General features: G+C 67.7%; 47 protein-coding genes (1 of these 47 only partly in view). 18 read left to right on the top strand and 29 right to left on the bottom strand.

The genetic code is table 11. The features are described 5' to 3' along the window. From IU514_RS07290 to IU514_RS07305, 4 genes are all read right to left on the bottom strand, one after another. Positions 1–17 carry the start of a response regulator transcription factor gene (locus IU514_RS07290; protein ID WP_228760538.1) on the bottom strand. The gene continues 376 nt to the left of window position 1, outside the view, so the window shows 17 of its 393 coding nt (coding positions 1–17); it begins with the start codon at positions 15–17; its stop codon lies beyond the left edge, outside the window. Positions 18–82: 65 nt separating this feature from the next. Further along, the gene (locus IU514_RS07295; protein WP_194930414.1) at positions 83–706 is read right to left on the bottom strand and encodes a response regulator transcription factor; all 624 of its coding nucleotides are present in this window, start codon (positions 704–706) and stop codon (positions 83–85) included. Then, positions 703–2907 (bottom strand): PAS domain-containing sensor histidine kinase, encoded by a 2205-nt coding sequence (locus tag IU514_RS07300; RefSeq protein WP_194930415.1) that lies wholly within the window; start codon positions 2905–2907, stop codon positions 703–705. The genes IU514_RS07295 and IU514_RS07300 overlap by 4 nt, the downstream gene beginning before the upstream one ends. A 241-nt stretch (positions 2908–3148) precedes the next feature. After that, positions 3149–4162: a COG3904 family protein gene (locus IU514_RS07305; RefSeq protein ID WP_194930416.1), complete on the bottom strand. Its 1014-nt coding sequence runs from the start codon at positions 4160–4162 to the stop codon at positions 3149–3151. Between the two features lie 391 nt (positions 4163–4553). Here IU514_RS07305 and IU514_RS07310 point away from each other — a divergent pair, with 391 nt between their 5' ends. Continuing rightward, a complete protein-coding gene (locus tag IU514_RS07310) occupies positions 4554–4913 on the top strand; it encodes a DUF1428 domain-containing protein (protein ID WP_194930417.1) in 360 nt (119 codons plus the stop codon). 40 nt (positions 4914–4953) lie between these two features. On the opposite strand, the gene IU514_RS07315 is transcribed toward IU514_RS07310, so the two are convergent. The 3 genes from IU514_RS07315 to IU514_RS07325 all read right to left on the bottom strand — a co-directional run bounded on the left by IU514_RS07315 (position 4954) and on the right by IU514_RS07325 (position 7634). Next, positions 4954–5340 (bottom strand): nuclear transport factor 2 family protein, encoded by a 387-nt coding sequence (locus IU514_RS07315; protein ID WP_194930418.1) that lies wholly within the window; start codon positions 5338–5340, stop codon positions 4954–4956. A gap of 158 nt (positions 5341–5498) precedes the next feature. Further along, positions 5499–5801, bottom strand: coding sequence for a hypothetical protein (locus IU514_RS07320; protein WP_194930419.1), 303 nt, complete (start codon positions 5799–5801; stop codon positions 5499–5501). A gap of 162 nt (positions 5802–5963) precedes the next feature. Next, positions 5964–7634 (bottom strand): PQQ-dependent sugar dehydrogenase, encoded by a 1671-nt coding sequence (locus tag IU514_RS07325; RefSeq protein ID WP_194930420.1) that lies wholly within the window; start codon positions 7632–7634, stop codon positions 5964–5966. A gap of 336 nt (positions 7635–7970) precedes the next feature. Here IU514_RS07325 and IU514_RS07330 point away from each other — a divergent pair, with 336 nt between their 5' ends. After that, positions 7971–8561 (top strand): hypothetical protein, encoded by a 591-nt coding sequence (locus tag IU514_RS07330; protein WP_194930421.1) that lies wholly within the window; start codon positions 7971–7973, stop codon positions 8559–8561. A gap of 76 nt (positions 8562–8637) precedes the next feature. Here the strand turns inward: IU514_RS07330 and IU514_RS07335 are convergent, their stop codons facing one another. The 6 genes from IU514_RS07335 to hutU form a co-directional block, all read right to left on the bottom strand. Beyond that, positions 8638–9624: a zinc-dependent alcohol dehydrogenase family protein gene (locus IU514_RS07335; protein ID WP_194930422.1), complete on the bottom strand. Its 987-nt coding sequence runs from the start codon at positions 9622–9624 to the stop codon at positions 8638–8640. Between the two features lie 114 nt (positions 9625–9738). After that, on the bottom strand, positions 9739–10206 hold the full coding sequence (locus IU514_RS07340) for a hypothetical protein (protein WP_194930423.1): 468 nt from the start codon (positions 10204–10206) through the stop codon (positions 9739–9741). 95 nt (positions 10207–10301) lie between these two features. After that, a complete protein-coding gene (locus IU514_RS07345) occupies positions 10302–10697 on the bottom strand; it encodes an MAPEG family protein (protein ID WP_194930494.1) in 396 nt (131 codons plus the stop codon). Between the two features lie 102 nt (positions 10698–10799). After that, positions 10800–11504 (bottom strand): energy transducer TonB, encoded by a 705-nt coding sequence (locus IU514_RS07350; protein ID WP_194930424.1) that lies wholly within the window; start codon positions 11502–11504, stop codon positions 10800–10802. Positions 11505–11568: 64 nt separating this feature from the next. After that, positions 11569–12993 carry a tetratricopeptide repeat protein gene (locus IU514_RS07355; RefSeq protein WP_194930425.1) on the bottom strand — a complete coding sequence of 475 codons (1425 nt, stop codon included), beginning with the start codon at positions 12991–12993 and terminating at the stop codon, positions 11569–11571. A gap of 66 nt (positions 12994–13059) precedes the next feature. Next, a complete protein-coding gene (gene hutU / locus IU514_RS07360; RefSeq protein WP_194930426.1) occupies positions 13060–14724 on the bottom strand; it encodes a urocanate hydratase in 1665 nt (554 codons plus the stop codon). 165 nt (positions 14725–14889) lie between these two features. Between hutU and IU514_RS07365 the strand changes: the two genes are divergently transcribed. Further along, the gene (locus IU514_RS07365; RefSeq protein ID WP_194930427.1) at positions 14890–15480 is read left to right on the top strand and encodes a TetR/AcrR family transcriptional regulator; all 591 of its coding nucleotides are present in this window, start codon (positions 14890–14892) and stop codon (positions 15478–15480) included. Positions 15481–15486: 6 nt separating this feature from the next. On the opposite strand, the gene IU514_RS07370 is transcribed toward IU514_RS07365, so the two are convergent. The 3 genes from IU514_RS07370 to IU514_RS07380 all read right to left on the bottom strand — a co-directional run bounded on the left by IU514_RS07370 (position 15487) and on the right by IU514_RS07380 (position 17099). Beyond that, a complete protein-coding gene (locus tag IU514_RS07370; protein ID WP_194930428.1) occupies positions 15487–15978 on the bottom strand; it encodes a hypothetical protein in 492 nt (163 codons plus the stop codon). Between the two features lie 32 nt (positions 15979–16010). Continuing rightward, on the bottom strand, positions 16011–16436 hold the full coding sequence (locus tag IU514_RS07375) for a hypothetical protein (RefSeq protein ID WP_194930429.1): 426 nt from the start codon (positions 16434–16436) through the stop codon (positions 16011–16013). A 99-nt stretch (positions 16437–16535) separates the two neighbouring features. Beyond that, positions 16536–17099 carry a YybH family protein gene (locus IU514_RS07380; RefSeq protein WP_228760539.1) on the bottom strand — a complete coding sequence of 188 codons (564 nt, stop codon included), beginning with the start codon at positions 17097–17099 and terminating at the stop codon, positions 16536–16538. Positions 17100–17210: 111 nt separating this feature from the next. Between IU514_RS07380 and IU514_RS07385 the strand changes: the two genes are divergently transcribed. The 3 genes from IU514_RS07385 (at position 17211) to IU514_RS07395 (ending at position 20700) form a co-directional block, all read left to right on the top strand. Continuing rightward, on the top strand, positions 17211–18503 hold the full coding sequence (locus IU514_RS07385) for an alkaline phosphatase family protein (protein WP_194930430.1): 1293 nt from the start codon (positions 17211–17213) through the stop codon (positions 18501–18503). Positions 18504–18604: 101 nt separating this feature from the next. Beyond that, a complete protein-coding gene (locus tag IU514_RS07390) occupies positions 18605–20194 on the top strand; it encodes an AlkA N-terminal domain-containing protein (protein WP_194930431.1) in 1590 nt (529 codons plus the stop codon). Further along, positions 20191–20700, top strand: a complete 510-nt coding sequence (locus tag IU514_RS07395; protein WP_194930432.1) for a methylated-DNA--[protein]-cysteine S-methyltransferase — start codon at positions 20191–20193, stop codon at positions 20698–20700. The genes IU514_RS07390 and IU514_RS07395 overlap by 4 nt, the downstream gene beginning before the upstream one ends. A gap of 9 nt (positions 20701–20709) precedes the next feature. Here the strand turns inward: IU514_RS07395 and IU514_RS07400 are convergent, their stop codons facing one another. Next, a complete protein-coding gene (locus tag IU514_RS07400; RefSeq protein ID WP_386760822.1) occupies positions 20710–22062 on the bottom strand; it encodes a formimidoylglutamate deiminase in 1353 nt (450 codons plus the stop codon). Positions 22063–22121: 59 nt separating this feature from the next. On the opposite strand from IU514_RS07400, the gene hutI reads away from it, so the two are divergent. Continuing rightward, positions 22122–23342, top strand: coding sequence for an imidazolonepropionase (gene hutI / locus IU514_RS07405; protein WP_194930496.1), 1221 nt, complete (start codon positions 22122–22124; stop codon positions 23340–23342). Between the two features lie 40 nt (positions 23343–23382). After that, a complete protein-coding gene (locus tag IU514_RS07410; RefSeq protein ID WP_194930434.1) occupies positions 23383–24594 on the top strand; it encodes a dipeptidase in 1212 nt (403 codons plus the stop codon). A gap of 155 nt (positions 24595–24749) precedes the next feature. Here IU514_RS07410 and IU514_RS07415 read toward each other — a convergent pair whose 3' ends face one another. Together IU514_RS07415 and IU514_RS07420 are read right to left on the bottom strand one after the other, a co-directional pair. Then, a complete protein-coding gene (locus IU514_RS07415; protein ID WP_194930435.1) occupies positions 24750–24938 on the bottom strand; it encodes a 30S ribosomal protein THX in 189 nt (62 codons plus the stop codon). Positions 24939–25197: 259 nt separating this feature from the next. Continuing rightward, complete coding sequence (locus IU514_RS07420) at positions 25198–25614, bottom strand: MerC domain-containing protein (RefSeq protein ID WP_194930436.1); 417 nt, start codon at positions 25612–25614, stop codon at positions 25198–25200. 73 nt (positions 25615–25687) lie between these two features. Here IU514_RS07420 and IU514_RS07425 point away from each other — a divergent pair, with 73 nt between their 5' ends. The 3 genes from IU514_RS07425 to IU514_RS07435 all read left to right on the top strand — a co-directional run bounded on the left by IU514_RS07425 (position 25688) and on the right by IU514_RS07435 (position 29598). Beyond that, positions 25688–27832 carry a TonB-dependent receptor domain-containing protein gene (locus IU514_RS07425; protein ID WP_194930437.1) on the top strand — a complete coding sequence of 715 codons (2145 nt, stop codon included), beginning with the start codon at positions 25688–25690 and terminating at the stop codon, positions 27830–27832. An 87-nt stretch (positions 27833–27919) separates the two neighbouring features. Beyond that, positions 27920–28363 carry a MarR family winged helix-turn-helix transcriptional regulator gene (locus tag IU514_RS07430; protein WP_194930438.1) on the top strand — a complete coding sequence of 148 codons (444 nt, stop codon included), beginning with the start codon at positions 27920–27922 and terminating at the stop codon, positions 28361–28363. Beyond that, entirely contained in the window at positions 28360–29598 is a 1239-nt protein-coding gene (locus IU514_RS07435; RefSeq protein WP_194930439.1) for an MFS transporter, read from the top strand. The genes IU514_RS07430 and IU514_RS07435 overlap by 4 nt, the downstream gene beginning before the upstream one ends. Positions 29599–29672: 74 nt before the next feature. Here the strand turns inward: IU514_RS07435 and IU514_RS07440 are convergent, their stop codons facing one another. Both IU514_RS07440 and gltX read right to left on the bottom strand, forming a co-directional pair. Next, a complete protein-coding gene (locus IU514_RS07440; RefSeq protein WP_194930440.1) occupies positions 29673–30164 on the bottom strand; it encodes a transcriptional repressor in 492 nt (163 codons plus the stop codon). A gap of 26 nt (positions 30165–30190) precedes the next feature. Next, positions 30191–31597 (bottom strand): glutamate--tRNA ligase, encoded by a 1407-nt coding sequence (gene gltX / locus IU514_RS07445; RefSeq protein ID WP_194930441.1) that lies wholly within the window; start codon positions 31595–31597, stop codon positions 30191–30193. Between the two features lie 209 nt (positions 31598–31806). Here gltX and lpxH point away from each other — a divergent pair, with 209 nt between their 5' ends. Continuing rightward, complete coding sequence (gene lpxH, locus IU514_RS07450) at positions 31807–32544, top strand: UDP-2,3-diacylglucosamine diphosphatase (protein ID WP_194930442.1); 738 nt, start codon at positions 31807–31809, stop codon at positions 32542–32544. 75 nt (positions 32545–32619) lie between these two features. Here lpxH and IU514_RS07455 read toward each other — a convergent pair whose 3' ends face one another. From IU514_RS07455 to serA, 8 genes are all read right to left on the bottom strand, one after another. Beyond that, entirely contained in the window at positions 32620–33426 is an 807-nt protein-coding gene (locus IU514_RS07455; RefSeq protein WP_194930443.1) for a ferritin-like domain-containing protein, read from the bottom strand. A 4-nt stretch (positions 33427–33430) separates the two neighbouring features. Then, the gene (locus IU514_RS07460) at positions 33431–33814 is read right to left on the bottom strand and encodes a ribonuclease E inhibitor RraB (protein ID WP_194930444.1); all 384 of its coding nucleotides are present in this window, start codon (positions 33812–33814) and stop codon (positions 33431–33433) included. Between the two features lie 2 nt (positions 33815–33816). Continuing rightward, entirely contained in the window at positions 33817–35283 is a 1467-nt protein-coding gene (purF, locus tag IU514_RS07465) for an amidophosphoribosyltransferase (RefSeq protein WP_194930445.1), read from the bottom strand. 49 nt (positions 35284–35332) lie between these two features. Next, positions 35333–35896: a CvpA family protein gene (locus IU514_RS07470; RefSeq protein WP_194930446.1), complete on the bottom strand. Its 564-nt coding sequence runs from the start codon at positions 35894–35896 to the stop codon at positions 35333–35335. 12 nt (positions 35897–35908) lie between these two features. Beyond that, positions 35909–36946, bottom strand: a complete 1038-nt coding sequence (locus IU514_RS07475; protein WP_194930447.1) for an SPOR domain-containing protein — start codon at positions 36944–36946, stop codon at positions 35909–35911. 82 nt (positions 36947–37028) lie between these two features. Then, positions 37029–38336: a bifunctional tetrahydrofolate synthase/dihydrofolate synthase gene (folC, locus tag IU514_RS07480; RefSeq protein ID WP_386760815.1), complete on the bottom strand. Its 1308-nt coding sequence runs from the start codon at positions 38334–38336 to the stop codon at positions 37029–37031. Positions 38337–38664: 328 nt separating this feature from the next. Then, positions 38665–39306 (bottom strand): histidine phosphatase family protein, encoded by a 642-nt coding sequence (locus IU514_RS07485; RefSeq protein ID WP_194930449.1) that lies wholly within the window; start codon positions 39304–39306, stop codon positions 38665–38667. 16 nt (positions 39307–39322) lie between these two features. Beyond that, on the bottom strand, positions 39323–40888 hold the full coding sequence (serA, locus tag IU514_RS07490; RefSeq protein WP_194930450.1) for a phosphoglycerate dehydrogenase: 1566 nt from the start codon (positions 40886–40888) through the stop codon (positions 39323–39325). 236 nt (positions 40889–41124) lie between these two features. On the opposite strand from serA, the gene IU514_RS07495 reads away from it, so the two are divergent. The 6 genes from IU514_RS07495 to nirK all read left to right on the top strand — a co-directional run bounded on the left by IU514_RS07495 (position 41125) and on the right by nirK (position 48244). Beyond that, positions 41125–41526: a DUF3224 domain-containing protein gene (locus IU514_RS07495; protein ID WP_194930451.1), complete on the top strand. Its 402-nt coding sequence runs from the start codon at positions 41125–41127 to the stop codon at positions 41524–41526. 118 nt (positions 41527–41644) lie between these two features. Further along, positions 41645–42397: a helix-turn-helix domain-containing protein gene (locus IU514_RS07500; RefSeq protein WP_194930452.1), complete on the top strand. Its 753-nt coding sequence runs from the start codon at positions 41645–41647 to the stop codon at positions 42395–42397. Between the two features lie 106 nt (positions 42398–42503). Further along, entirely contained in the window at positions 42504–44801 is a 2298-nt protein-coding gene (locus IU514_RS07505) for a nitric-oxide reductase large subunit (RefSeq protein ID WP_194930453.1), read from the top strand. A gap of 124 nt (positions 44802–44925) precedes the next feature. Next, positions 44926–46143, top strand: coding sequence for an NnrS family protein (locus IU514_RS07510; protein WP_324187793.1), 1218 nt, complete (start codon positions 44926–44928; stop codon positions 46141–46143). 4 nt (positions 46144–46147) lie between these two features. After that, positions 46148–46555, top strand: coding sequence for a SirB2 family protein (locus tag IU514_RS07515; RefSeq protein ID WP_194930455.1), 408 nt, complete (start codon positions 46148–46150; stop codon positions 46553–46555). Between the two features lie 153 nt (positions 46556–46708). Next, complete coding sequence (gene nirK, locus IU514_RS07520) at positions 46709–48244, top strand: copper-containing nitrite reductase (protein ID WP_194930456.1); 1536 nt, start codon at positions 46709–46711, stop codon at positions 48242–48244. Positions 48245–48380: the final 136 nt, after the last annotated feature.

The following is a 48380-nucleotide window of genomic DNA, read 5'->3' on the forward strand; positions in this document are numbered from 1 at the left end:
GGCGGCTGTTGTGGCATCGCAGCACGCTAGGTCCGGGGGCAGTGCGCCACAATTGGCCCTAGGGCCTATGCAGGCGCTGTCCTCAGCGGGTGTCGTGCAAAAGGCCGGCTCGCTCCGCCAGACGAACCAGCTCGGCCACCGAGCGCACGTGCAACTTGTGCATGACCCGTGAGCGATGGACCTTGACCGTCTTCTCGGCCACGCCGAGATCGCCGGCGATCTGCTTGTTCATGCGGCCTGCCAGCAGATGCGTCATCACTTCCTTCTCACGCGCGGTCAACTGGGCCACGAGGTTGTCGAGACCTTCACGTTCACCGGCCCGTTCGCGATGAACCCGGTCCAGATCCAGCCCCTTCTCCACCGCTGCCATCAATGCGGCGGCGTCCACGGGCTTGGTCAGGAAGTCCACCGCACCATCCTTCATTGCCCTGACGCTGCTGGGGATGTCGCCGCTTCCGGTCAGGAACACCACCGGAATGGGCGCACCTTTTTCGGCGAGGCAACGTTGAAACTCCAGCCCGTTCATGTCCGGCATGGCGATGTCGAGCACGAGACATCCCGGCGCTTCGGCGTCGTAGGCACGCAGGAAGTCCTCAGGCGACAGGCTGGTCCTGGCCTGGATGCCGCACGACGCGAACAGCCGCCCGAGCGCCTTCAGGACCTCGGGGTCGTCATCGACGATATAGACGACGGGCTCTTCGTTCATGCCCGTCCTCCAAGCGGAATGTCGAAGCCCACCGTGGCGCCGCGTTCGTCATTGGCGGCCCAGATGCGGCCGCCGTGCGCCTCGACGATGGTCTTGCAGACGGCCAGGCCGAGACCCATGCCCTCTTTCTTGGTAGTGACAAAGGGATCGAACATCCTGCCGATCAACTCGTCCGGAATCCCGGGACCGCGGTCCCGGACGCTGGTGCGCACACAGCCTTCGTGCACTCCGGTGCGGAATGACAGCTCGCGTTCGCCGTTGGAGCCCGCCATCGCATCGCAGGCATTCATGATCAGGTTGAGGATCACCTGCTGCAGCTGGATGCGGTCACCCACCACCTTCGGCAGGTCCTGCGTCAGCGACAACCTGACGTCGACGCCCCGGTTCAGCAGGTCGCTGCGCATCAGCCGCAACACGTCGCTGACGGCCTCGTTGATATCCGTTTCCTTGAACTCGGCCTCTTCCTTGCGCAACAGGGAGCGCAGCCGCCGGATGACCTCGCCGGCACGGCGGTCGTTGTCGATGATGTCGGCCAGGATCTCGCGGATCTCCGCCAGATCAACGGGATCGCGCTGGAGGAAGCGTTGCGCCGCCTGCGCGTTGCTGATGATCGCGGCCAGCGGCTGGTTCAGCTCGTGCGCCAGCGAGCCGGACAACTCGCCCAGCATGGTCACCCTGGACAGGTGCGCCAGTTCGTCGCGCTGCTGCGCGGCCTCGCGCTCCATGCGCTTGCGCTCGCTGAGGTCGGTGATGGTGGCCAGTACGAACAGGCCGGCACGGGTGCGGATCGGGCTGAGGCCCACCTCGATCGGAAAGGAGCTGCCATCGGATCGCAGCCCCCGCAGGTCGCGCCCGGAGCCCATCGAGCGCGCTTCCGGATGCGAGTGGAAGGCGCGGCGATGGTCGGGATGCTGTGCGCGGTGCTCGTGCGGCATCAGCTCCTCCACGCTGCGGCCGACCAGTTCGCCGCGCACGTAGCCGAACATGGATTCGGCGCGGGCATTCACCAGCGCGATCGCCCCTGACTCCTCCGCCAGCACGATCGCGTTGGGAGACGCCTCCACCAGCAGTGCGAAACGCTCTTCGGCGCTGTGCCGTTCGGTGATGTCCTGGGCGACGCCGCGCATGCGCACGGGTTGATCCTCCGGGTCGAACTCGACCTTTCCGCGCAACTGCATCCAGCGCATGGAGTTTCCGGACACGTCCACACGACACTCACGTTCGCCATAACCGGTTTCAAGCGCATGGCCCAGCATGCCGGCCACCGCGTCCCGATCCAGCGGGTCAACGCGCTCCAGCAGGTCCTGACGACGCAGAACCGGCTGGTCGCCGAGTCCCAGCAGGCGACGAGCCTGTCGCGAAGCCAGGAGCCGGTCACCAATGACATCCCACTCCCACAGCCCGAAACCCGCGGCACCGGCCGCCAGGTCCAGGTTCCTCTGGCTCTCCGCGACACGCGTCTCGGCCGTCGACAGGCGCTGTGCCAGCTGGTTCGACCGGATCAGATTGGTGCCGAGCTCATAGCTCATCGCCGCGATCACGAAGACGAAACTCGGACTGCCGAGGAGGGGAAGCCGGGCAGCGTTCATCGTCATCAGAAACGCCGAGGCCACCATGATCGCGATGAAGAGCAGCCAGCCGCCGCAGACGAGGTAAGCGCTCCTGCGCAGGTGGCCGTCGTACAGTCGCCGCGCCTGTAGCAGGGCATCGACCAGGAAGACCACCAGCAACACGTTGCTCAACTGCGCCAGGATCACCCAGGGATTCGAAGTGCCGATGGGGTACGTGATCGTTTCACCGCCCCACCACACGACGTGGCCGACGGCCTGCACGTCGTCGAAGTTGAGGTTTTCGCCGGTGGTGAAGTTCAGCAGCAGGGCCAGCATGCGCAGGCTGATGGCGCAGATCGCCAGCTTCACGTTGCCCAGGTGCAGGTAGCGGCGGACGAACCAGATCAGCGAGACGACCAGGCCGGCGATCGGTACATGCATCCAGCGGATCAGCCTGGCGAGCTCGTCCGGCGACCTGGCGTGCAGGGCCTGCATCTCCACGATGGTCAGTAGCGCGACGGAGATCGCCGCGAGCGCGAACGCCAGGTGCTCCCAGCCCCTGCTCTGGCGCAGCCAGAACAGCATGTGGATCAGCCCCAGCGTCAGGCTGGCCGACGCCAGCATGGGCCACGCGATGCTCACCCAGCTCATCGAACCCGTCCGCTCCCGTTCCCGGGGCACATCGGCTCGTGGAACGCATGGCGCAGCGATCCAACGGCCCGGTGTCCGCCGCACGTTTATCGAAACGTTCTTGCCCCGCCGCGCAGGCCAAGCCCTGGCAAATGGCATGCCAGAAGGGCGTCCCGCCAGGCACGGAACGGCACTATCGGTCGCCTCCGTGCCTGCTGGCCCGCCGCACCGACAACGGCGGTCGCCTGTCTACACTGCCTGGCTACTGATAGTCAGCCATTGGCCCTTCGGCGACGCACTTGGCGTCCGGGAAGCCGAATCGCGTCTGCAGGGACAGGCCGCACTCCTTGACCTCCTCCAGCGCGCGGTCCTCGACCTTGCACTCGCTGTCGAATGCGGAGGCGAAGGCGTCCATGCGGGCCGGGAAGTCTTCGCCGCACTTGCGGGCGAGGCGGATGCGCTCGAGGTCGTCCTGCGCGGCGTTGGGACCGTCCAGGCCGAACTCGTGCAATTCGTCGACGGTGAGGATGCGCAGCTGGCGGTTCGGCACGATCATCATCAGATCGGCGACGGCCACCGAAGCGCCGTTGCGCTCCAGGTAATCCTTCATCGAATCATGCACGTCGCGCAGCTCGCTGCTCAGTTCGGCGCGGGTGCTGGCCTTGGAGCCGATCCGCACCATGCGATGGATGCCGACCTTGCCGGAGATCAGCCGGTCGTCGCCGGATGCCAGGATCAGCACGCATGCGCTGTGGCACACCGCATCCTCGCGCACCCAGATCGTCCAGCCTGAATTGGCGATGGCGTCGCCGGCACGGATCGCGTCTTCGACACGGCCGCCGGAGGAATCGATGTCGAGAATGCGGCGCTTGATCTCCATCCGGTCGGCCATCGCGGAGACGCGCTCGACCAGCGAGGTGAAGTCGGACGCGACCTTGCCGCGGTAGCGCAGGCGGATCGTGCCCTGTTCACGGCACGGCGTCAGCGCATCGACGACGTTGAAGAACTCCAGCGAGCGCAGCGGCGTGCCATCGCCCTTCTCGATGTCGTGCTCGCAGCTGATCCAGGCATCACCGGAGGTGACATCCGCCACCGGCCAGTTGGTGCCATCCAGCACGTCCGCGGGCGTGGGCTTTACTTCCTCCACTGGCCGCGCGCTGACCGCGCCGCTGGGCTCCATGGTCGTGGTGGTGACGCTGTTCGCGGTCTGCGTTTCCACTTTCCTGCCGCAGGCCGAAAGGCCCGCGATGCACACCGCCACGAGGATCCAACGCATCACCATGTTCAGCACCACACAGACGGGAGTTCGGGGCCATGCGCCCGACAGCCAGTGTAGGCGGCCTCGCGCCGCGCGAGGCCAACATCGCATGAACATGACGTTCCGCATCTGGAACCTGACCACGCCTGCCCACTGGCTGGCCCGTAATCCCGGCGTCGGTCATCGCCATGCGCGAAGCCGCCCTGTTGCTGTCAACGGCAGCGCGGCCCTAACTCGGACGCAACCGGAATGATGTCGATCGGAGGCACCCCCGATCGTCGCAGTCATGCAGCCGGATGCTTCAAGCACCGTGCCTTCACTCCGGTTGCGTTGCGATTCGCACATCGCCCGGTGGCATCAACGCCCTGCTCCGCCTGAAACGTCAGGCCCAACCGTCACGGAGAGTCACATGAGTTATGTCGATGGATATGTTCTGCCGGTTCCGAAGAAGAACCTGGCCGCTTACCGCCGGATGGCCCGCAAGGCTGGCCAGGTCTGGCGCGAGCACGGTGCGCTGGAATACCGCGAATGCGTCGCCGACGATGTCCAGCCGGGCAAGTCGACGTCCTTTCCGCAGGCGGTGAAGCTGAAGCCGGACGAGACGGTGATCTTCGCCTGGATCGTCTACAAGTCGCGCGCGCAGCGCGACAGGGTCAACAAGAAGGCGATGGCCGATCCGCGCCTGGCATCGATGGCCGATCCGAAGTCGCTGCCGTTCGACGGCAAGCGCATGTTCTGGGGCGGATTCAAGTTGATGGTCGACCTCTGATCGACCATAGGCCGGTGGCCGTTCGCAGGCCCCTGCCGGATCATTCAGGGATGCGCGAGGAGTGCGACGCCACCATGACCCAGTGGCCGTCGCGCTGGACCCACACGCGCGTGAACCGGAACCGCCCCTGCCACGGCTGGCCGTTGCTGACGGCCGATTGCACGCTGGTGCCGGTGACCACCGCCGTGTCGCCGTAGCGGCGCAGGCGCACGTCCTCGTTGCCGATGGCCTGGTTGCGGCGGCTGCGCGTGGACAGCTCTTCCAGGTACTCGGCCCTGGCCTGCACCTTGCCGTCGGAATGCGTCAGCAGCCAGTCGTCGGCCAGCAGGCGATCAAGCCCTGCGACGTCCGCGCTCAGCCTCAACGTGTTCCAGCTGGCATCGGTGGCCAGCAGTTCGTCCTCCGCGGCCCAGGATGAGCGAGGCATGGCGAGGACAAGACAGACGAGCAGGACGGACAGGAGTCGCACACGGCCTCCGGGCCAATGGGAGTTGTCGGAATGGCCGTGACGGCGCGCGGCCACGCGGTAGCGGCGGCGTATCGTGAGTAGGCGCCGCGGCGCCCGGCAGTGCCGAAGGTCCTTCCCTACCCGGCCAGGCGCATCGCCCAGCGCCGCACCAGCCTGCCCAGCGTGTCCTGCGCGCGCGCCATCGCCTGCAGGTCGTGGAAGGGTTCGGTGGCGTTCAATGCGCTTCTGGCCGCCGCGATCGCGTCCATGACCACGGGCGTGCCGTCGGGGCCGAGCATGTCGCTCAGCGTGCGCCGGTGCGCCTCGAGCCGGCGCTCGAAGTCGTAGTCCAGGCCGCGTCCGGCCCGGCGCGACACCTGGCGAAGGGAAGCATTGAAGCGGGCGAGTTCGGTGTGCAGCTGGTCGGGGGTGTAATGCATGGCTTCAGTTTTCGGCGCGGCGGTCGCATGGGTTGAGACGCAGCGAGCGGCGCGACTCGGCCGCCTCCGGGGGCCGGGCGGCATCTCCTGCCTGTCCAACGGTGGCCGGGTGCTTACCCGGCCGCGGCTTCGATGTGCGGACGTCGTCCGCGCGTCACCTGATTAGCGGCGCCAATCCTCGCGGCGGCCGCCGCGCTGGGTGCGGCCGGCGCGCGGCGTTGCGGCGCTTTGCACCCGCGTCGCTGCGGAGGCGGCTGCCGTGGCAGTCCCGACCGGTGTCGGTTCGATGACGAAGATCTCTCCGTCCAGGTCGACGATGTAGAGGTTCAGCGACTGGTCCTGGCCGAAGGACACGATGTTGTTGTACGCCCCCGCGCCCGGTGCGAAGTCCGCGTTGCGCTGAATGAAATCGGTGGCTTCGAGCGTGGTTCCGAGCGAGACACGCGTGATCGGGAACGACCAGATGTTGGGCGTCACGAAGTCGGCGAAGATGTAGTGCCCGCGCAGCGCCTCCACCGGCCCGCGATAGACATAGCCGCCGATCACCGTGTTGCCTTGCGTCGGGCCAGACCCGTGCCGGTACTGCGCCACCGGCGGTTCCAGGCCGGCGGTCGACCCGCCGCGGAACGGAACCGTGCCCTCCAGGATCGGCCAGCCGAAATTGAGCCCGGCGAACTCGGAGGGAATGACGTCGATCTCCTCGACCGCGTTCTGGCCGACATCGCCGATCCACAATGCGGAGGTCTGGGCATCGAAGCCGGCTCGGAACGGATTGCGCAGGCCGTACGCCCAGACTTCGGGCGCTCCGCCTCCTCCGGCGAAGGGGTTGGTCACGGGAATGCGGTAATCGCGATCGGGGTCGGCGGGAAATGCATCGGCTGAAGGATCGATCCGCAGGATCTTGCCCAGCAAGGTGTTGCGGTTCTGGCCGTTGTTGTCCGGATCGCCTGCGCCGCCGCCGTCGCCCACTCCGATGTACAGCATGCCGTCGCCGAAATTGAAGGCGATCCAGCCGCCGTTGTGGTTGCTGCGAGGATGCGGGATGCGCAGGATCGCATCCGCTGTCGCGGGATCGGCGCGATCGCGGCTGCCGGCGAGGGTCTGGTAGCGGCGCAGCTCGATCGTTCCATCGGGCACGGTCAGGTACACGTAGAACCGTCCGCTGCTGGTGAAGTCCGGTGCCGGCGCGAAACCAAGCAGTCCACGCTCGCCATCGGTGGATATCTGTCCGGTGACGTCGAGGAACGGTGTCGGCGCGACCGCTCCGGTCGCGGGGTTCATGATCAGGATGCGGCCTGTCAGTTCGACCACGAACACCCGGCCCGTGTTGTCTGGCACTGCCGTCAGGAACACCGGCTGGTTGAGGCCGGCGGCGACGCGCCTTACGCGGAAAGCGGCATTCGGGCGGTCGGTCACGGTGACCGAAAGGTTCTGCGTCGCGGTGGCACGGCCGTCACTGACTGTCACCGGCACGATGTAGACGTTGTCGCGGTTGGAATCGATCGGCACCTCGAAATCCGGCGGACTGGCGAACGACAGCGCGCCGGCGGAGGTCAGCCGGAACACCGTCCCGTCCGAACCCTGGCCTATCGAGAAGGTCAGCATGTCGCCATCCGGATCGCTACCGGTGACGGTATGGAACACGCCCGCGGTTTCTTCCGGGACCGACACGTTCGCCGTGGAGGTGAAGGTCGGTGGACGGTTCGCCGGTGTCGGCGTCGGCATCCCGTTGCCGCCATTGCCTCCGCCGCCCCCGCATGCGGTCAGGACCAGCAACGCCGCCAGGTTCAAGGCAGCCCACGAACACCGTGCGATCTGCGCCCTCGTCGCCATGGGACGACTCCTTCCGGACCTGGCTTCCGCCCCGCGCTCCGGGGCTCGCGCAGGCTGGCAGCGCGGGTGCGGTGGCCGCGTGAAGGCTGTGCCGCAGGCGGCAGCGCTGGCTGACGTGCTGCGTCCACATCGCCAGCCCAAGAACGGAGTGTTAAGCCTGGCGGGGTTCGCATTCCGCCCACCGTTCTCTTTGATGCCGCGCTACTTCAACCGATCGCGATTGGCATCGGCGTGCATGTCGTTGTGGCATGCGCCGCGTTTACTCGCAGTGAGTTCCGTTGCTATGTTCACCGGCGCCCGCATCGGGACGCGGGTTCAATCAACCAGGGGGAGTTCATGTCGATCCGTTCCATGCTGGCCACGGCCGGCCTGTTGTTGCTGCTGGCTTCACCCATTGCGATGGCGAAGGATGAGATCCGCGCCTCGAGCGAAACCAACCAGGCACCGAGTGAGACGTTCAACGCTTTCGACCGGTTCGAACTGGCACCGCTGGAAGTGTCGCCCGAATACGCGAGCCACGAAGCCAACCAGCGTGCCAAGGGCATCCTGCAGGGGCATCTCCTGAGCGGCTTGGGCGTATGGGCGAACGACCGCAACTTGCAGACGGCGAAGCATGATCCGGTGCGGACGCTGCGCATCGAACCGAAGATCGAGAAGATCCGCTTCGTCACCGGCGCGGGCCGCATCTGGGGCGGCGCGTTCGCTGGCAGCTCGCAGGTACTGCTGACGCTGCGCATCGTCGACAAGGCCAGTGGCCAGGTACTGGCGCAGCCCGAGTTCTACCAGCATGCCCGTGGCATGGCGGCAGCCTGGACCGGAGGCGGCGCCGATTACGCGATGCTCGAGCGCGTGGCCAACCTGGCCAACCAGTACATCGGCGGCAATTACGAAACCGCCACCGGCGGCAAGACCGGCTGGGCTCCCTGACGTAATCCTCGCCAACGATGTCGCACGCGGGGCGGGTCACTCCGCCCCGTCGTTCTTTGCAGGTGGCGAAGCGACGTCATGCGTTTGGCGTAATTACGATCTTGCCCGATCGCTTGCCGGACGCCGCTTCCGCAACGGCCTCCCGGATGGCGTCGATTCCATAGGTGGCCTGGATCTGCGCACGAAGCCGGCCGGAAGCGATCATGCCGGACAGCTCACGGAACAAGTCGGCGCGCATCTTCGGGTCGGCACTCTTGTACCAGCGCGACAGCCAGAAACCGCGTAGACGGATGTCGCGGAAGATCAGCGAGGCCGGGGAAACCAGACAGGCTTCGCCGCCCATCGCGCCGTAATTGACCACGGTGCCGCCGGGCGCCAGCGACTGCGCCAGGCGTTCGGTGGCCATCCCTCCCACGGCGTCGATGGCCAGCGCGATGGTGGCGCCGCCGGTGGCTTCGCGCACGCGTGCCACCAGGTCGTCGCCATCGACCAGCACCACATCGCCGCCCGCCTCCGCCACGGCCGCTCGCGCATCGTCGCGGCGCACGACATTGACGGTGCGCAGTCCGCGCGCTTTCGCCAGCTGCACGACGTAGCCGCCGACGGCGGAGTTGGCAGCGTTCTGCACGACCCAGTCGCCCGGCTGCAGGTCCGCGAAGTCGCTCAACAGCAATCGCGCCGTCGGCGGATTGACCGTCAGCATGCTCAGTTGCAAGTGGTCGGCGCCGTCGGGCAACGGCACCAGCGCTTTTGCATCGGCCAGCATGTGCGTCGTCCAAGTGCCGCTGCCCACCGGCAACAGCACGCATTGGCCGGGCTTCAGGCCGGCGACGCCAGGCCCCAGTTCGGCGACGCGTCCGACGCCTTCGTTGCCACCGACCGCGGGCAGCGGTGGCAGTGAACCGTACTGACCGGTCAGCGTGAGGACGTCGGAAGGATTGATCGGTGCGGCCGTCACCTCGACCAGCACCTGCCCTTCCGCGGGCGGCGGCAGGGTGAACTCGACGGCTTCGATGACGTCCTGCGGGACCGGGCCGCGATGCGTGTAACGGGCGTGTTTCATGGGAAGACCCCGGTCAATGGCGAAAGCAGCACCTTATGGCCGATCACGTCGGGATCGCATGACGGCATGCATTGCCCCTGCGGTCGCGGCGCGGCGCGTCGCGCTGTCGGGAACTCAATCGATGCGGTAGACGCGCGCCTTCGGCATGTCTTCGTCCACCTGCAGGAACCAGCGGCCCGCGACGCCCGGTACGACCACGACCTCGGGCGACTCCAGTGGCTGGCGCAGCTGCATGTTGCCCTTGAGCACCTTCCATTGCTGGCCGTTCTCCAGCTCGAACACGGTCCCGGGCTCCCATCCGCTTACCGGGCCCTTCAGCCGGCTGCGGATGGGCGCGGAACTCAAGCCTCCGGACGATGCGGCGACGGTTTCGTTCTCATCGCGAGCAGGCTCGACCTTGCCGCGCGCTCCCTCGGCCTCGCGCAGCATACGGTTGAGGCGTTGCAGCTGATCGGGCGTGAGGCCGACTTCGCGCAGTTGCTCGGCCGTCAGGCGCTGCTCGATGTCGACATAAGGCTCCTGCGCGAGCGCGGCCATCGACAGCAGCGCCAAGGCGAGGCCAGCGGCCGCTTTTCCGATCATGCCTGCTCCCTGTTTCGGCTGCCCGTTCGGGCACGTATGACGATGGTGCGCCCGATCCATTTCGGATTCACGACAGCGCCTGCCGGACGTGTACGTCAGAACAGCGCGAGCAGCACCATCAGCAGGCCGATCAGCGACACCGTCCAGACCGCGGTGCGCAGGTACGGAATGCCGAACGCGTACAGCGGCACGTAGATCAGTCGTCCCCAGAAGAACAACTGTGCTCCCAGCGCGCTGGTGCCGTCGTTGCGGCCGGTCAGCACCACCGCGAGCACCGCCGCGGCGAAGAACGGGAACGTCTCCATCAGATTGCCGAAGGCGCGGTCCATGCGCGCGGCAACGCCGGTGAGTGGTGTCGGCACTCTGTCGCGCGCACTCACATTCCACGTCAGGCCGCGCTGCTGCGTCGACAGCGTCGCCGCCAGCAGAAGTTGCACGATGCCCAGGGCGATCACCCAGGCCAGCATCCGGATCTCGGTGGTCATGACCATACCGCCCATGGTGGTGCTCCCGGCTTGGAAGATGGGCCAAGCCTAGCAGCCGCCCTGAACGGGCGGCTACACGCTCCGATCATCCCCCGGTCGGACTACGGCTCAGTTTTTCGCCTTGGCGAACGGCAGCCCTTTGAGCAACTCGGGCTGCAGTTGTGAGCAGATATTAGGAGCCGCGCATACCACCATGACCTTGACCACCGGCTCGCCATTCTCCATGACAGGCCGGTAACGTGCCGCCAGGCCGCCGCTCTGGTACCAGAACTCCGGTTCGGCGGCGCTCCCCGTCGCGACGAACACACCCTCCTTGTACACCGGTGCGCCGATGCGCCCCGCCAGGAACCCCTTGGATATCAGCGACTGGGACTCGGCGAACGACTGCTCGGACGGCTCCAACCGGTAGCGCGGTCGACGGTGCGAGTCGGGCCAGCCCAGCTGTTTCGGCGTATGCATCTTGACCTCCGTCGGCGGCAGGAAGTCGACCGGCGCCTCGAAGCGCCCTTCGACCAGCTTCCAGTCCGGCTCCGGCTTCCCGAGCGTCCACGTCTTGGCCGCGGCGAGCGATGCCTCGTCCAGTGCAGACCGACCGGTGGTCTTTGCCATCCTGGCGTCCACGACACGCCCACAGGCATCGAACGCAACGCTGACGACCCCGTGTCCGCCTTTGCCCGCCTTTGCCATTGCCATGGGGTACTTAGGCGGCTGAAGCCATCGCGCAGGGCATTCCTGGGCCGCATCGGCGCTTGCTTGCTGCGCATTCGATGGCATCGACATCTGCGCGGCCGTCAGGCAGGCGACGCCCGCCACGATCAGGAATTCCTTTCTTATTCGCTCCCCCCAAGGAAGTGGATTGCCATCGTGACGCCGATGATCAGCCGCCGACTGCGGCAGGCATCACGGACTCCCGATACGCCATCGATTCCGCGGCCTCCTGCACCAAGTAGATCTGCTTCGGGTCGGTGACTTCAAGATGCGTCTGGTAGTAGTACTTGCCGGTCGGCTTGCCGCCGACGGTGAAATCGATGCGTTGCTGTCGCGCGTATCCGGCAACGGCGATGCGCTTGCCCTTCAGGGCGACGTCCGGAGCCTGGCCGAACTGTTTCGTGAACGCCTTGGTCGCGGCAGGTCCGAAGCGGACGGTGAGATTGCGCGGATCGCGGTAGTCGGCTTCGGAGTTCAGGTAGATGTTCGTGGCATCGCGGCCCGACGCCACCACTTGGATCTCGAACATGCCGATCGCGCCGTTGGGTGCCTTCTCGGCAGCGCGGCGGATGGCGTCAGCCGGCGTCTGCGTGGGCATCCTTCCGGTCTCGTACGACGCACGCATCACCGCCAGCACGCTGGGCCCGCCCTTGCAGGCCGTGGACATGACGGCCACCGGATGCGTCTGCGAAATCGACCACGCTTCGTCGAAGGCCTGCTTCGCCTCGTCCATTGCCTTGCGGTCCAGGCTGGCGGCCCATTTCCGATAGAGCGCACCAGTGAGGATCGTGCGTGCCGCGCCGTATTCCATCAGCGCCAGCGCTTCGCGGCTTCGCGCCTCCGCTGCCATGAAGTCGTCCTTGGTGCATAGCAGGTGCGCTGCGTAGTTGCCATGCACCCAGGCGTACTTCGGCGCATAGGAAAGCTCGCGCTGGTACACGGGCTCGATGAGCTCGCTATGACCCGTAGCGCGGTGGTAGTCGATCATGCAATCGTCGGCCGCCAGCCGCGCCTTGAGCCTGGCGGGCGGTTGCGCAACGACCTTGCTGCAGTACGCGCGCGCTTCCTCGTAACGCCCCTGTTCCATGCGCAGGTCGCCCCAGTTGAGCGGCAGCCACGGATCGGCCGTGCCCAGCGCATCGGCCTTGGACAACGCCGCTTCGGCATCTGACAGCCGGCCCATCAGCGTGTAGAGGTGGCCGCGAAGCACATAAGCCTCGGCGAAATCCGGCGACAGCTGGATGGCCTGGTCGATGGATTTCTCCGCCAGTTGCATCGGACCGAGCCCGTTTGCACTGTCGCCACTCAGGATGAAGTAGCGCGCGTACTCGCGGTACGCCTTCGCCGAATCCGGATTGGCCTTGAGCACCGCGTCGAGCTCGCGCTTCGCCTGTTCCAGCATGGCGCTTTCGCCGGCATAGCCGTCGAGCAGTTCGATCGCACGATCCAGGCTCGCCGGTTCCGGCGATGGCACCGATGACGCGGTCAACGGCGCCAGCGCCAGCCCGAGCGCCGCGCACAGCCACCACCTTGTCACTACCCGCTGCCGGGCCTGCGTTCCATCCGGCTGCCGCACGCTGCTGTCCTTCGCCATCTCCCCTGGTCGCTTGCCGCTGCGCGAACGCAGCGGCGTGTCCTTCCCCAAGGACGCAATGTGCCGTCAGAGCATGGGCAGCTTCAAGCCCTGTTCTTTCGCGCACTGCTTGGCGATGTCGTAACCTGCGTCGGCATGGCGCATGACGCCGGTGCCCGGGTCGTTCCACAGCACGCGGGCGATGCGCTTGTCGGCTTCCTCGCTGCCGTCGCAGACGATGACGACGCCGGAGTGCTGCGAGTAGCCCATGCCAACGCCACCGCCGTGGTGCAGCGAGACCCAGGTCGCGCCACCGGCAACGTTGAGCATGGCGTTGAGCAGCGGCCAGTCGGACACGGCGTCCGAACCGTCCTTCATCGCCTCGGTCTCGCGGTTGGGCGAGGCCACCGAGCCGCTGTCGAGGTGGTCGCGGCCAATCACCACAGGCGCCTTCAGTTCGCCGTTGCGCACCATCTCGTTGAACGCCAGGCCGAGCTTATGGCGCAGGCCCAGGCCAACCCAGCAGATGCGCGCCGGCAGGCCCTGGAAGCTGATGCGCTCCTTGGCCATGTCGAGCCAGCGGTGCAGGTGCTCGTCATCGGGGATGAGCTCCTTCACCTTGGCGTCGGTCTTGTAGATGTCCTCCGGATCGCCGCTGAGCGCGACCCAGCGGAACGGGCCGACGCCGCGGCAGAACAGCGGGCGCACGTAGGCCGGCACGAAGCCCGGGAAGTCGAACGCGTTGACGCAGCCTTCGTCCTTGGCCATCTGGCGGATGTTGTTGCCGTAGTCGAACACCGGAATGCCCATGTCCTCGAACGCGAGCATCGCCTCGACATGCACGCGCATCGACTTCTTGGCGGCATCGCGCACGCGGCCGGGATCCTCGCTCTGCATGCGCTGCCACTGCTCGACCGTCCAGCCGATCGGCAGGTAGCCGTGCACCGGATCGTGTGCGCTGGTCTGGTCGGTCACCGCATCCGGACGCACGCCGCGGCGAACCAGCTCGGGCAGGATCTCTGCGGCATTGCCGAGCAGCGCGATCGACTTGGCTTCGCCGGCTTCGGTGTATTTCTCGATGCGGGCCAGCGCGTCGTCGAGATCCCTGGCCTGTTCGTCGACGTAGCGGGTGCGCAGGCGCATGTCGATGCGCGACTGCTGGCATTCGATGTTGAGGCTGCACGCGCCGGCCAGCGACGCCGCCAGCGGCTGCGCGCCGCCCATGCCACCGAGGCCCGCGGTGAGGATCCACTTGCCCTTCAGGTCGCCGCCGTAGTGCTGGCGGCCCATTTCGACGAAGGTCTCGTAGGTGCCCTGCACGATGCCCTGGCTGCCGATGTAGATCCAGCTGCCCGCGGTCATCTGGCCGTACATCATCAGGCCCTTGCGATCGAGCTCGTTGAAGTGCTCCCACGTCGCCCAGTGCGGCACCAGGTTGGAGTTGGCCAGCAGCACGCGCGGCGCGTCCGGGTGCGTCGGGAAGACGCCGACCGGCTTGCCCGACTGCACCAGCAGCGTCTCATTGTCCTCCAGTTCGCGCAGCGACTTGAGGATCGCGTCATAGCTTTCCCAGTCGCGCGCGGCGCGGCCGATGCCGCCGTAGACCACGAGGTCGGTCGGGCTCTCGGCGACTTCGGCGTCCAGGTTGTTCTGGATCATCCGGTACGCGGCTTCGCTGAGCCACGACTTGCAGGACTTCTCGGGACCGCGCGGGGCGCGGATGACGCGGGACGGATCTTTGCGGGTGGACATCGGGAGAGCTCCGGCAGGGCGCGACGCGCGGGCGCATCGGCATGGGGACACATGGCCCGGGAATTATCGCGCCGCGCCGTCCCCGCGGAATCCGCTTCCGGGGTGGCACGGGCCTTCGGTTGCGGATTTTCTTGCGTGAATGCCGTCTTTGTTTACGCTGTACACATGCCACGCGCCGCCACCACCGCCGACCGCATCCTGCGTGCCGCCCGCACGCTGTTCGAACGCGAGGGCGCCACCGGCGTCAGCATGCGCCGCGTCGCCGCGGCCGTCGGACTCAGCCCGATGGCGATCTACCGCCACTTCCCCAATCGCGATGCGCTGCTCAAGCGCATCGGCGACGACAGCTTCGATGCGATCGTCCGGCACTGGGACGCGAGGGGCCGTGGCGGCGACGTGCTCGAGAGGCTGGTCGCCGTACAACGCATCTACCTCGACTATGCCCTCGCCCATCCCCATTTGTTCGACCAGGCCTTTTCGATGGCGCGTGAAGATGCGCGGCGCTTCCCCGAGGACTTCCGCGCGCGTCGATCACCCACGCTCAACGTCGTGGCGGACGCGGTGGACGACGCGATGCGTGCCGGCGTGCTGCGCCAGGACGATGTGTGGGACGTGACCATGACGCTGTGGGCGCACACGCACGGACTGATCGTGCTGTTCCGCGCGGGACGCTTCAACTTCGACGAGACCGAATTCCGCGCCTATTACGAAGCATCTCTACAGCGCCTGCTGCGTGGGCTGTTGTCGCAGGAATGAACTGCATCAGGGGACCGGCGTGTAAGTGTCCTTTTCTTCCTTGACGTCTTTCGCTTCCTTCGGACCCATCGACTCCAGGTCCTGGCGCTGGCGCTCCTTGTCGGTGCGCCAACGCTCGTGTTCGGCGAGACGCTGGTCGTATTCCCGGCGCAGCCGCGCGGATTCCTGCGGATCGGCACTGGCTGCACGCTGCCGGTCGGTGCTTACGCGGTCGCGCTCCATCGCATCGTCTCCGCGCCTGATCTCGTTGCGCAGGTTGTCCGACTGCACACGCCGGCTGGCCGCATCGAGATCGCGCCCGACCTCGGCCGCGTCGGACCGCTTCTTCGCCGAACCTTGGCTACGCACCGGCGAACCCGGCGGCGGCAACGGCTCGATGATCACCGGTTGCGCGTTGACGTCGATCTGCGGCTGCTGCGCGAAGGCCGGCAGCAATGCCAGCCCCGCCGCACACGCACCCATCAAGGTGCGCCATGCCACCGTGCCGATCGCGCTCATGCTTTGCCCTGCGCCACTACGCTGTGGTGCGGTCAGTTGCTCTTGATCGCAGGATCGATCTGCTTCAGCGCGCGACCCAGGTCGACCTGGCCAGTGCTGTCGATGTCGTCCTTGCTGTAGGAACTGCCCGGACCCGCGATGCACGGGCGCTTGCCCGTCGTCGAGTCGTAGGCCTTGATGCGCGAGCCGGTGTACTGCAGGCAGCGACGATGGAACGGCTCCTTCTTGGCCCCGTCGGTCTGCGCGACGCCGGCCTGCCCGGTGGCCTGCCCCTGGGCGGCCGTCTGATCGGCGGCATTCGCCGGCGCCTGTGCCGCTTCGACCTGTGCCGCATCGGCGGGAGGGGCATCGGTCTGCGCAACGGGGGGCGCTGTTTGCGCCATTGCAACGCCGGCGGTCAGCATGCCTGCGACGCAGAAAGCGGTCAGGGCCCGGCGGCGGAACTTCATGGACGTCATGGCATCGACTCCCGGACACGCGGCGGGCATGCCGCATTGCCACCATACGCCGATACAGTCGGGCCGGCATCTGCCATCCCGCCACGGTTTAGAACGTTGTCAGCCTCGCGGGCAACGGGTCTTGCGGCCGGCATGGAACGCGGCAACCTGCTCCTCGGTGGCCGGCCTGGGTTCCACGCCGTCGTCGAACATCACGCGCCAGACGCCATCGTCGCCACGACGCCAGACCGAATGGAACGCACCCAGACGGTAACGCTGGGACGCCTGCGGATCGGGGTTTTCGAACAACGCCGGGCCACTCGACCAGGCGACATCGGAGTCGCCGGCAATCGTGGTTCGGGTCGGATACCACACCAGCTTCACGCGCTTGCCTTCCACGAGCGGCGCCCAGCTCCTGGCGATCTCGTCGCGGCCTCGCAGCGGCTCGGCCAGGCTGGCGCCGAACGCCGCTTCCGGGGCGATGTGCGAAGCGAATGCAACGGCGTCGTGGTCGGCTACCGACTGAGCGAAGCTCAACTCGCGAGCCCATACCTCGCACTCGGCCGCCGTCAGCGAAGCCACCTGTGCAGGCGCGCGAACGGGTGGCTGCGCGAAGGCGGCCGACGCCGCGGCGAACAGCAGGCCCGCCTGCAACCCCTTCCCGACAACGGCGCGACGCGACATGGCACGACTCCCACAATGATGGGCGCCACTATCGGCAAGGCGACGCACCGGCACCACCCACTAAAGTCATCGTGTCTTATTCCCTACGCCGACAGGCACTAAGATCGCCCGATGCCATCGACCTCCTTGAAGGCAGCGGCCGCTGCCGTCTGCCTGGGCCTGCTCGCCGCGTGCTCCCTTTCCGGCGCGCGTTCCGCCACACGTCCCGCGTCTGGCGTATCAGCACCTGCGCATCCCGCGCAGGCGGACACCGTGCTGCTGATCTCGATCGACGCCTTCCGCGCCGATTACCTGGACCTGGGCATCACACCGAACCTGAGCCGCCTTGCCGACGAAGGCGTACGCGCGCAATGGATGACACCTTCGTATCCGGCGCTCACCTTCCCCAATCACTACACGCTGGTGACCGGGCTGCGTCCGGACCATCACGGCATCGTCCACAACACGATGGCGGATCCCGCGCTCGGCGGGTTTCGCGCAGCCGACCGCAATGCCGTTGCCGACGGCCGCTGGTGGGGCGGCGAACCGATCTGGGTGACGGCCGAGAAACAGGGCGTGCGCAGCGCAAGCTGGGCCTGGCCAGGCAGTGCCGCGGCGATCGGCGGCATCCGCCCGACGCGCTGGAAGGGCTACGACGAATCGGTATCCGCGATGCAGCGCATCGACGAGGTGCTTGGATGGCTCGACGCTCCGCCCGAAGCGCGGCCGCGCCTGGTGACCGTCTATTTCGAGCAGCTCGACAAGGCCGGGCACGACCACGGCCCGGATTCGCCGCAGGTGCGCAGGACGCTGGCCGAGATCGACTCGGTGATCGGCCACCTGCGCGACCGGCTCGCGGAACGCGGCACGCTCGATCGCACCGACCTGTTGATCGTTTCCGACCATGGCATGGCCGCGGTCGGTCCGGGCCGCGCGATCGCGGTGGAGGACATGGTGCCGGTCGAGGATGCGACCGTGGTGTCGATCGGCCAATCCATCGGCGTCGCGCCGAAACCCGGCCGCGAAGCCGTCGCGGCCCGACGCCTGCTCGGCCGGCACGCGCAGTACGACTGCTGGCGCAAGGAAGCGCTGCCGGCGCGCTGGAAGTACGGAACGAATCCGCGCATCCCGCCGATCGTCTGCCAGATGCATGAAGGCTGGGACGCCCTGCCCCGCGCCGACGTCGAGCGCCGCTCGCCACGCGCGACGCGCGGATCGCACGGGTTCGATCCTTCGCTGCCATCGATGCGGGCGCTGTTCATCGCGCGAGGACCGTCGTTCCGTCCCGGCGTGCAGTTGCCTGCGTTCGACAACGTCGATGTCTATCCGCTGCTGGCGCAACTGCTGGGCGTGGTCCCGGCGGCGAACGATGGCGAACTCGCGCCGCTGCTGCCGGCGCTGCGTGAGGCGGCTCCGGCCCGATAACAGGCCCATTCAGCGCCTCGTCGGGCTCGCCACATCGATGTCCGAATCCGGCGAGTCCGTGCGAATGGCCGGTGCTAGCCTGCGTGCATATGCCTACTTCGATGACGCAACCGCCCCCGCCGCAGGCCGCGAACCTCCCCGACTGGCAGGTGTGCGAGCAGGCGCGCAAGAGCCGCGACCCGCGCTTCGACGGCCTGTTCTTCACGGCCGTGCTGAGCACCCGCATCTATTGCCGACCGGTGTGTCCCGCGCCGTCGGCCAAACGCGTCGAATATTTCCGCCATGCTGCCGCGGCCGAGGCCGCCGGTTATCGCCCCTGCCTGCGCTGCCGCCCCGAGCTGGCCCCCGACGACGGCAGCTGGCGGCGCGGCGACGCCACCGTTGCGCGCGCACTCAAGCTGATCGACGAAGGCGCGTTGGCGGAACAACCGCTGGCGGCACTGGCCGAACGCGTCGGCGTCGGTGAAAGGCAACTGCGGCGCCTGTTCGTCGAACGCATCGGCGTTGCCCCGATCGGCGTGCACGGCACACGGCGGTTGCTGTTCGCCAAGCAACTGCTGACCGAGACGCCGCTGCCGATCACCGAGGTGGCGCTCGCCGCCGGATTCGGCAGCCTGCGCCGATTCAATGCCGCGTTCCGCGATGCCTATCGCATGGCGCCTCGCGACCTGCGCCGCCAGCCGTCGGCCGCGAAGCTGGCCGGCAGCGAGAACACGCTGGTGCTGCGCCTCGGCTACCGGCCTCCCTACGACTTAGCGGCGATGCTGGACTTCCTGCGCGGCCGTGCGTTGCCCGGCGTCGAGCACGTCGATGCCGACAGCTACACGCGCGTGATCGGACCGGCCTCGCAACCCGGCTGGCTGCGAGTCAGCGCCTGGCCGCAGGGCGAGCATGCGTTGAAACTGGAACTGCATGGGCCTGCACCCACGCGGCTGCTGGAGGTCGTCCAGCGCCTGCGCCGGATGTTCGACCTCGATGCAGACCCAGACGCCATCGCCGATGCGCTATCCGTGGATGCGCGACTGCAACCGCTGCTGGCCAAACGTCCTGGTCTGCGGCTTCCCAGCGGCTGGGACGGTTTCGAGATCGCCGTTCGCGCCATCCTCGGCCAGCAGGTCAGCGTGGCGGCGGCGCGCACGCTCGCCGCCCGCCTCGCGCAGCGCTTCGGTGCGCCGTTGCCGCCGCAGTTGCTGTCCGAACTGCCCGCGCCCGGACTCGAACATCTGTTCCCGACGCCTGAAGCACTGGCCGACGCCGACCTCGCCACGATCGGCCTGACCCGTGCTCGCGCCGACACGGTGCGCGCGGTGGCGCGCGCCATGCTGGAAGGTCGCGTGGATTTCCGCACCGAGCGCACGCTGGAGGATTTCGTCGAGCGCTGGGTCGCGTTGCCCGGCATCGGGCCGTGGACGGCGCATTACATCGCGTTGCGCGCGCTCGGCCATCCCGACGCGTTCCCGGCCGAGGACCTCGTGCTGCAGCGCGCGGTCCCGAACGACGGGTCGCGCCTGACCGCGAAGGCGCTGCTGGCCCGCGCCGACGCGTGGCGGCCGTGGCGCGGCTACGCGGTGATCCAGTTGTGGCGCGATTCGATGACTGCACCTTCACCGACCGACGCGGCATTGCCGCGCGCGACGCCAGCGACACGCAAGGCACGCGTTTCACCGCGGGTGGAACGTCCGCAACCATGACCGTCTACACCCGCATCGACAGTCCGGTCGGGCCGCTTCTGCTCGCGGCGGCCGACGACGGCCTGCGTTTGATCGAGTTCCACGAGCCGCGCCATCCGATTCCACCGGGCAAGGATTGGCGCGAAGGCGACCACGACCTGTTGCGCGCGGTGCAGGCGCAACTGGACGAATACTTCGCCGGGAAGCGACGGGACTTCGACTTGCCACTGGCGCCGCAGGGAACGGCGTTCCAGTGCGAGGTGTGGCGCACGCTCGCATCGATCCCGTACGGAGAGACGATCAGCTATGCGGAACTCGCAACCCGCGTCGGGCGTCCATCCGCGATGCGCGCGGTCGGTGCCGCCAATGGGCGCAATCCGCTGCCGATCGTGCTGCCCTGCCACCGCGTGATCGGCAGCAATGGCAATCTCACCGGCTTCGGCGGCGGACTGCCGACCAAGCGTTTCCTGCTGACGCTGGAAGGCGCGCTGCCGACCGGCGACGATCTGTTCGGCAGCGCCGGTTAGAAACAGGCCCTAGGCTTCCAGCATCTGACGGATTTCGGCGCGGCAGTGGTCGGCGATCGCGTCGCTATGAAAATGGCGGCCGCCCTGCACCACGCAGCGCCCGCCGACCCAGGTTTCGCGAACGAGGTTGCGGTTGCCGTTGAAGATCCAACGGTCGAGTGCATCGTCGTCGTTGGCGCCGGCGAACTGTGTCGCGCCCGTGTCCAGCACCAGCGCATCGGCAAACTCGCCTTCTGCCAGCGTGCCGATCGGATGGCCCGTCGATGCGGCAGCGCTGGTGACGACGCCATGCAGCAGGTTCGCACCGACGCTCGGCATCTCCGGCGTCACCGCGATGTTGCGGCGGCGCGTGACCAGCCGCTGGCCGTATTCGAGCCAGCGCAACTCCTCGATCGGCGACACCGAGATGTGCGAGTCCGAACCGACGCCCCAGCGCCCGCCGGCATCGAGGTAAGCGCGCAGCGGGAACAGGCCATCGCCGAGGTTCGCCTCGGTGGTCGTGCAGATCGCCACCGTGGCACCGCTGCGGGCGACGCCCTGCACTTCGGCATCGTCCAGATGCGTTGCGTGCACGAGCGTCCAGCGATTGTCGACCGGCGCGTTGTCGAGCAGCCATTGCACCGGCCGCGCCTTGCGCACGGCCAGGCAGTCGTCGACTTCGGCGGTCTGCTCGGCGATGTGGATGTGGATGCGGCTGTCCGCAGGCAGCGCGTCGAGCACCACGCGCATCGCGCCTTCCGGCACGGCGCGCAGGCTGTGCAGCGCGCAACCGATCTGCACCATGTCGCACTGCTCCGTGCGCAGGATCTCCAGCAGCTTCAGGTAACTATCGACATCATGGCCGAAGCGGCGCTGGCGATCGGCCAATGCGCGGCCGTCGAAGCCACCGGTCATGTACAGCACCGGCAACAGCGTCAGGCGGATGCCGGTTTCCTGCGCCGCCTCGATCAGCGCGCGCGACATCGCCGCCGGGTCGGCGTAGGGCTTGCCGTCGGGCCGGTGATGCAGGTAGTGGAACTCGCAGACAGTGGTGTAGCCGGCCTCCAGCATTTCGCTGTAGAGCTGCGCGGCGACGGCGTGCAGGCTTTCCGGCGTGAAGCGCTCGGCGAAGCGGTACATCGTCTCGCGCCAGGTCCAGAACGAATCGGCAGGATTCGTCTGTTGCTCGGCCATGCCCGCCATCGCCCGCTGGAACGCATGCGAGTGCAGGTTGGCAATGCCCGGCACTACGCGCTGGCTGGTCGTGCCACCGGCCAGCGGGCGCGTAATCCGGCCGTGGCTGTCGAAGTTGAGCTTCAGGCCGTCGTGCCAGCCATGCGGGCGCCACAGCCGGGCGTTGGGGATCGTCTGCATGCGCGGCATTGTGCCGGGTCGGAAGCATGCTGGCGATGACGGACGCCGCCTACAATGACGGCATGAGCATGACCGAACCGCAGTGGGATGGACTGATCGTCGGCGCCCACCTGGCGACGCTCGACGCCGCGCAGGGCTATGGCGCCATCGAGGATGGGGCACTGGGCTGGCGCGATGGCCGCATCGAATACGCCGGTCCCCGCGCCGGCCTGCCCGGCCCGCCGGAGCGGCTGGCCCGGGAGGTGATCGAGACGGATGGCTGGATCACCCCCGGCCTGGTCGACTGCCACACCCATCTGGTCTTCGCCGGCGATCGCGCCCGCGAGTTCGAGCTGCGCCTGCAGGGCGCCACCTATGAGGAGATTGCCCGCGCCGGCGGCGGCATCGCCTCGACGGTCCGCGCCACCCGCGAGGCCAGCGATGACGAGCTGATCCGGCAGTCGCTGCCGCGTGCCCAGGCCCTGGTCGCCAGCGGCGTCACCACGCTGGAGATCAAGTCCGGCTATGGCCTGGACTTCGACAACGAGCGCAAGATGCTGCGCGTCGCGCGCCGCCTGGGCGAGCAGCTCGGCGTCACGGTGCGTACCACCTACCTCGCCGCGCACGCGCTGCCGCCGGAGTTCGCTGGCAACGCCGACGGCTACATCGACGCGGCCATCGATTGGCTACCGCGACTGCATGCCGAGGGGCTGGTCGACGCCGTCGACGCGTTCTGCGAGGGCATCGGCTTCTCGCCGGAGCAGACCCGGCGCATGTTCGAGGCGGCACGCGCCCTTGGACTGCCCGTCAAGCTGCATGCCGACCAACTCAGCGACCTTGGCGGCGGCGCGCTGGCGGCCGCGTTCGATGGCCTGTCCGCCGACCACGTCGAGCACACCAGCCTCGACAGCGTGCGTGCGATGGCCGAACGCGGCACCGTCGCCGTGCTGCTGCCCGGCGCCTTCCATGTGCTGCGCGAGACCAAGCTGCCGCCGCTGGAGGCGTTCCGTGAACACGGCGTCGCCATGGCGGTGGCCACCGACTGCAATCCCGGTACGTCGCCGCTGCTGTCGATGCGTCAGGCGATGCAGCTGGCGAGCACCCACTTCAAGCTGACGCCCGAAGAGGCGCTGCGTGGCGCCACCGTGCATGCGGCGCGAGCATTGGGGCTGGGCGACCGTGGCGTGCTGCGGGTGGGGGCCCGCGCCGATTTCGTGCACTGGGCGGTCCGCCACCCGTCCGAACTCTGCTACTGGCTCGGCGGCCATCTGGCGCACCGGGTCTTCGCATCCGGCCGCCAGGTGGCATGATCTGGTTCAAACCACGCTTCGACATTCACAGGGGAAACGAATGCGCCTTTCGATCGTCACCGGCCTGACCTTGCTGGTCGCTGCCTCGCCCGCGTTCGCGGCTGCATCCATGCCCGATCAATCGCGGGCACGGGAACTGGCGCAGGACGCCGTCATCGTCGACACGCATATCGATGCGCCGAGCGAGTTGTTGTCGCACTGGGACGACCTCGGACTGGCGGCTCCCGGCAAGGAGTTCGACTACCCGCGCGCGCGACAGGGCGGACTCGATGTGGCCTTCATGTCGATCTACACCTCGCCGGAAGCCGACGCCGAGGGCAAGGCTTGGCAGATCGCCAACACCCAGATCGACGCGGTCGAGGCGATGGCCGGCCGTCATCCCGACAAGTTCGCGCTGCTGCGCTCGCCGCGTGACCTGGACTCGCTCCGCGCGAACGGCCGCGTGACGCTCGTGTTCGGCATGGAGAACGGCGCGCCGATTGGCGAGGACCTGTCGAAGATCGCGGCGTTCCATGCGCGTGGCGTCCGCTACATCACGCTGGCCCATAGTGCCAACAACCGCATCAGCGATTCGTCCTATGCGCCGAAGAAGCAATGGGGCGGCCTGAGCCCGTTCGGCGAGAAAGTCGTGGCGGAGATGAACCGCGTCGGCATCATGGTCGACGTCTCGCATCTGTCCGACGACGCGGTGCGCGACGTGCTGCGCGTGACTGACGTGCCGGTGATCGCCAGCCACTCGGGCATGCGCCACTTCACGCCGGGTTTCGAGCGCAACATCAGCGACGAACTCGCCCGCGCCGTGGCCGCCGAGGGCGGCGTGGTGCAGCTGGTGTTCGGCACCGGCTTCATCAGCCCGAAGGCCGCCGCCGACCTGCAGGCCTACTTCGCCGCTGAAGTCGATTTCGATAAGGCCAATGCGGCTGCAGCGGCTGCCGGCAAGCCGGAGCGCTCGAAGGACGACTTCGAAAAGGAATGGAAGGACGCGCATCCGGTCCCGGTGATCCACATCGATCTCGTGCTGGACCAGATCGACTACGCGGTGAAGCTGATCGGCATCGACCACGTCGGCATCGGCTCCGATTTCGACGGCGTCAGCGGCAACCTGCCGGTGGAACTGCGCTCGGTGGCCGACTATCCCAACCTCGTCGCCGGCTTGCAGGCGCGCGGTTACAGCGATGCGGACATCCGCAAGATCCTCGGCGGCAACCTGCTGCGGGTGTGGAGCACGGTCGAGGCGGCCGCGAAACACTGACCTGGCGACGAGCCACCTGGGCCAGTCGAGTCATGAGCGTTCGGGGTTCTGGCGAACGCCAGCGGGATGACGGCACAGCGCGCTACGGCGTTGTGCCCTGAGCAAAGAAAAAGCCCCGCATCAGCGGGGCTTTTTCACAGGACAGCGCTGGGCGCTTATTCCTTGCCGGCGGTCTTCTTCACCGCGACCTTCTTGGCCGGGGCCTTGGCCACGGTCTTGGTCGCCTTCTTCGCGACCGGCGCGGCGGCGGTGCCAGCAGCCTTGGTCACAGCCTTGCTACGGGCGTTGCCATAGCTGGAGTTGTAGCGCTTGCCCTTGGCGGTCTTGCGGTCGCCCTTACCCATTGTTCGTGCTCCTGAAGCTGTCAAAAAACCGCACCGGGTGCGGGGTTACGGATGCGCGCTCAAGTCGCGCAGGGTCGCGAAGTCTAACACGCGGAGGCCGCGCCCCGGGATGCGCCCCGAACCGCCCTGGACCGATCTGGGAGAAAGCCCCCTTAGTTAAGGGGGCGCCCCGAAGGGGCAGGGATTGGCAGCCTTTGGCTGGGGCCCAAGATTTGCCGCAGCAAATCTTGGGATTAGTCCTGATGCCGAGGCATCAGGACTAATGCACGCAACTGGCGTCGTGTATGTGGCCGTGGTTGAGGCGCAGGTTGGCCATATGGGCCAGGCCGACCAGCGTGCCGCCGAAGGTCATGACGATGGCGTGCGGCACCAGCGTCTCGTGCAACGGCTGATACAGAACCCCCACCCATAGCGCCACGAGTCCGGGGATCAGCAGCGACAAGGCGCGAACGGCGCGATGGCGGCGATAGCCCCAGGCCAGGCTGAACAGTCCCAGCGCGCTGGCGAAGAGCACGAAGGCGGTTTCGAAATCCTTGCCCAGCCACGCAGCCACGCCCAGCGACGGAAGGACTGCGATCAGCAGCGGCAGCAGCGCGCAATGGATCGCGCACAGCAGCGACCCGAAGGCGCCGAGGCGGTCCAATAGGCGGCGATGGCGAAACGGCAGCATCGGCATGACTTATGGGGGGAGAGCCGGTCTCGTTATAATATAACATTACGCCACCCACGCCATCACACCTCCTTCGCCGATGCCGACGCGCTTCCCGTCCCGCCTGCCCCTCGTCCTCGCCTTGGCCATGGTTCTGCCGGTCGCCCACGCCGATGAGACGGGCGACAGCCACCAGCACGACCCCAAGGACCTGGACGCGGTCGAGGTGAAGGCCACCCCGCTGGCGGGAACCGCCGAGGACCTGATCCGCCCCGTCGAAGTGCTGACCGGCGAGAAACTGGACGAGGCCAAGGCCAACTCGCTGGGCGAAACGGTAAACAAGCTGCCGGGCGTGCAGTCGTCCTACTTCGGCCCCGGCGTCGGCCGCCCGATCGTGCGCGGCTTCGACGGCGCGCGCGTGCAGGTGCTGAGCGACGGCCTGGGCTCCGGCGACGTTTCGACGGTCAGCGTCGACCATGCGGTCAGCATCGAGCCGTTCCTCGCCGACCAGATCGAGGTACTCAAGGGCCCCGCCACCCTCCTCTACGGCAGCGGCGCGATCGGCGGTGCGGTGAATGTGGTCGACGGCCGCATCCCGGAAGCCGTCACCGACGAGCCGTTGCAGGGCCGCGCCGAACTGCGCGGCAACACCGTCAACGACGAGAAGAGCGGCATGTTCCGCATGGACGGCACGGCGGCATCGGGCAACTTCGTCTTCCATGTCGACGGCCTGCATCGCGAGACGGGCGACTACGACATTCCTGGTTTCGCCGAAAGCGCCGAACACATGGCCGAGGAAGGCGAGACGCCCGACCCGGCGGAGAAAGGCGTGCTGCCAAACAGCTTCGTGCGCACCGACAGCGGCGCGCTCGGCGCCAGCTGGATTGGCGAGCGCGGTTTCCTGGGTCTCGGCGCCAGCCTGTTCGACACGCGTTACGGCGTGCCCGGTCATGCCCACGAAGGCGGCGGCGACGGGGCCGGCGAAGAGGAGGGCCCGGTCAGCATCTCAATGGAACAGCATCGCTACGAACTGCGCGGCGGCATCGACGACCTCGGCGTGTTCAAGTCGCTGCGTGCCAAGTTCGCGCGCACCGAATACACGCACACCGAGTTCGAAGGCGACGAGGTCGGCACGGTGTTCGAGAACACCAGCAACGAAGGCCGCCTCGAACTGGTGCACCAGCCGCTGCTGGGCTGGAACGGCGCCATCGGCCTGCAGGGCGGGGAGCGTGATTTCGAGGCCATTGGCGACGAAGCCTTCGTTCCGCCGTCCAAATCGCACGATGCCGGGTTGTTCTGGATCGGCGACCGCACGTTCGGGCCGGTGAAGATCGAGCTGGGCGCCCGCTACGACCACAACGGAGTGGATGTCGACGAAGCCCGCGCGATCGGGCCGGATCGCGATTTCGATACGACCAGCCTCTCGGCCGCGCTGAAGTGGGATGTCAGCGAAGCACTGCATTTCTCCTTCGGCCTCGATCGCGCCCAGCGTGCGCCGACCGCCGAGGAGTTGTATTCCAACGGCCTGCACGTGGCGACGGCGAGCGTTGAACTCGGCTCGCCCGACCTCGACGTCGAGACCGCCAACCGCGCCGAACTCGGCCTGCACTGGCACGGCGGACCGTTCAACGCGAGCGCGTCGATCTATCACGTGCGCTACGACGACTTCATTTACCTCGCCGACACCGGCGTGGAAGACGACGGCAATCCGCTGCGCGTATGGACCCAGGACAATGCCCGCTTCAACGGCGCGGAAGTCGAGTTCGGCTGGAACGTCGCCGACAACGCCAGCGGTACCTGGGACCTTCGCGTGTTCGGCGACTACGTGCGCGGCGAACTCAGCGGCGAAGGCACGCGCGACGCGACCGTCATCGCGCCGAATGCCGGCGGCGGTACTGCTTACGACGTCGCGTTCCCTCTCGGTGGCAACCTGCCGCGCATCGCACCCGCGCGCCTCGGCGGTGAAGTGCGCTGGGAGCTCGGCCAATGGCGGGCTTCGCTGGGCGCCGTGCGTTACGCACGCCAGGACGACGTCGCCGATTTCGAATCAGAGACCCCGGGCTACACGCTGGTCGATGCGCACGTGGCCTGGCACGCCGACACCGCTGGCGGCAATGGCTGGGAAGTGTTCCTCGACGGCAGCAACCTCCTCGACGAGGAAGCGCGTGCGCACACCTCGTTCCTCAAGGACGTTGCGCCGCTGCCCGGCCGTGGCGTGGCCTTCGGCGTGCGCATGTTCTTCTGAGCACGCCAGCCTGTTCAGGCTTCCAGGGAAGCGCCGGAAAAACACCGGCGCTTTTTTTTTTGGAAAATACGTGTATATACACTCATCATGACTACCCCCACTCCCTACACAGGCACCTGCACCTGTTTCCGCCTGCGCAAGCTGTCGCGGCTGATGAGCCAACGCTACGACCGCGAACTGGCCCCGGCCGGCGTCAACATCAACCAGTACTCGATCCTGCGCCGCGCGTCGGCGCGACCGCGGGCGATCGGCGACCTGTCACGGGAACTCGGCATGGATCGCACCACGCTTTCACGTGACCTCAAACCGCTGGCGGCGGCCGGATGGGTCGAGATGGTCAGTGGCGAAGACGCCCGCCAGCGACTGGTCCAGATCACCGCGAAAGGCCACCGCGTCATCGCGAAGGCGCAACCGCTGTGGCGCAAGGCGCAGGACGCCATCGACGCCGGCCTCGGCAAGACGCACGTTGAAACCCTGCATGCCCATCTCGACCGGGCCATGCAGCAACTGGACGATGGAGACGACGAATGAATCCCGCAGCACCCCACCCCGCCATGCGCTACTGGCCACTGGTACTCGCCGCTACGGCGATGCTGATGATCACGATGGGCGTACGCCAGTCGATGGGCCTGTTCGTCGCGCCGATCGGACGCAGCACCGGTCTTGGCATCGCGCAGATCAGTTTCGCGCTGGCGATCGGCCAGTTCGTGTGGGGCGCGGTGCAACCCGTGTTCGGCGCGATCGCGGACCAGCGCGGTCCGGGTCGCGTGCTGGTGGCCGGCGGCATCCTGCTGGCCGCGGGAATGATGCTGGCACCGATGCTTCCCTCCGAATGGGGCCTGCTGCTGACGCTGGGTGTGTTGTCTGCGGCAGGTGCCGGCGCTGGCAGCTTCTCGATCCTGATCGGCGCCACCGCGCAGCACATGCCGGCAGAGAAGCGATCGATGGCCGCGGGCGTCATCAATGCCGGCGGATCGTTCGGCCAGTTCGTGTTCGCGCCGCTGGTGCAGGCGGTCATCGCCGCCGCCGGCTGGGCCGCGGCAATGTGGACGCTGGCGGTATCGGCGCTGTTGACGCTGCCGCTGGCCTGGCCGTTGCGTCGTCGTCATTCCGATTCCGACGCCGTCAACGTGCCGCGTGCCGAAGCCAACGCCGGTCCGAGCCTGCGCGAGCAACTTCGCATCGCCGTGCGCGATCGCAGCTACTGGATGCTGCACCTGGGCTTCTTCACCTGCGGCGTACACATCGCCTTCCTGGTCACGCATCTGCCGGGCGAGATCGCGCTGTGCGGCCTGCCGGCCAGTGTCTCGGCGGTCTCGCTGGCGCTGATCGGCCTGTTCAACGTGGGCGGCAGCCTCGCCGCCGGCTGGCTCGGCCAGCGCGTGCGGATGAAGTACCTGCTTGCGGCGATGTATGCCAGCCGCGCGGTGATGATCGCGATCTACCTGGTGTCGCCGCCGACGCCGCTGACGTTCTTCGTGTTCTCGGCGGGGCTGGGCCTGACGTGGCTGGCGACCGTGCCGCCGACCGCGGGCCTGGTGGGCAAGCTGTTCGGCCCGCGTTACCTGGGCACGCTGTTCGGACTGACGCTGCTCTCGCACCAGATCGGTGGTTTCTTCGGCGCGTGGGTGGGTGGCCTGGTGCTGGAGCGCTTCGGCGACTACAGCTGGATGTGGTACGCCGACATGGTGCTCGCGCTGGCGGCAGCCGCCGCCAACCTGCCGATCCGCGAAAGCCGTCCCGTGTTGCAACCGGCTGCGGCATAAGCCGGAGCCTTCGGCCCACGCGAGCTACGAAGACAATCGATTAGCCCGGGTCGCGAAGCACCCGGGACGAAGTGCTAGGCGGTGCCGGCCTGCGCGCAGGCCGCGCAGACGCCGTGGACTTCCAGCGTCTGCGCCTGCGCAGTGAAGCCCAGTTCGCGCGCGCGCGCGCCGAGCAGTTCGACGATGCGTTCGTCTTCCAGCTCGGTCGCGGACTGGCAACGGTCGCAGATCAGGAACGGCACCGCATGTTGCGCGGCACCCGGATGATGGCAGCCGACGTAGGCGTTGATCGAGGCGAGCTTGTGGATGAAGCCATGCTCGAGCAGGAAGTCCAGCGCGCGATACACGGTCGGCGGCGCGGCCGCATCGTGCGTGGCCTTCATCTGGTCGAGCAGCTCATAGGCTTTCACCGGCCGGCCCGCATCGGCGATCAGCCGCAACGCATGGGCGCGGATCGGCGTCAGCCGCAATCCGCGCTGCTCGCACGCGCGCTCCACTTCGTGCACGAAGGCGTCGCCGTCGTGCACGTGGTGCTTGGGATCGGTGCAGGAGTGGTGGTGGCCCATGGCGTTCTCGTGTCCGCCCGACCGATTTAGGCGCCGGCCGGCACTTTTGCAAGGGCCGCGTCGATCCGGCGCAGGGCCTCGTCCTGGCCGGCCAGGTACACCGTGTGCGAGATGTCCGGACTGACCTGGGTGCCGGTGATCGCCACGCGCAGCGGCTGGGCGACCTTGCCCATGCCGATGCCCAGCGCTTCGGCGGTCGCGTGCAGCGCGGCGCTGACGGTCTCGGCGGTCCACGAACCCAGCTGCGCCAGACGCTCGCGCGCATCGGCCAGCGGCGCACGCGCGGCGGCACCGAGGTGCTTGGTGACGGCTGCGTCGTCGTACTGCGTCAGCGGTCCGAACCACACGGCGGCGCGCTCGGCCATGTCCTTGAGCGTCTGCACGCGGTCGCGCAATGCGACGACGATGTCGGCCGGCGCCGGGCCCTTGGCGAGGTCGTAACCGGCATTGCGCAGGTGCCATTCGAGGTGTTTACCAACTTCGACCGGATCGTCGCTCTTGAGGTACTGCTGGTTGAGCCAGCCGAGCTTGGCGGAATCCAGTCGAGACGCCTTCGAGTTGACGTCCTTCAGGTCGAAGAGCGAGGTCATCTCGGCGATCGAGAAGATCTCCTGGTCGCCGTGGGACCAGCCCAGGCGAACGAGGTAGTTCAGCAGGGCGTGCGGCAGGTAGCCGGCATCGCGGTACTGCATGACGTCGGCGGCGCCGGTGCGCTTGGACAGCTTGGCACCCTGCTCGTCGAGGATCATTGGCAGGTGCGCGAAATGTGGCACCGGCGCGCCCAGGGCGTTGTAGATGTTGATCTGGCGCGGCGTGTTGTTGACGTGGTCGTCTCCACGCACGACGTCGCTGATGCGCATGTCGATGTCGTCGACGACGACGGCGAAGTTGTAGGTCGGATAGCCGTCCGAGCGGAAGATCACCAGGTCGTCGAGCTCGCCGTTCGAGAACTCGATGCGCCCCTTGACCTTGTCCTCCCAGACGACGACGCCGTCGACGGGGTTCCGGAAGCGGATCACCCGGTTGGGATCGTCGCGGAAGGGTTCGTTACGGTCGCGATAGGCGCCGTTGTAACGCGGCTTGTCGCCGGCGGCCATCGCCGCCTCGCGCATCGCCTCGAGCTCCTCCTTGGTCTCGTAGGCGTAGTACGCGGTGCCGGCTGCAACCATCTGCTCGGCGACTTCGCGGTAACGCTCGAGACGCTGGGTCTGGTAGAACGGGCCTTCGTCGTAGCCCAGGCCCAGCCAGTCCATCGCCTCCAGGATCGCGTCGATCGCGGCCTGGGTGCTGCGCTCGCGATCGGTGTCCTCGACACGCAGGACGAACTGCCCGCCGTGGCGTCGCGCTTCCAGCCAGCAATACAGCGCGGTGCGCGCGCCACCGATGTGCAGGTAGCCGGTGGGACTGGGAGCGAAGCGGGTGCGGCGGGTCATGGGGAGACTCGGAGTACGGCGGGAAAGGGGCGATTTTACCGGAGCGGGCCGGGGGACGGTCGGGCGCTCAGGACGAACGACGCGGGAAACATACGGTCCATCCTTGGCCGTGAGCGCAGCGTGCCCATGCATCGTTCGGCCCGCGCGCAGCACCGCAGTCGATGGATGGGCCGGGACCGGTCACGCGCCGTGCCCTACAATCCGTCTCCATGACCACGCTGTTCATCTCCGACCTCCACCTCGACGCCGAGCGCCCGCAGATCACCGATCTGTTCGGTCATTTCATCCGCAGCGAGGCACGCGGCGCGGATGCGCTCTACATCCTGGGCGACCTGTTCGAAGCCTGGGTCGGCGACGACGATCCGTCTGAGACCGGCGCTTTCGTCGCCTCCGAACTCGGCACGCTGCAGCGCTCCGGCGTGCCGGTGTATTTCGTGCGCGGCAACCGCGACTTCCTGCTTGGCGACGCCTATGCGCGCCGCGCCGGAATGACCATTCTTCCCGACCCGGCGGTCGTCATGCTGTACGGGCGCCCCACCCTGCTGATGCACGGCGACCTGCTGTGCACCGACGACGTCGCCTACCAGCAGTTCCGTGCGCAGACCCGCAAGCCGGAATGGCAGGCGCAGTTCCTCGGGCAGCCGCTGGCCGCCCGCATCGCGTTCGCGCAACAGGCACGAGCGGCCAGCAAGGCGCACCAGAGCGGACTGCAGGACCAGGGCCGGATGGAAACCATCACCGACGTCGCGCCAGCCACCGTCTCCAGCACGTTTGCCCGCTATGGCATCGACACGCTGATCCACGGCCACACGCACCGCCCGGCCGTGCACGAAATGGAAATCGAAGGCCGCACCTGCCGGCGCATCGTGCTCGGCGACTGGTACGACCAGGGATCGGTGCTGCGCGTGGATGCGAACGGCTTCGACCTGCAGCGGCTGACGGCCTGAAGCCAAGCTAGCGCTTTCAGCCGCGACGGATTTCTTGGTCGGCCGGATCGCAGCTAAAGCCGCTCCCACGCCCACTCAACCGGCCAGTTTCTCCAGCGCCGCCAGCTCTTCCTCATCGAAGCCGGCATCGCTGCGCGCAGCGTGGTTGAACGGTCCGTAGAGCACGGAGCGCGCGTACTCGGCCAGCAGTTCGCGGAAACGCGGCAGCGGATCGACGCCCGCGCGCTCGCAATGCCAGCGAAACCAGCGCGAGCCGGCCGCTACGTGCGCCACTTCCTCGCGCAGGATCACTTCCAGGATGTCGGCGGTGGCGTGGTCGCCGAGCGAACGCAGCTTGACGATCATTCCCGGCGTCACGTCGAGGCCGCGCGCCTCCAGCACGCGCGGCACCAGCGCCATGCGTGCGAGGCCGTCATGCGCGGTCTTCTCGGCCATTTCCCACAGGCCGTTGTGCGCATCGAAATCGCCGTAGTCGTAGTCATGCTCGCGCAGCCGTTCGCGCAGCATGACGAAGTGGCGTGCCTCGTCCTGCGCCACGCCGACCCAGTCGGCATAGAACTCCCGCGGCATGCCGCGAAAGCGGTACGCCGCGTCCCAAGCCAGATCGATCGCGTTGAACTCGATGTGCGCGATGGCATGGACGAATGCAGCCCGGCCTTCGTTGCTGCCGAAGCCGCGCCTGGGCAGGTCGCGTGGATGCACAAGTTGTGGCCGTGGCGGCCGGCCTGGCATGGCAATCGCTCGTGGCGGCGGTGCGTCTTCCGGCATGTCCAGCTCGCCGCGTGCGAAAGCCTGCGCCGCGGCGAACGTCAGCTCTACCTTGGTTTCGGGCGTGGCCGCATCGAGGCAGGCGCGCGCAGCGTCAAACAGCGAGCGGGACATGGCGTCAGCGCGCGTCGTCCGCTTCGTCTGCATCGTCCGCGGCATCGCCAGCCGTGGGGCAGGCCCAGCCGTCCGGATAGCCGCCGTGGTCACCGGCCAACGCTACGAGCTGCTTTTCCAGCGCGGTGATGCCGGCGTGCGAAGGCGCCATCACGCGCACCGCGACGACCTGCCAGATGCCTTCCTCGTCGACTTCCGGCGCTCCAATCGCCAGCGCCGGCAATGCCGAGGCGGCTTCGGCGAATGCACGCGCGCGCGCTTCGTCGGCGAAGACATGGAAGAACTCGATGCCGCGCTCGACGCTGAGGTCGTCGCCGTCCTCGACCATCTGCCGCAGCACCTGGCCGTTCTCGTCGTCCGGAATCATCGCCAGCCGCAGCTCGCGCATGGTCAGGCCCGCCGCGTCTTCTTGGCTTCGTCGGACCGCAACTGGCGCAGACGCTCGAAGTAGCCAGGCTCGATGCCGGTGACGTACTCGCCGTTGAAGCACGAGGAGTCGAAGTGGTCGATGCGCTTCTTCGGACCGGACACAGCCTCCTCCAGGTCCTCGAGGTCCTGGTAGATCAGCCAGTCGCAGCCGAGCAGCTGCTGCACGTCATCGTCGGTGCGGTCGTGGGCAACCAGTTCCTCGGCGGACGGCATGTCGATGCCGTACACGTTGGGATAGCGCACGGCGGGAGCCGCCGAGGCCAGGTAGACCTTGCGCGCACCGGCGTCGCGCGCCATCTGCACGATCTGGCGCGACGTGGTGCCACGCACGATCGAATCATCGACCAGCAGCACGACGCGGTTGCGGAACTCGAGCGGGATCGGGTTGAGCTTGCGGCGCACCGACTTCGCGCGCTCGCCCTGCCCCGGCATGATGAAGGTGCGGCCGACGTAACGATTCTTGATGAAGCCCTCGCGGTACTTCACGCCGAGCACGTTGGAAATCTCCAGCGCGGCGTCGCGCGAGGTGTCCGGGATCGGGATCACCGTGTCGATGTCGTGGTCCGGTCGCAGGCGCAGGATCTTCTCGCCGAGCTTCTGGCCCATGCGCATGCGCGCCTTGTGCACGGAGACCTCGTCCATCATCGAATCGGGACGGGCGAAGTACACATACTCGAAGATGCACGGCGTGTGCTGGCGCGGCTCGGCGCACTGGCGCGTGAACAGTTCACCGCGCGCCGTGACCACGACGCCCTCGCCCGGGCGTACGTCGCGCAGGCGCTCGAAGCCGAGCAGGTCGAGCGCAACCGACTCCGACGCCACCGCGTACTCGTCCTGGCCGCCACTCGTGCGCTTGCCCAGCACCAGCGGACGGATGCCGTTGGGATCGCGGAACGCGACCATGCCCAGGCCCAGCACGGTGGCGACGACGGCGAAGCCACCGATGCAGCGGCGATTCACTCCCTCGATGGCCTTGAACGCGACCTCGGGATTGAGCGCTTTCTGCGTACCGAGTTCATGCGCGAACACGTTCAGCAGCACTTCCGAATCGGAGTCGGTGTTGACGTTGCGGCGATCCTGCTCGAACACCTCGCGGCGCAGCGCGTCGGTATTGATCAGGTTGCCGTTGTGCGCCAGCGCGATGCCGAACGGCGAATTGACGTAGAACGGCTGCGCCTCGTCCGAGCCTTCGCTGCCCGCGGTCGGGTACCGGCAATGGCCGATGCCGACGCGGCCTTCGAGCAGGCTCATCGACTTCTCGTCGAAGACGTCGCTGACCAGGCCGTTACCCTTGTGCACGCGCAGCTTGTTGCCGTAGGCGGTGGCGATGCCGGCAGCATCCTGGCCGCGGTGCTGCAGCACCGTCAGGCCGTCGTAGAGCTGCGCCGCGACGTCGTTGTGGCCGACGATACCGATGATGCCGCACATGGTGATGAATCCTGCTGTGAAGTTGTCTGTTGCCGTTGCAGCGCGCCGATCAGGCTTCGCTGACCGGCGCCGGCAGCGCCTGGGGATCGTTCCCCGGCGACGGCGCCTCGATGTTGTCTCGACCATCCAGGTCTACCTGCGCAGCCACCCATTCGGGCAGCCATCCGCGCAGCCATTGCGCGCCCGGCACGAATACCGGAACCACCTGCGAGCTCTGCCATTGCGGCTCGCGCGGCATCCCGGTCAGGCCCAGGATCAGCACCAGCGTGCAGGCGACGAACGCACCGCGCGCGAGTCCCAAGCCCAGGCCGAGCGTGCGATCCAGCCCGCTCAGACCCGCCGAGTGCACGGCCTTGCGCACCGCCCAGCCCACCAGGCCCACCACCACCATGACGGCGATGAAGCTCAGGGCGTAGCCGATGACCAGCTCGCCCGCGCCGACTTCGCCGTCCTTGGACATCAACAGCGCCAGTTGCGCGCCGAACCGGAACGCCGCCCAGCCCGCCAGCAGCCAGGCCACCAGCGAGGCCAGTACGCCGACGAAGCCCCGCATCAGGCCGAACAGCGCCGACACGACGACCACCGCCAGCAGCATCCAGTCGACCGCGCTCATCGTGTCACCCGGTCAGGGATGCGGACGAACGATGCCGTCGATGCCGAGCTTGGCCGCGACCTGCGACTTGAGCTGGTCGGCCTCGGCGCGGCTGACGACGGGACCGATCCGGACCCGGTTCAACATGCCCTTGTCGGTACGAACCTGTTCCACGAATGCACTGAAGCCGGAAGCACGCGCCCGGTCGCGCAGCTTGCTGGCGTCGTCGGCGTTGCCGAAGGCACCCAGCTGCACGGCGAATCCGATACCGGACGCAGCCGGCTTGGCCGGCGCATCGACGGGCTTCTGTGCGGCCGCGACCGGCGTGGCCGCCGCGGGCTTCGGCTTGGCCGGCTTCGGCTCGACGATCTCGGCGGTGGCCGTCGGCTTGGCCGGTTCCGGCGGCAGCGCCGTCGGCTTGGATGTGGTGGCGGGAGCGGCCTCGTTCAACGGAACGGCCGCGGACACCGACGCCGGCTTCGGCGCGCTCGCCAGGGCGGGTGCCGCCGAGTCGGCCTCGGCATCGAGGGTCACGACCTTGGCATTGACGTCGTTGCGCACCTTGGCCGAGTCGACGCGGGCGGCCTCGGCTTCTGCCTGCGTGGCATACGGTCCGATCCTGACCCGATGCAGGGTGCGGCCACTGTTCTTCACGGCCTCGTCGTACCCCGGCAGCTGTGCAGCCTGTAGCGCCTGGACCACGCGCTGCGCGTCGGCGGCGGTGGCGTAGCTGCCGAAGCTCACGGCGAAATCGCCACCGGCCACGGCCGCTGGCTGCATTCCACCCGCTGGTGCGGGCGGCGCCGCTGCGGCGGTGTCGACCGTCGGTAGCCGTTCGCCTTCGGCGGTCGCGTCCATTCCGACCACGCCACCCTTGGGGGCGTCACCCGGCGCCACCAGCGGCAGTTCGCGAGTCTCGAACTGGCCTTGCGGCGCGTTGGGAAGGGTCAGGGGAACGTCGGAAGCGCCGCTTTCGGGGGCAGGCCCCTTGATCAGCATCGGCAGGAAGATCACCGCGAGTGCGACGAGAACGGCGGCGCCGATCAGTCGCTGTTTCAGGGCTGGTTCCATCGGTCTCGCACGGCAAAGGGCGGATCGCCGCGCGGAATTATAACCCCGCGATCGCCCGCGCCCCGGCCCTCGCTGCCGCCGTTCAGTGACGGGCGAGCCAGTCGAGCGCGGTAGCGGCGGTGTGGAACGAGCCGAACACGAGCACGCGATCGCCGCTGCGCGCCTGTTGCAGCGCGGCTTCCAGCGCCCGGTCGACCCGTTCATGGCGCGACGCGTTCGCCGCCGCGGACGCAGCCAGGCGCTGCGCCAGCGCTTCAACCGTACCTCCGCGCGGACCGGCATCGGCCAGCCCGGCCAGGTGCCAGTGCGCGATCTGCGGCGCCAGCGACTCCACGACGCCGGCCACGTCCTTGTCGGCGAGCGCCGCGAAAACGGCATGCACCGTTCCACTGGCGGGAGCCGCCGACAGCCAGGCCGACAGCGAGCGCGCTGCCTGCGGGTTGTGGGCCACGTCGACGACCACGTCGACACCGTCGCGATCGAATCGCTGCAGGCGGCCACGCACCTCGGCCCGGGCGATGCCCTCGGCGATGGCGTTGCGCGGCAGCGGGCGCGGCGGCCGGCCCAGCGCGCGCAACGCGGCGATCGCCACCGCGGCATTGCGCAATTGCACCGGCGCGGCCAGGCGCGGCATAGGCAGCTCCATGCGATGCCCGACCTCGCGCCAGCGCCAGCGTGGCTGGCCCTCGTCCTTGGCTGCGCTCTGCGGAATCGGCTCGAAAAAGAAGTCGTTGGCGATGCGCCAGGTCGACGCCCCGATCCGGTAGGCATGGCCGAGCACGCTCGACGGCGGATCGTCGTCGCCGAGCACCAGCGGCTTCCACGCCCGCGCGATTCCGGCCTTCTCGAAACCGATCGCCTCGCGGTCTTCGCCGAGGTAGTCCTGATGGTCGAGATCGACCGTCGTGATCACGGCAACATCCGGATCGACCAGGTTGGTCGCGTCCAGGCGTCCGCCGAGGCCCACCTCGAGGATCGCCAGATCGAGCCTGGCGCGTTCGAACAACCACAGTGCGGCCAGCGTGCCGTATTCGAAATAGGTCAGCTGGGTCTCGCCGCGTGCCACCTCGATCGCCTCGAACGCCTCGACAAGGCCGGCATCGTCAGCGTCGGCGCCGTCGATGCGCACACGCTCGTTGTAGGCCAGCAGGTGCGGCGAGGTGTAGGCGCCCACCTTCCAGCCGGCGGCACGCGCCATCGACTCGATGAAGGCCACCGTCGAGCCCTTGCCGTTGGTGCCGCCGACGGTGATGACCTTCTTCGCCGGGCGCTTGAGTCCGAGCCGCTGCGCGACCTCGCGGATGCGATCGAGCCCCATGTCGATGGACTTGGGGTGGATGCGTTCGATGTAGGCGAGCCAGTCGGGAAGCGTGCGGGTCATGGGGCGCATTTTACGTGCCCTGCCGCCAGGCGAACGCTGCGCCGACAAATGCCCCTCATCCGGCCGTTCGGGCCACTTTCTCAGCCCTGCACTCCCTTCGGTCGCCGCAAGCGGGAGAAGGGATGCGCCAGCCCCTTGATGGAAGACTTGTCAAAGCCCCTTGCGGGAGGCAAGTCAAAGCCCTCAGGAAAACGCGCCAAAGCCCCTCTCCCGCTCGCGGGAGAGGGGTTGGGGTGAGGGGTGCTTTTCGCGGGAATCAAAGCACCCTCATCCGCCCTGCGGGCACCTTCTCCCGCAGGCGGGAGAAGGAACTTTCAACCCAACTCAAGCCTGGGCTTCACAACGCCCGATGCACCGCCTCGCCGAACAGCAGGGTGTGGTGCGAGCAGTCGTTGAGTCGCACCACGTCGAGGTGGTCGACATCCGCGCCCTCCAGCAGGTTCAGCGTCGTCGGCGCCTGCCGGAAACTCCACAACCGCGCGAGCGGGATGCCGAGTACGTGGCACAGCAGCACGCGGTTGACCGCGTCATGCGCGACCACCAGCAGCGTGTCGTCCACGCCCAGGCCTTCGGTGGCGCGGGCGAATGCCGGCCAGGCGCGGTCGAACACGTGCTGCAGCGACTCGCCTTCCGGCATCAGCACTTCGTGCGGGGTATCGCGCCACGCGCGCAGGCGCTCTCCATCGCGCTCGCGGATCTCGCTCGCCAACAGCCCCTCCCAGGTGCCGTGGGCGATCTCCATCAGGCCGGGATCCAATGTCAGCGGCAGGTCGCGATCGCCCAACGCGAGTTCGGCGGTGTGGCGCGCGCGCGTGAGCGGTGAAGCAACCGCCCGGGTGATGGCGACATCGCGCAGGCGTTCGCCGAGCGCGCGTGCCTGCGCGATGCCGACTGGCGACAGCGGGATGTCTTCCTGGCCCTGGTAGCGGCCTTCGGCGTTCCACGGCGTCTCGCCGTGACGGGCTAGCAGAATGCGCATGGGTAGTGTGAGGCCCTCAAACCTGTGCCAGCGAAAGGATGCCGGGCGTGGCGCGCAGCGTGGCGAGCTGCTCGTCGGTGACCGGGCGGTCGATGGTGATCGCTGCACGCGCCTGGCCGTCGCCGGCCGCGCCAAGTGCGAAGTTGACGATGTTGATGCCGGCCGCGCCGAGTTGCGTGCCGACCGTGCCGATCATGCCGGGACGGTCCTCGTTGCGCATCAGCAGCACGTGCGCCTGCGGATCGAAGTCGATCTCGACGCCATCCAGCCGCACCACGCGCGGGCCGCGATGCAGCGTCGCTTCGATCTCGCGCGTGCGATGGTCGCCGACCACCTTCAGCTTGAGCAGGCGATCGAAGCCGTCGCCGTCGCCGCCCACCGTTTCCGCCACGGTGAGGCCGCGCGCAGCGGCTTCCTGCAACGCGTTCACCGGCGTCACGCGCCCGGAATGCGTGCCGAGCAGTGCCGCGACCAGCAGGCGCGACAACGGACGCGTGTCGAGCGCCTCGGTGCGTCCGGCATAGGTGATCTCCAGTCGCGTCGGCGCGGGTACGAGGCGCGACGCCAGGCGACCCAGCGCCGACATCAGCGGCATCCAGGGGCCGACTTCGCGCGCGGCTTCGGCCGTCAGCGGCGGCAGGTTGACGCAGCCGGCGACCGCGCCGGTGGCGACGAAGTCGATGATCTGCCGCGCGAGGATGGTGCTGACCGCTTGTTGTGCCTCGCTGGTCGACGCGCCCAGGTGCGGCGTCAGGATTAGCTTCTCGTGCGCACGCAGCGGCGAGTCGGACTGCAGCGGCTCGGTGGTAAACGTGTCGAGCGCGGCGCCGCCGATCTGGCCCTCGTCGAGCAGGCGCAGCAGCGCCGCCTCGTCGACCAGTCCGCCACGTGCGGCGTTGATGATGTAGGCGCCCGGCTTCATCGTGCGCATGCGCGCTTCGGACAGCAGGTTGGTCGTTTCCTTCGTGCGCGGGATGTGCAGCGTGACGATGTCGGCCCACGCGAGCAGTTCGTCCAGCGACTTCAGCGGCACGCTGCCCTTGCCGGCTGCCGCCGCCGGCAGGAACGGATCGTGCGCCGCGACTTCCATGCCGATGCCCTGCGCCTTGCGCGCGACCGTGCCGCCGATGCGGCCCAGGCCGATCACGCCGAGCTTCTTGCCTTCCAGTTCGAAACCGGTGAGTCCGGCCTTGGGCCACTGCCCTGCCTTCATGCCGGCATCGGCGCGCGGGATGTGGCGCGCCAGCGCGAACAGCAGCGAGATCGCGTGCTCGGCCGCCGCCAGCGTGTTGCCGTCAGGGGCGTTCATCACGGCGATGCCGCGATTGGTCGCCGCGTCGACGTCGATGGTGTCGACACCGGCACCGGCGCGGCCGATCACGCGCAGCTTCTCGGCGCGCGCCAGCGCTTCGCCGGGCACCTTGGTCGCCGAGCGCACCAGTACGGCATCGACGTCGGCCAGCGCGAGCGCCAGCACGTCGGGGTCCTTGATCGGATCGGGGGCCACCTGGACGTCCCAGCCCGCGTTGCGGAACAGGGCCAGACCGTCTTCGTGGATGCCATCGCAAGCCAGCACTTTCATCGCATGCTCCTGTGGGAAGGTTCCCGCGGAGACACATGCAGCCGGCACTACGGACGGAGCTTCCGCATCGAAGGGATGCGGCAAGGGTTACTGCTGATCGGGAGACGGGGCCGGCTGGCATGGGAATCCGCGATGCCCTGCAGCCTAGGCAAACCCGGATCGCATAGCAACAGTTGCAGTGGCAACCAACCGCGGCCTGCGCGAGGATGCTCCTTCCCCATGTGGAAGGAGCGGCCATGGAAAGACAGGTGAAGGGCGAGTTCGAGGTCAAGCGCAGCCCGCAGGGCGCCTGCGACCTGGGCGACGGCGCGGCGGCCGGCCACATCCGCTTCGACAAACACTTCAACGGACCGCTCGATGCCACCAGCGTCGTGCACATGCTCGCCGTCGGCACGGAGGTGGAAGGCTCGGCCGCCTACGTCGCGATCGAGCGCATCGCCGGCTCGCTCGACGGCCGCAGCGGCGCGTTCTTCATGCAGCACAACGGCACGCTGGACCGCGGCACGCCGTCGCTATCGCTGACCGTGGTGCCGGATTCGGGCACCGGCGAACTGCGCGGACTGTCCGGCCGCATGGCCATCGACATCGTCGACGGCCGGCATTTCTACACCTTCAGTTACGAACTGGGCAGCGACTGACCCGCGCCGGAGATCCTCAACCCCCGCGCGGGTTGCGTACCATAGCCGCCATGTCCCGAACGCCCCGCCCCCGGCACTGCTCATTCCAGACCCACCTGCCTGCGTGGCGGAGCGGCCGATGAGCCGGGTCGCATTTCCGCGCACGGATGCCAGCACGCTCGCCAACGACGGCGATGCCCTCCACTTCTGCTCGACCTGCGCCTTCTCCCAGGCCTGCCTCGACGAAGGCATGGACAAGGCCGAGTTGATGGACCTGCACGTGCTCGTCGAGCACGTCGGCCCCCTGCATGCCGGCGACCACGTGTTCCGCGAGGGCGATCCCTTCGACGCCATCGCGGCCGTCCGGGCGGGCACGGTCAAGACCTATGTCATCGATGAGGAAGGTCACGAGCACGTGCTCGGCTTCCATCTTCCCGGCGAGGTGATCGGCCTCAACGCGATCGACGAGGCCCACTACCCCTGCAACGCCATCGCGCTGGACACGGTGATGCTGTGTCGCTTCTCGTTCCCGAAGGTCGCGGTGCTGGCTTCGCGCGTGCCGGGACTGCAGCGGCAACTGTTCCGGCTGCTCAGCCGCGACATCGGCCGCGCCTCCCTGCTCGCCGGCGACTGGTCCGCCGACCAGCGGCTGGCGGCGTTCCTGATCGGCCTTTCGCGGCGCCTCGCCGCGCGCGGGTTCTCGCCGACCCGCTTCCAGCTGACGATGGCGCGCACCGACATCGCCAACTATCTCCGCCTGGCGCCTGAAACCGTCAGCCGCGTGCTGCGCCGGTTCCAGCAGGAGAACTGGCTGCGCGTGGATCGCCGCGAAGTGGAGCTGGTCAATACCAGGGCCCTGGAGGTCCTCGCGGCGCCTGTCCTGCGCCACTGAGGCACGACAACACCGCGGCCCAAGCCGCCCTCGACACCCTTGATCCAGGTCAAGGCGGCCGCTTCGGGCCGGGTCGAACATGCGCGAGTCTTAATGGAGATTCAGCATGGGCAAGACCCGAAATCTATGGCTGGGCCTGGCGGCCTTGCTTGTCGTCTCGTTCTCGGTGCTGCTGTGGGCCGGGGGCGAGATTTTCCGCGCAGCCCCTCCCGTCCCCGAACGCGTCGCCACGCCGGACGGAACAACGTTGTACACGCGCGCCGACATCGAGCGCGGACGCCAGGTCTGGCAGTCGATGGGCGGCATGCAGCTCGGTTCCATCTGGGGCCATGGCGGCTACGTCGCACCGGACTGGAGCGCCGACTGGCTGCATCGCGAGGCCATCGGCGTGCTCGACCTGTGGGCACGTGCCGAGGGTGGCGCAGCGTCGTACGAGGCATTGCCGGCCGAGATGCAGGGCGCGCTGCGTGCGCGTCTGCAGGCGTCGATGCGCCGCAATACCTACGACGCCTCGACGAAGACGATCACCGTCGACCGCGATCGCGCGTTGGCGATGTCCAATGTCGCCGCACACTACGTAAGCCTGTTCGGCAACGATCCGGCCACACATTCGCTGCGCGAGTCCTACGCGATGAAGGAGGACACGGTGCCCGATGCCGGACACCGCCAGGCGCTCACCGCCTTCTTCTGGTGGACCGCATGGGCCGCTGCCACCGAGCGCCCCCAGGCCGCGGGCGACACCGGCAAGGCGGTGACCTACACCAACAACTGGCCCAGCGAACCCCTGATCGGCAACACGCCGCCGGCGCCGCTGTGGCTCTGGTCGGTGTTCAGCGTGCTGTTCCTGATCGCGGGCATCGCGTTGCTGGGCTGGCACCACGCCCGCACGCATGGGCAGGACGAAGTCCACACTCTGCCCGCGACCGATCCGCTGGCCTCGTTGCGGATCACGCCATCGATGCGCGCGACCGCCAAGTATTTCTGGGTCGTGCTGGCGCTGTTCCTCACGCAGATCCTGCTCGGTGCGATGACCGCGCACTTCCAGGTCGAAGGCCAGCAGGCCTACGGCTTCAACCTGTCCGAAGTGCTGCCGTACTCGATCACCCGCACCTGGCACACACAGCTGGCGGTGCTATGGATCGCGGTGGCGTGGCTGGGCACCGGGCTGTACATCGCACCGGCGTTGTCAGGGCATGAGCCGAAGTTCCAGCGGTTCGGAGTCAACTTCCTCTTCACCTGCCTGTTGATCATCGTCGTCGGCTCGTTCGCTGGGCAGTGGCTGGCAGTGATGCAGAAGCTCGGCCTGGCCAACAACTTCTGGTGGGGCCACCAGGGCTGGGAATACGCGGACATGGGCCGCTTCTGGCAGTGGTTCCTGTTCATCGGACTGCTGCTGTGGCTGACCCTGGTCGGTCGCGCGCTATGGCCGGTCTTGCGAGGCCCGAAGAGCGACACCAAGGCAATCGTCGGACTGCTGTTCCTCTCCACGGTCTGCATCGGCCTGTTCTTCGCCTCTGCCCTGATGTGGGGCGAACACACGCACATCTCGGAAGTCGAGTACTGGCGCTGGTGGCTGGTGCACCTGTGGGTGGAAGGCTTCTTCGAGGTGTTCGCGACCGCGGTGATGGCGCTGATCTTCGCGAAGCTCGGCCTGGTGCAGACGAAGTCCGCCGCGACCGCGGTGCTGTTCGCGACGATCGTGTTCATGACCGGCGGTGTGCTCGGCACGCTGCACCACCTCTACTTCGTCGGCACACCGACGGCGGTGGTGGCACTGGGCGCGAGCTTCAGTGCGCTGGAAGTCGTGCCCCTGGCCTACATCGGCTTCGAGGCCTACCACACCTGGAAGATGGGCAAGTCCACACCGTGGATGGCGCGTTACCGCTGGCCGATCCTGTTCTTCATGGCTGTGTCGTTCTGGAACCTGGTCGGCGCAGGCCTGTTCGGCTTCCTGATCAATCCGCCGCTGTCGCTGTACTACATGCAGGGACTCAACCTGACGCCGCTGCATGGCCACACCGCGCTGTTCGGCGTGTACGGCATGCTCGGCATCGCGCTGATGCTGTTCTGCATGCGCGGCCTGCGCGGGCAGATGCACTGGGACACGCGCCCGCTGAAGGTGGCGTTCTGGAGCCTCAACATCGGACTGGCGCTGATGGCACTGCTCACGCTGTTGCCGCTGGGCACGATGCAATTGCTGGCCGCGATCGACCACGGCTACGCCTACGCGCGTTCGGCCGAGTTCATGCAGCAGCCCATCGTCGACATGCTGGTGTGGATGCGGGTTCCGGGCGACACGATCTTCAGCGTCGGCGCGGTTGCGCTGGCCTGGTTCGTGTTCCGCCTGTGGGTCGCACCGCGCCCCGCCATCGAGGTGGAAGGAGCAAGGGCACGGGAGCATTGACCCGCCGGCGCGACCGGGCCTCTGCAGGAAACCTCCGGTGATCCCGGAGGTTTTCTTTTTCGGTCTGACCTGGATCAAGGCGGGTCGGCGTTTCCAACTCGACACTGCGCACATGGACCAGACCGTGCACTCCGCCCCCCCACTCACGCCGCGCCTGCTCGCGCACACCCCACACCGGCTGATGTTCTTCATCGGCGCCAGCAACCTGCTGCTCGCCATGGCCTGGTGGGCCGCGTGGCTCGCCAGCTCGCGCTGGCCCGGCCTGCAATGGCCCGGACCTTCGCAACCCGCGGGATGGCTGCATGCCTTCATCATGCAGTACCAGATGCTGCCGAGCTTCGTGTTCGGCTTCCTGCTCACCGTGTTCCCGCGCTGGATGGGACTGCCGGAACTCGAACGCTGGCGCTACCTGCCAGTCGGGCTGGGCGTGTTCGGGGGCCAGGTCGCGACGTTGCTCGGACTCTTCGGCTGGGAGGCCGGCATCGTGGTGGGCCTGCTGATGACGCTGGCCGGCTGGATCGCCGCGCTGGCGACGCTCGGGCCACTGCTGTGGCGCGAGAAGGGACGCACCTGGCACGCGCGGGCGTGCTTCGCGGCGCTGTGCATGGGCCTGCTGGGATTGCTGGAGTGGGCCGCGTACGTGTTCGGCGCGTCGCCGCTCTGGGCGTTCGCGAGCATCAAAGTCGGCAGCTTCGGCGTGCTGCTGCCGATCTACCTTGCGGTGGCTCACAGGATGTTCCCGTTCTTCGCCGGCAATGTCGTTCCCGGCTACACGCCGTGGCGCCCGTTATGGCTGCTCGGGCTGGCGATGGCGCTGTGCCTGTTGCACCTGTCGCTGGAGCTGGTCCATGCCTACTCCTGGCTGTGGCTGGCCGACGTGCCGCTGTTCGCACTCACGCTGGCGTTGTGCTGGCGCTGGTGGCCGCGTGGACGCAAGCCGGCGCTGCTGACGGTGCTGTTCATCGGACTGGCGTGGTTGCCGATCGCCTTCGCGCTGTACGCAGGCCAGAGCATCGCGTACCTGCTGACGGGCGTGTTCTGGCTCGGACGCGCACCGGCGCATGCGTTGTTCGTCGGCTTCTTCGGCAGCGTGCTGGTGGCGATGGTCACGCGCGTGACGCAGGGGCACTCCGGCCGTGCACTGGTGATGCCGGGCGCGGCCTGGTTCGCGTTCATCGCGATCCAGATCGTGACGTTGATGCGTGTGATCGGCGAGGCCGCTTCGGATCCATTGCTGTGGTACGTCGTCTCCGCAGCGGGCTGGCTGGTCGCGCTCGCCCCGTGGGTGACGCGCATCGGGCGCATCTATCTGAGCCCGCGCGCGGACGGCAAGGCGGGCTGACGCCATGATCGAGTTCTACCCGCAGATCAAGTGGATCCATATCGCCGCCGTGCTCGCCAGCGGCAGCCTGTTCCTGCTGCGCGGCCTGCTGGTGCAGATCGGTCGGTCGCGCCTCGCCATGCTGTCGCCCGTGCGCTACCTGAGCTATTCGATCGACACGGTGCTGCTGACCGCTGCGCTGATGCTGGCGACGATCCTGCCCGGTGCGATGTTCGCTAACGGCTGGCTGGCGGCCAAGCTGGTGCTGCTGGTGGTGTATGTCGGGCTGGGTATGTTCGCGCTCAAGCGTGCGCGGACCGTCGGCGCGCGTCGCACCTGCTACGTGCTCGCGCTACTGGTATTCACCTTCATGTTGACGATTGCACGAACTCATCACCCGTTGGGCCTGCTGCATCTGTGGCAGGCCGGTTGATCGCACGAGGCTCGTTATCAGTCTTGATCCAGGTCAAGCCGGCGCCACGCCGCCACAAGGATTTGACCGGGCTCAAGAACGCAGGCAGGGCTTCGGCCCACCCTGAGGCCAGTCCGGCGAATGCCGGTGCAGACAAGGAGAAGGGGAATAGCGATGCCACCCATCACACGCACTCTCGCATTGACCGCCGCCATGGCTCTGGCCGTCGCTGCCCTGCCGGGCTGCCGCGGCAAGCAGGACGATGCGGCAAGCGACAAAGCCGACCGGTCCGCCGCTGCGGACGACACGGGAGGCTCCGCCAAAGGCGACTTCGGTCCTCCCCAGGGCCAGCCCGTCGATGCGGTTCTGACGCAACCGCCGCAGGTTCCGCCCGCCACTGGCCGCAAGGCGCCGGCGAAGGTGATCGTGAAGCTCGACGTCATAGAGAAGGAGATGCCGATCTCCGAAGGCGTCACCTACACGTTCTGGACCTTCGGCGGCACGGTGCCCGGCAGCTTCATCCGCGTGCGCCAGGGCGACACGGTGGAGTTCCACCTGCGCAACATGCCCGACAGCAAGATGCCCCACAACATCGACCTGCACGGCGTTACCGGCCCGGGCGGCGGCGCGGCATCCAGCTTCACCGCGCCGGGACACTCCTCGCGCTTCACGTTCAAGGCGCTCAACGCCGGCCTCTACGTCTACCACTGCGCCACCGCACCGGTCGGCATGCACGTCGCCAACGGCATGTACGGCCTGATCCTGGTCGAGCCGCCGGAAGGCCTGCCGGCGGTCGACAAGGAGTTCTACGTGATGCAGGGCGACTTCTACACGACCGGCAAGTACCGCGAGAAAGGCCACCAGCCTTTCGACATGGAAAAAGCCATCGAGGAACACCCGACCTACGTGCTGTTCAACGGCAGCGAAGGCGCGCTCACCGGCGACAAGGCGCTCAGCGCCAAGACAGGCGAAACCGTGCGCCTCTACGTCGGCAATGGCGGACCGAACCTGGTGTCGAGCTTCCACGTCATCGGCGAGATCTTCGACAAGGTCTGGTACGAGGGCGGCACCAAGTTCCAGGAGAACGTGCAGACCACGCTGATTCCGGCAGGCGGCGCCGCGATGATGGAGTTCCACATGGAAGTACCGGGCAGCTACGTACTGGTTGACCACAGCATCTTCCGTGCATTCAACAAGGGCGCGCTGGCGATCCTCAAGGCCGACGGCGAAGAGCGCAAAGCGATCTATTCGGGCAAGGAGGTCGACTACGTCTACCTGGGCGATCGCGCGCAGCCGAACATGCAGGCCGTCGCAACAGCGGCCGCGGCGGCGACGACCGGCGCGTTGACCGTCGACGAACAGGTGAAGGCCGGCAAGGCGCTGTTCGCCGGCACCTGCGCCACCTGCCACCAGCCGGAAGGCCAGGGCCTCGAAGGCGTGTTCCCGCCACTGGCGGCCTCCGACTACATCAAGGCCGATCCCAAGCGCGTCGCGAGCGTGATCCTGCACGGCCTGCAGGGGCCGGTGAAGGTCAACGGCAAGGACTACAACTCGTTGATGCCGCCAATGAGCCAGCTGAACGACGATGAGGTGGCCAACATCGCCACCTACGTGCTCAACAGCTGGTCCAACCCGGGCGGCAAGGTCAGCAAGGAAGAGGCTGCGCAGGTCCGCAAGAGCAAGCCGGCGAACGCATCGGAAGGCCACTGAGCCATGCGCCGTCTCGTCGCCATGCTGCTGATGCTGTCGACCGCCCCCCCCCCCGCGGGCGGGGGGGGGGGGGCTGTTTGGGAAACGGGCCAGCGCGGCGGAAACGTAAAAAAAGCCCCTCAGTGCGGGGGGAGCA

Origin of the sequence: Lysobacter niastensis, assembly GCF_015453285.1 — a bacterium.
GTDB classification, from domain to species: domain Bacteria; phylum Pseudomonadota; class Gammaproteobacteria; order Xanthomonadales; family Xanthomonadaceae; genus Lysobacter_J; species Lysobacter_J niastensis.

Coding starts and splice junctions, on each gene's coding strand:
- IU514_RS07295 (WP_194930414.1), bottom strand. CDS start 706: ATGAACGAAGAGCCCGTCGTCTATATCGTCGATGACGACCCCGAGGTC.
- IU514_RS07300 (WP_194930415.1), bottom strand. CDS start 2,907: ATGAGCTGGGTGAGCATCGCGTGGCCCATGCTGGCGTCGGCCAGCCTG.
- IU514_RS07305 (WP_194930416.1), bottom strand. CDS start 4,162: ATGCGTTGGATCCTCGTGGCGGTGTGCATCGCGGGCCTTTCGGCCTGC.
- IU514_RS07310 (WP_194930417.1), top strand. CDS start 4,554: ATGAGTTATGTCGATGGATATGTTCTGCCGGTTCCGAAGAAGAACCTG.
- IU514_RS07315 (WP_194930418.1), bottom strand. CDS start 5,340: ATGCCTCGCTCATCCTGGGCCGCGGAGGACGAACTGCTGGCCACCGAT.
- IU514_RS07320 (WP_194930419.1), bottom strand. CDS start 5,801: ATGCATTACACCCCCGACCAGCTGCACACCGAACTCGCCCGCTTCAAT.
- IU514_RS07325 (WP_194930420.1), bottom strand. CDS start 7,634: ATGGCGACGAGGGCGCAGATCGCACGGTGTTCGTGGGCTGCCTTGAAC.
- IU514_RS07330 (WP_194930421.1), top strand. CDS start 7,971: ATGTCGATCCGTTCCATGCTGGCCACGGCCGGCCTGTTGTTGCTGCTG.
- IU514_RS07335 (WP_194930422.1), bottom strand. CDS start 9,624: ATGAAACACGCCCGTTACACGCATCGCGGCCCGGTCCCGCAGGACGTC.
- IU514_RS07340 (WP_194930423.1), bottom strand. CDS start 10,206: ATGATCGGAAAAGCGGCCGCTGGCCTCGCCTTGGCGCTGCTGTCGATG.
- IU514_RS07345 (WP_194930494.1), bottom strand. CDS start 10,697: ATGGTCATGACCACCGAGATCCGGATGCTGGCCTGGGTGATCGCCCTG.
- IU514_RS07355 (WP_194930425.1), bottom strand. CDS start 12,993: ATGGCGAAGGACAGCAGCGTGCGGCAGCCGGATGGAACGCAGGCCCGG.
- hutU (WP_194930426.1), bottom strand. CDS start 14,724: ATGTCCACCCGCAAAGATCCGTCCCGCGTCATCCGCGCCCCGCGCGGT.
- IU514_RS07365 (WP_194930427.1), top strand. CDS start 14,890: ATGCCACGCGCCGCCACCACCGCCGACCGCATCCTGCGTGCCGCCCGC.
- IU514_RS07370 (WP_194930428.1), bottom strand. CDS start 15,978: ATGAGCGCGATCGGCACGGTGGCATGGCGCACCTTGATGGGTGCGTGT.
- IU514_RS07375 (WP_194930429.1), bottom strand. CDS start 16,436: ATGACGTCCATGAAGTTCCGCCGCCGGGCCCTGACCGCTTTCTGCGTC.
- IU514_RS07380 (WP_228760539.1), bottom strand. CDS start 17,099: ATGTCGCGTCGCGCCGTTGTCGGGAAGGGGTTGCAGGCGGGCCTGCTG.
- IU514_RS07385 (WP_194930430.1), top strand. CDS start 17,211: ATGCCATCGACCTCCTTGAAGGCAGCGGCCGCTGCCGTCTGCCTGGGC.
- IU514_RS07390 (WP_194930431.1), top strand. CDS start 18,605: ATGACGCAACCGCCCCCGCCGCAGGCCGCGAACCTCCCCGACTGGCAG.
- IU514_RS07395 (WP_194930432.1), top strand. CDS start 20,191: ATGACCGTCTACACCCGCATCGACAGTCCGGTCGGGCCGCTTCTGCTC.
- IU514_RS07400 (WP_386760822.1), bottom strand. CDS start 22,062: ATGCCGCGCATGCAGACGATCCCCAACGCCCGGCTGTGGCGCCCGCAT.
- hutI (WP_194930496.1), top strand. CDS start 22,122: ATGACCGAACCGCAGTGGGATGGACTGATCGTCGGCGCCCACCTGGCG.
- IU514_RS07410 (WP_194930434.1), top strand. CDS start 23,383: ATGCGCCTTTCGATCGTCACCGGCCTGACCTTGCTGGTCGCTGCCTCG.
- IU514_RS07415 (WP_194930435.1), bottom strand. CDS start 24,938: ATGGGTAAGGGCGACCGCAAGACCGCCAAGGGCAAGCGCTACAACTCC.
- IU514_RS07420 (WP_194930436.1), bottom strand. CDS start 25,614: ATGCCGATGCTGCCGTTTCGCCATCGCCGCCTATTGGACCGCCTCGGC.
- IU514_RS07425 (WP_194930437.1), top strand. CDS start 25,688: ATGCCGACGCGCTTCCCGTCCCGCCTGCCCCTCGTCCTCGCCTTGGCC.
- IU514_RS07430 (WP_194930438.1), top strand. CDS start 27,920: ATGACTACCCCCACTCCCTACACAGGCACCTGCACCTGTTTCCGCCTG.
- IU514_RS07435 (WP_194930439.1), top strand. CDS start 28,360: ATGAATCCCGCAGCACCCCACCCCGCCATGCGCTACTGGCCACTGGTA.
- IU514_RS07440 (WP_194930440.1), bottom strand. CDS start 30,164: ATGGGCCACCACCACTCCTGCACCGATCCCAAGCACCACGTGCACGAC.
- gltX (WP_194930441.1), bottom strand. CDS start 31,597: ATGACCCGCCGCACCCGCTTCGCTCCCAGTCCCACCGGCTACCTGCAC.
- lpxH (WP_194930442.1), top strand. CDS start 31,807: ATGACCACGCTGTTCATCTCCGACCTCCACCTCGACGCCGAGCGCCCG.
- IU514_RS07455 (WP_194930443.1), bottom strand. CDS start 33,426: ATGTCCCGCTCGCTGTTTGACGCTGCGCGCGCCTGCCTCGATGCGGCC.
- IU514_RS07460 (WP_194930444.1), bottom strand. CDS start 33,814: ATGCGCGAGCTGCGGCTGGCGATGATTCCGGACGACGAGAACGGCCAG.
- purF (WP_194930445.1), bottom strand. CDS start 35,283: ATGTGCGGCATCATCGGTATCGTCGGCCACAACGACGTCGCGGCGCAG.
- IU514_RS07470 (WP_194930446.1), bottom strand. CDS start 35,896: ATGAGCGCGGTCGACTGGATGCTGCTGGCGGTGGTCGTCGTGTCGGCG.
- IU514_RS07475 (WP_194930447.1), bottom strand. CDS start 36,946: ATGGAACCAGCCCTGAAACAGCGACTGATCGGCGCCGCCGTTCTCGTC.
- folC (WP_386760815.1), bottom strand. CDS start 38,336: ATGCGCCCCATGACCCGCACGCTTCCCGACTGGCTCGCCTACATCGAA.
- IU514_RS07485 (WP_194930449.1), bottom strand. CDS start 39,306: ATGCGCATTCTGCTAGCCCGTCACGGCGAGACGCCGTGGAACGCCGAA.
- serA (WP_194930450.1), bottom strand. CDS start 40,888: ATGAAAGTGCTGGCTTGCGATGGCATCCACGAAGACGGTCTGGCCCTG.
- IU514_RS07495 (WP_194930451.1), top strand. CDS start 41,125: ATGGAAAGACAGGTGAAGGGCGAGTTCGAGGTCAAGCGCAGCCCGCAG.
- IU514_RS07500 (WP_194930452.1), top strand. CDS start 41,645: ATGAGCCGGGTCGCATTTCCGCGCACGGATGCCAGCACGCTCGCCAAC.
- IU514_RS07505 (WP_194930453.1), top strand. CDS start 42,504: ATGGGCAAGACCCGAAATCTATGGCTGGGCCTGGCGGCCTTGCTTGTC.
- IU514_RS07515 (WP_194930455.1), top strand. CDS start 46,148: ATGATCGAGTTCTACCCGCAGATCAAGTGGATCCATATCGCCGCCGTG.
- nirK (WP_194930456.1), top strand. CDS start 46,709: ATGCCACCCATCACACGCACTCTCGCATTGACCGCCGCCATGGCTCTG.